The sequence below is a fragment of the Sulfuricurvum sp. genome, assembly GCF_028713855.1.
Taxonomy (GTDB): Bacteria; Campylobacterota; Campylobacteria; order Campylobacterales; family Sulfurimonadaceae; genus Sulfuricurvum.
This window is the reverse complement of record NZ_JAQTNN010000007.1, coordinates 57,554-115,224: the sequence shown is the minus strand read 5'-3', so window position 1 is coordinate 115,224 and position 57,671 is coordinate 57,554. Positions and strand designations below refer to the sequence as shown.

At 39.5% G+C, this 57,671-nt stretch carries 60 protein-coding genes and 1 tRNA gene (2 of these 61 running past the window's edge); 26 read left to right on the top strand and 35 right to left on the bottom strand.

All coding sequences use genetic code 11. From position 1 onward, the window contains the following. The 4 genes in view from yihA to mrdA are tightly spaced (each overlapping or abutting the next) and all read left to right on the top strand, a layout consistent with a single transcriptional unit that may run on beyond the window. On the top strand, positions 1-190 hold the final stretch of the coding sequence (yihA, locus tag PHI47_RS08315) for a ribosome biogenesis GTP-binding protein YihA/YsxC (protein ID WP_299936079.1). Its footprint begins 422 nt before the window's first position; only the last 190 of its 612 coding nucleotides appear in the window; its start codon lies beyond the left edge, outside the window; it ends in the stop codon at positions 188-190. Further along, on the top strand, positions 187-651 hold the full coding sequence (locus PHI47_RS08310) for an N-acetyltransferase (RefSeq protein ID WP_299936077.1): 465 nt from the start codon (positions 187-189) through the stop codon (positions 649-651). The genes yihA and PHI47_RS08310 overlap by 4 nt, the downstream gene beginning before the upstream one ends. Continuing rightward, a complete protein-coding gene (locus PHI47_RS08305; protein ID WP_299936075.1) occupies positions 618-1,073 on the top strand; it encodes a hypothetical protein in 456 nt (151 codons plus the stop codon). The genes PHI47_RS08310 and PHI47_RS08305 overlap by 34 nt, the downstream gene beginning before the upstream one ends. Beyond that, complete coding sequence (gene mrdA, locus PHI47_RS08300) at positions 1,070-2,857, top strand: penicillin-binding protein 2 (protein ID WP_299936074.1); 1,788 nt, start codon at positions 1,070-1,072, stop codon at positions 2,855-2,857. Before PHI47_RS08305 ends, mrdA begins: the two co-directional genes overlap by 4 nt. A 1-nt stretch (position 2,858) precedes the next feature. On the opposite strand, the gene ybeY is transcribed toward mrdA, so the two are convergent. After that, positions 2,859-3,281: an rRNA maturation RNase YbeY gene (gene ybeY / locus PHI47_RS08295; protein WP_299936072.1), complete on the bottom strand. Its 423-nt coding sequence runs from the start codon at positions 3,279-3,281 to the stop codon at positions 2,859-2,861. 399 nt (positions 3,282-3,680) lie between these two features. On the opposite strand from ybeY, the gene PHI47_RS08290 reads away from it, so the two are divergent. The 9 genes from PHI47_RS08290 to PHI47_RS08250 all read left to right on the top strand — a co-directional run bounded on the left by PHI47_RS08290 (position 3,681) and on the right by PHI47_RS08250 (position 16,321). Further along, a complete protein-coding gene (locus tag PHI47_RS08290) occupies positions 3,681-7,040 on the top strand; it encodes a site-specific DNA-methyltransferase (RefSeq protein ID WP_299936070.1) in 3,360 nt (1,119 codons plus the stop codon). After that, positions 7,040-10,315, top strand: a complete 3,276-nt coding sequence (locus tag PHI47_RS08285) for a DEAD/DEAH box helicase family protein (protein ID WP_299936067.1) — start codon at positions 7,040-7,042, stop codon at positions 10,313-10,315. The genes PHI47_RS08290 and PHI47_RS08285 overlap by 1 nt, the downstream gene beginning before the upstream one ends. Before the next feature lie 112 nt (positions 10,316-10,427). Further along, positions 10,428-11,549 (top strand): hypothetical protein, encoded by a 1,122-nt coding sequence (locus PHI47_RS08280; RefSeq protein ID WP_299936065.1) that lies wholly within the window; start codon positions 10,428-10,430, stop codon positions 11,547-11,549. 206 nt (positions 11,550-11,755) lie between these two features. Beyond that, the gene (locus PHI47_RS08275) at positions 11,756-11,944 is read left to right on the top strand and encodes a hypothetical protein (protein ID WP_299936063.1); all 189 of its coding nucleotides are present in this window, start codon (positions 11,756-11,758) and stop codon (positions 11,942-11,944) included. A 285-nt stretch (positions 11,945-12,229) separates the two neighbouring features. Next, entirely contained in the window at positions 12,230-13,534 is a 1,305-nt protein-coding gene (locus PHI47_RS08270; protein ID WP_299936061.1) for a hypothetical protein, read from the top strand. 9 nt (positions 13,535-13,543) lie between these two features. After that, positions 13,544-13,786, top strand: coding sequence for a hypothetical protein (locus tag PHI47_RS08265; protein ID WP_299936058.1), 243 nt, complete (start codon positions 13,544-13,546; stop codon positions 13,784-13,786). 46 nt (positions 13,787-13,832) lie between these two features. Further along, positions 13,833-14,906, top strand: a complete 1,074-nt coding sequence (locus PHI47_RS08260; RefSeq protein WP_299936055.1) for a site-specific integrase — start codon at positions 13,833-13,835, stop codon at positions 14,904-14,906. Positions 14,907-15,024: 118 nt separating this feature from the next. Then, the gene (gene queC / locus PHI47_RS08255; protein ID WP_299936052.1) at positions 15,025-15,690 is read left to right on the top strand and encodes a 7-cyano-7-deazaguanine synthase QueC; all 666 of its coding nucleotides are present in this window, start codon (positions 15,025-15,027) and stop codon (positions 15,688-15,690) included. After that, positions 15,683-16,321: a YgjP-like metallopeptidase domain-containing protein gene (locus PHI47_RS08250; protein WP_299936049.1), complete on the top strand. Its 639-nt coding sequence runs from the start codon at positions 15,683-15,685 to the stop codon at positions 16,319-16,321. Before queC ends, PHI47_RS08250 begins: the two co-directional genes overlap by 8 nt. Here PHI47_RS08250 and PHI47_RS08245 read toward each other — a convergent pair. Genes PHI47_RS08245 through mobB form a run of 5 tightly spaced genes read right to left on the bottom strand, consistent with a single transcriptional unit; the run spans position 16,318 to position 20,827 of the window. Further along, positions 16,318-17,322, bottom strand: a complete 1,005-nt coding sequence (locus tag PHI47_RS08245; RefSeq protein WP_299936047.1) for a hypothetical protein — start codon at positions 17,320-17,322, stop codon at positions 16,318-16,320. The genes PHI47_RS08250 and PHI47_RS08245 overlap by 4 nt on opposite strands. Beyond that, positions 17,319-19,265, bottom strand: coding sequence for a methionine--tRNA ligase (metG, locus tag PHI47_RS08240; protein ID WP_299936045.1), 1,947 nt, complete (start codon positions 19,263-19,265; stop codon positions 17,319-17,321). Before metG ends, PHI47_RS08245 begins: the two co-directional genes overlap by 4 nt. Positions 19,266-19,300: 35 nt before the next feature. Beyond that, on the bottom strand, positions 19,301-19,495 hold the full coding sequence (locus PHI47_RS08235) for a hypothetical protein (RefSeq protein WP_299936042.1): 195 nt from the start codon (positions 19,493-19,495) through the stop codon (positions 19,301-19,303). Beyond that, positions 19,479-20,324 carry a class 1 fructose-bisphosphatase gene (locus PHI47_RS08230; protein WP_299936039.1) on the bottom strand — a complete coding sequence of 282 codons (846 nt, stop codon included), beginning with the start codon at positions 20,322-20,324 and terminating at the stop codon, positions 19,479-19,481. The genes PHI47_RS08235 and PHI47_RS08230 overlap by 17 nt, the downstream gene beginning before the upstream one ends. Next, on the bottom strand, positions 20,321-20,827 hold the full coding sequence (gene mobB / locus PHI47_RS08225) for a molybdopterin-guanine dinucleotide biosynthesis protein B (protein ID WP_299936036.1): 507 nt from the start codon (positions 20,825-20,827) through the stop codon (positions 20,321-20,323). The genes PHI47_RS08230 and mobB overlap by 4 nt, the downstream gene beginning before the upstream one ends. A 138-nt stretch (positions 20,828-20,965) precedes the next feature. On the opposite strand from mobB, the gene PHI47_RS08220 reads away from it, so the two are divergent. From PHI47_RS08220 to PHI47_RS08205, 4 genes are read left to right on the top strand one after another with little or no spacing between them, the layout of a single operon-like run. Then, positions 20,966-21,391, top strand: a complete 426-nt coding sequence (locus PHI47_RS08220; RefSeq protein ID WP_299936033.1) for a FecR domain-containing protein — start codon at positions 20,966-20,968, stop codon at positions 21,389-21,391. Positions 21,392-21,393: 2 nt separating this feature from the next. Then, positions 21,394-21,990 carry an OmpA family protein gene (locus tag PHI47_RS08215; RefSeq protein ID WP_299936031.1) on the top strand — a complete coding sequence of 199 codons (597 nt, stop codon included), beginning with the start codon at positions 21,394-21,396 and terminating at the stop codon, positions 21,988-21,990. Between the two features lie 3 nt (positions 21,991-21,993). Continuing rightward, positions 21,994-24,099 carry a CHASE2 and HATPase_c domain-containing protein gene (locus PHI47_RS08210; RefSeq protein ID WP_299936029.1) on the top strand — a complete coding sequence of 702 codons (2,106 nt, stop codon included), beginning with the start codon at positions 21,994-21,996 and terminating at the stop codon, positions 24,097-24,099. A gap of 47 nt (positions 24,100-24,146) precedes the next feature. Continuing rightward, on the top strand, positions 24,147-24,632 hold the full coding sequence (locus tag PHI47_RS08205) for a hypothetical protein (protein WP_299936027.1): 486 nt from the start codon (positions 24,147-24,149) through the stop codon (positions 24,630-24,632). Here the strand turns inward: PHI47_RS08205 and PHI47_RS08200 are convergent. The 14 genes from PHI47_RS08200 to PHI47_RS08135 form a co-directional block, all read right to left on the bottom strand. Then, entirely contained in the window at positions 24,541-26,193 is a 1,653-nt protein-coding gene (locus PHI47_RS08200) for a transglycosylase SLT domain-containing protein (protein ID WP_299936024.1), read from the bottom strand. The two genes, PHI47_RS08205 and PHI47_RS08200, sit on opposite strands and share 92 nt — an antisense overlap. Continuing rightward, positions 26,193-26,480 (bottom strand): YggT family protein, encoded by a 288-nt coding sequence (locus PHI47_RS08195; RefSeq protein WP_299936020.1) that lies wholly within the window; start codon positions 26,478-26,480, stop codon positions 26,193-26,195. Before PHI47_RS08195 ends, PHI47_RS08200 begins: the two co-directional genes overlap by 1 nt. Continuing rightward, on the bottom strand, positions 26,477-27,775 hold the full coding sequence (gene gltX, locus PHI47_RS08190) for a glutamate--tRNA ligase (protein ID WP_299936017.1): 1,299 nt from the start codon (positions 27,773-27,775) through the stop codon (positions 26,477-26,479). The genes PHI47_RS08195 and gltX overlap by 4 nt, the downstream gene beginning before the upstream one ends. A 50-nt stretch (positions 27,776-27,825) precedes the next feature. After that, positions 27,826-28,476 (bottom strand): TrkA family potassium uptake protein, encoded by a 651-nt coding sequence (locus tag PHI47_RS08185; protein ID WP_299936015.1) that lies wholly within the window; start codon positions 28,474-28,476, stop codon positions 27,826-27,828. A gap of 1 nt (position 28,477) precedes the next feature. Further along, positions 28,478-29,761 (bottom strand): TrkH family potassium uptake protein, encoded by a 1,284-nt coding sequence (locus PHI47_RS08180; protein WP_366882770.1) that lies wholly within the window; start codon positions 29,759-29,761, stop codon positions 28,478-28,480. Positions 29,762-29,977: 216 nt separating this feature from the next. Then, a tRNA-Glu gene (locus PHI47_RS08175) sits at positions 29,978-30,052 on the bottom strand. A gap of 101 nt (positions 30,053-30,153) precedes the next feature. Further along, entirely contained in the window at positions 30,154-30,705 is a 552-nt protein-coding gene (locus PHI47_RS08170; protein WP_299936012.1) for a response regulator, read from the bottom strand. 159 nt (positions 30,706-30,864) lie between these two features. Next, positions 30,865-31,071, bottom strand: coding sequence for a hypothetical protein (locus PHI47_RS08165; RefSeq protein ID WP_299936010.1), 207 nt, complete (start codon positions 31,069-31,071; stop codon positions 30,865-30,867). A 123-nt stretch (positions 31,072-31,194) separates the two neighbouring features. Further along, a complete protein-coding gene (locus PHI47_RS08160) occupies positions 31,195-31,614 on the bottom strand; it encodes an ArsC/Spx/MgsR family protein (RefSeq protein ID WP_299936007.1) in 420 nt (139 codons plus the stop codon). Beyond that, positions 31,614-31,856 carry a hypothetical protein gene (locus tag PHI47_RS08155; protein WP_299936004.1) on the bottom strand — a complete coding sequence of 81 codons (243 nt, stop codon included), beginning with the start codon at positions 31,854-31,856 and terminating at the stop codon, positions 31,614-31,616. The genes PHI47_RS08160 and PHI47_RS08155 overlap by 1 nt, the downstream gene beginning before the upstream one ends. Further along, positions 31,849-32,556, bottom strand: coding sequence for a hypothetical protein (locus tag PHI47_RS08150; protein ID WP_299936001.1), 708 nt, complete (start codon positions 32,554-32,556; stop codon positions 31,849-31,851). The genes PHI47_RS08155 and PHI47_RS08150 overlap by 8 nt, the downstream gene beginning before the upstream one ends. Further along, positions 32,531-33,682, bottom strand: coding sequence for a VWA-like domain-containing protein (locus tag PHI47_RS08145; RefSeq protein WP_299935998.1), 1,152 nt, complete (start codon positions 33,680-33,682; stop codon positions 32,531-32,533). The genes PHI47_RS08150 and PHI47_RS08145 overlap by 26 nt, the downstream gene beginning before the upstream one ends. Continuing rightward, complete coding sequence (locus PHI47_RS08140; RefSeq protein ID WP_299935996.1) at positions 33,663-34,676, bottom strand: MoxR family ATPase; 1,014 nt, start codon at positions 34,674-34,676, stop codon at positions 33,663-33,665. Before PHI47_RS08140 ends, PHI47_RS08145 begins: the two co-directional genes overlap by 20 nt. Then, entirely contained in the window at positions 34,673-35,002 is a 330-nt protein-coding gene (locus tag PHI47_RS08135) for a nitrogen fixation protein NifQ (protein WP_299935993.1), read from the bottom strand. The genes PHI47_RS08140 and PHI47_RS08135 overlap by 4 nt, the downstream gene beginning before the upstream one ends. Positions 35,003-35,166: 164 nt before the next feature. Here PHI47_RS08135 and PHI47_RS08130 point away from each other — a divergent pair, with 164 nt between their 5' ends. Genes PHI47_RS08130 through PHI47_RS08120 form a run of 3 tightly spaced genes read left to right on the top strand, consistent with a single transcriptional unit; the run spans position 35,167 to position 38,952 of the window. Then, positions 35,167-35,655: a PAS domain-containing protein gene (locus PHI47_RS08130; protein WP_299935990.1), complete on the top strand. Its 489-nt coding sequence runs from the start codon at positions 35,167-35,169 to the stop codon at positions 35,653-35,655. Further along, positions 35,630-37,060 carry a methyl-accepting chemotaxis protein gene (locus PHI47_RS08125; protein ID WP_299935987.1) on the top strand — a complete coding sequence of 477 codons (1,431 nt, stop codon included), beginning with the start codon at positions 35,630-35,632 and terminating at the stop codon, positions 37,058-37,060. Before PHI47_RS08130 ends, PHI47_RS08125 begins: the two co-directional genes overlap by 26 nt. Then, a complete protein-coding gene (locus PHI47_RS08120) occupies positions 37,057-38,952 on the top strand; it encodes a hypothetical protein (protein ID WP_299935984.1) in 1,896 nt (631 codons plus the stop codon). Before PHI47_RS08125 ends, PHI47_RS08120 begins: the two co-directional genes overlap by 4 nt. On the opposite strand, the gene PHI47_RS08115 is transcribed toward PHI47_RS08120, so the two are convergent. Next, positions 38,949-40,178, bottom strand: coding sequence for an FprA family A-type flavoprotein (locus PHI47_RS08115; protein ID WP_299935982.1), 1,230 nt, complete (start codon positions 40,176-40,178; stop codon positions 38,949-38,951). The two genes, PHI47_RS08120 and PHI47_RS08115, sit on opposite strands and share 4 nt — an antisense overlap. Positions 40,179-40,316: 138 nt before the next feature. Here PHI47_RS08115 and PHI47_RS08110 point away from each other — a divergent pair, with 138 nt between their 5' ends. Further along, complete coding sequence (locus PHI47_RS08110; RefSeq protein WP_299935979.1) at positions 40,317-41,336, top strand: hypothetical protein; 1,020 nt, start codon at positions 40,317-40,319, stop codon at positions 41,334-41,336. Between the two features lie 5 nt (positions 41,337-41,341). Here the strand turns inward: PHI47_RS08110 and PHI47_RS08105 are convergent, their stop codons facing one another. The 7 genes from PHI47_RS08105 to PHI47_RS08075 are packed head-to-tail and all read right to left on the bottom strand — an operon-like array spanning position 41,342 to position 45,576. Continuing rightward, complete coding sequence (locus tag PHI47_RS08105) at positions 41,342-41,677, bottom strand: type II toxin-antitoxin system PemK/MazF family toxin (protein WP_299935977.1); 336 nt, start codon at positions 41,675-41,677, stop codon at positions 41,342-41,344. Continuing rightward, the gene (locus PHI47_RS08100) at positions 41,671-41,919 is read right to left on the bottom strand and encodes an AbrB/MazE/SpoVT family DNA-binding domain-containing protein (RefSeq protein WP_299935975.1); all 249 of its coding nucleotides are present in this window, start codon (positions 41,917-41,919) and stop codon (positions 41,671-41,673) included. The genes PHI47_RS08105 and PHI47_RS08100 overlap by 7 nt, the downstream gene beginning before the upstream one ends. Before the next feature lie 47 nt (positions 41,920-41,966). Continuing rightward, positions 41,967-42,284 carry a hypothetical protein gene (locus PHI47_RS08095; protein WP_299935972.1) on the bottom strand — a complete coding sequence of 106 codons (318 nt, stop codon included), beginning with the start codon at positions 42,282-42,284 and terminating at the stop codon, positions 41,967-41,969. Further along, entirely contained in the window at positions 42,281-43,378 is a 1,098-nt protein-coding gene (ald, locus tag PHI47_RS08090) for an alanine dehydrogenase (RefSeq protein WP_299935969.1), read from the bottom strand. The genes PHI47_RS08095 and ald overlap by 4 nt, the downstream gene beginning before the upstream one ends. Then, entirely contained in the window at positions 43,375-44,577 is a 1,203-nt protein-coding gene (locus PHI47_RS08085; RefSeq protein WP_299935966.1) for a hypothetical protein, read from the bottom strand. The genes ald and PHI47_RS08085 overlap by 4 nt, the downstream gene beginning before the upstream one ends. Beyond that, positions 44,570-45,004, bottom strand: a complete 435-nt coding sequence (locus PHI47_RS08080; RefSeq protein WP_299935963.1) for an ankyrin repeat domain-containing protein — start codon at positions 45,002-45,004, stop codon at positions 44,570-44,572. Before PHI47_RS08080 ends, PHI47_RS08085 begins: the two co-directional genes overlap by 8 nt. A gap of 23 nt (positions 45,005-45,027) precedes the next feature. Beyond that, positions 45,028-45,576, bottom strand: a complete 549-nt coding sequence (locus tag PHI47_RS08075) for a redoxin family protein (protein ID WP_299935959.1) — start codon at positions 45,574-45,576, stop codon at positions 45,028-45,030. A gap of 142 nt (positions 45,577-45,718) precedes the next feature. On the opposite strand from PHI47_RS08075, the gene PHI47_RS08070 reads away from it, so the two are divergent. Then, positions 45,719-47,359, top strand: a complete 1,641-nt coding sequence (locus tag PHI47_RS08070) for a sigma 54-interacting transcriptional regulator (RefSeq protein WP_299935956.1) — start codon at positions 45,719-45,721, stop codon at positions 47,357-47,359. Here the strand turns inward: PHI47_RS08070 and PHI47_RS08065 are convergent. The 7 genes from PHI47_RS08065 to PHI47_RS08035 all read right to left on the bottom strand — a co-directional run bounded on the left by PHI47_RS08065 (position 47,356) and on the right by PHI47_RS08035 (position 54,423). Further along, positions 47,356-48,330: a diguanylate cyclase gene (locus PHI47_RS08065; RefSeq protein ID WP_299935953.1), complete on the bottom strand. Its 975-nt coding sequence runs from the start codon at positions 48,328-48,330 to the stop codon at positions 47,356-47,358. The two genes, PHI47_RS08070 and PHI47_RS08065, sit on opposite strands and share 4 nt — an antisense overlap. A gap of 115 nt (positions 48,331-48,445) precedes the next feature. Then, complete coding sequence (locus PHI47_RS08060) at positions 48,446-49,423, bottom strand: diguanylate cyclase (protein ID WP_299935950.1); 978 nt, start codon at positions 49,421-49,423, stop codon at positions 48,446-48,448. A gap of 10 nt (positions 49,424-49,433) precedes the next feature. Next, entirely contained in the window at positions 49,434-50,258 is an 825-nt protein-coding gene (locus PHI47_RS08055; RefSeq protein ID WP_299935948.1) for an AraC family transcriptional regulator, read from the bottom strand. A gap of 160 nt (positions 50,259-50,418) precedes the next feature. After that, on the bottom strand, positions 50,419-50,631 hold the full coding sequence (nifT, locus tag PHI47_RS08050) for a putative nitrogen fixation protein NifT (protein ID WP_299935946.1): 213 nt from the start codon (positions 50,629-50,631) through the stop codon (positions 50,419-50,421). A 42-nt stretch (positions 50,632-50,673) separates the two neighbouring features. After that, the gene (locus PHI47_RS08045; RefSeq protein ID WP_299935944.1) at positions 50,674-52,332 is read right to left on the bottom strand and encodes an FAD-dependent oxidoreductase; all 1,659 of its coding nucleotides are present in this window, start codon (positions 52,330-52,332) and stop codon (positions 50,674-50,676) included. After that, the gene (locus PHI47_RS08040) at positions 52,322-53,443 is read right to left on the bottom strand and encodes an aldo/keto reductase (RefSeq protein ID WP_299935941.1); all 1,122 of its coding nucleotides are present in this window, start codon (positions 53,441-53,443) and stop codon (positions 52,322-52,324) included. Before PHI47_RS08040 ends, PHI47_RS08045 begins: the two co-directional genes overlap by 11 nt. A 2-nt stretch (positions 53,444-53,445) precedes the next feature. Next, positions 53,446-54,423 (bottom strand): iron-sulfur cluster assembly scaffold protein, encoded by a 978-nt coding sequence (locus tag PHI47_RS08035; protein WP_299935938.1) that lies wholly within the window; start codon positions 54,421-54,423, stop codon positions 53,446-53,448. A gap of 207 nt (positions 54,424-54,630) precedes the next feature. Here PHI47_RS08035 and PHI47_RS08030 point away from each other — a divergent pair, with 207 nt between their 5' ends. The 4 genes from PHI47_RS08030 to adk all read left to right on the top strand — a co-directional run. Further along, the gene (locus PHI47_RS08030) at positions 54,631-55,026 is read left to right on the top strand and encodes a P-II family nitrogen regulator (RefSeq protein ID WP_299935936.1); all 396 of its coding nucleotides are present in this window, start codon (positions 54,631-54,633) and stop codon (positions 55,024-55,026) included. 96 nt (positions 55,027-55,122) lie between these two features. Beyond that, the gene (gene aspS / locus PHI47_RS08025) at positions 55,123-56,877 is read left to right on the top strand and encodes an aspartate--tRNA ligase (RefSeq protein WP_299935933.1); all 1,755 of its coding nucleotides are present in this window, start codon (positions 55,123-55,125) and stop codon (positions 56,875-56,877) included. 3 nt (positions 56,878-56,880) lie between these two features. Continuing rightward, complete coding sequence (locus PHI47_RS08020) at positions 56,881-57,453, top strand: adenylate kinase (protein ID WP_299935930.1); 573 nt, start codon at positions 56,881-56,883, stop codon at positions 57,451-57,453. Positions 57,454-57,469: 16 nt separating this feature from the next. Next, positions 57,470-57,671, top strand: partial view of an adenylate kinase gene (gene adk / locus PHI47_RS08015; protein ID WP_299935927.1) — the start only. Its footprint extends 446 nt past the window's final position; 202 of the gene's 648 nt are visible here — the first part of the coding sequence; it begins with the start codon at positions 57,470-57,472; the stop codon falls past the right edge of the window.

Below are 57,671 nucleotides of genomic sequence, written 5' to 3'. Positions count from 1 at the left end.
ACATGAGATTTGTACCCCCGATCAATCGATCGTCACTATTTTTACAAAAATCGATAAATTGAACCAAAAAGAGCTTTCTGAACTTAAAAGACGGTTCCCAGGCGCGATAATGGTTTCTAATTCAAAACGACGAGGGGTAGATGCGATTGTTGAACATCTCTACCGATTGCTTAAAAGTGATGGTGAATGAGTCTAATCACCTATAAAAAACCAACATTGCACGATATCCCCGCAATGCAGAATCTTGTAGCCCCGGAAATCGAAACGGGTGTTATTCTGGCGCGCAGTAATGATGAGATTGCTACTAATATCCGCTCCTATTTTTTAGCGATGGACGGAGAAAAGCTGGTAGGATTCGTTGCGCTTCATATCCATTCTCCTTTATTGGCAGAGTTGCGTTCAATGATTATTGATACTGAGTATCGCGGCTGCAATATCGGAAGCACATTAGTTGAACATGCATGTGAAGAAGGACGCCGTTTAGGTCTAAAAGAGGTTTTGGCACTAACCTATCAGCAGCGTTTTTTTGAGCGGTTGGGATTCGTTGAAATCCCCAAAGAATCGATCCCTGAGCACAAAATCTGGGCTGATTGTATTAAATGTAAACATTTTCCGGTATGCAACGAAGTTTCTCTTATCAAAACGTTATAAATCGACTTCTTTTAGTCGGTTTATTCGTTGTTTATATTAGCCTGAGCAGTGTCTATCTTCTCTTGCCGCCCTTACTTGCAATACTTTTTTATGCGTATCACGATGCACTGAGTAAGCATGATCTTTTCAGATTGATACCTATTGCGCTTATGCTACTGGTATTTGAAGCTGAAAAAGGGTTCTGGTTTGGAAGTACGATAATATTGTTTACACTGTTGTCTCGCTACCTCATTCCTAAGTTTGAACAGTTGATACAATGCCGTACATGTATGGCAGCCATTTTTGTTGTGTTAGGATATTTAGGATATTGGGTATTTATATTGATTGCTGATGGAGTTTTGTTGCTTAGTTCCCCGATGATCGATTGGCATGTAGGATTATACATGATCATTGAGTTTTTAGTTCTAGCGGTAATGATATGAAAATCAGGATTATATTTTCCCTTTTTGCCGTGGTTTGGATCGGATTGGTGGTTAGGGTATTTCACCTTGCTGTTCAATCAAATGATTATTATGAAAATCTTTCTGAAAATAACAGTATTAAAACCGAACTCTCAGCACCGGTTCGTGGTGAGATTCTTGATCGGACTTTGGACCCTATCGCCATTAACGAGTTGGGTTTTAAAATCGCGTTGGCTCCCCATTTAACACACGGGAAAGATACTCGTCTCTTAGATACAGAAATTGCCTATTTGCTTTCAATGATTCCTACCTTAGACGCTAAAAAAATAGCTAAAGCCTATATTATGCAAGATTCGTATTACAACCATACTTTTATCGATGTGGTTGATTTTATCCCTCACGAAACCATTATTCCTCTTTATTCTTTGATGAATTTACGTGAAACGATTAAAATTTCCCCTTCACCAAAACGACTTTACCCGTATGGTCCGGTAGGATCACATCTTATCGGTTATGTTGCTAAAGCAAATCAAAAAGAGATTGATTCTGATCCATCGTTACAGTTGTTGGGACATGTCGGTAAAAACGGGATTGAAAAATATTACAACCGTTATTTGCAAGGTATTGCAGGGGAGCGTCGAATTAAGGTGAATGCCCACAACGTTGAAATCGAAGAGATAGGACGAAGTGCTACTCAGGAAAATCATAACCTCATTCTGAATATCGATATGCGACTTCAAAATTTTATCACTCAGATTTTTGAAAAAAGGGTGGGGGCAATCATCATTATGGATGTACACGGAGCGATTTATGCTGCCGGGAGTTTTCCGGAATATGATCTTAACACCTTTGTCTCGGGGATTAGTTCCGATGAGTGGAACGCATTAATGAACAGCCTTGATGCCCCTTTTACCAATAAAATAATCAATGGCCTCTATCCTCCGGGATCAACGGTTAAAACTGGAATGGGACTAATCTACATTACATCAGGTATGATGAATGAGAACAGTACCATTATGAGTACAGGATCGATTCGTCTGGGCAACCGAACTTTTAGGGACTGGAAAAAAACAGGGCACGGTGTAACCAATATTTCAAAAGCGATTGTAGAAAGTTGCGATGATTATTTTTATCAAGGTGCACTTCAAGTCGGTATTGATCGTATGAGTACAGGGCTCATACAGATGGGACTCGGTAAAAAAACAGGTATTGATCTACCGAATGAATTTATCGGCACCGTCCCCAGCCGTGCATGGAAACGACAACGGTTTCATCAGCCGTGGTATCAGGGAGAGACACTCAATACCTCTATTGGTCAGGGAGATTTTCTGGTTACACCGATGCAGATGGCTGAGTATACGGCTCTGATGGCAACCGGAAAACTCCCCATTCCGCATGTGGCTAAAATGATTGGGGATAGTCCGTATATTCCTGTTCCATTGGATGTGTTAACTGCGAATCAAAAAGAGAAGCTTCCCATTATACAGCGAGCGATGCGCGGTGTATGCAACGATTCCGGCGGAACGGCACATGGAAAGGTTACTACCCGTTTTCCGATTGCAGGTAAAACGGGTACGGCACAAACAACAGGTATTGCCCAAAACGTTAAAAACCGTCAGAGTGAGAAGAGTATGGAATACCTAAAACGTTCTCATGCGTGGTTTACGACGTACGGTCCTGCCGAAAATCCGCAATTTGTTGTAACAGTATTGGTAGAACACGGTGGACATGGCGGTGAAGAAGCAGGGGGAATCGTATCGTCTATTTACAATAAACTCGATGACCTTGGGTATATCAAGAAATAAGCTATTCCTCTAACGTTCTAACGATGAGGCTTTTGGGAAGATTGAATTTTTCGATTAACTCAACTTCTTTTTGACGCATCTCTCCAGTGTCAATTTCGTGGTCATATCCGAGGAGATGGAGCATACCGTGTATTAAGAGGAGGGCGAGTTCATCATCTTCGCTGTGTCCTAACTCTGAGGCGACACTCTCTACCTTATCAACACTGATAACGATACTACCAAGCGGTGCTCCGGGAAATGGATCGCTCGGAAAACTGAGGACATCCGTCGGTTTATCGATGTTGCGAAACTCTTTATTAATCTCGGCGATTTCACCGTTGTTGGTCAAAATCAACTCAATCTCTTGAGTTGTAAGCGCCTCGGCTATTTGTTCCAGAAGTGGAAAATTGTAATTTTTGTCAGTTCGGTTATCAAGTTCTATCATGATGACATTGTAGCATAAGCTCTGAATATTTATAAAAGTGCCCAAAATAGGGCTTTCAACTAACTTAAAATAGGCAAAAAGTCGGTCACTGACAAACCGAAAACGTACCAATATGGCAACGGTTGCCACGAATCACTCTCTTTATATAAAATACTACACAACCTAAGCCGAATTCTAAAAAACCCGTAATTACTGCATTTATCGCTATAGTATGACAGAAATATTATGCTTTTTTATACTCCTATGGCACACTCATATTACCAACCTGTGTACTCACAAAAAGTATATCCAGTTCCATTTTTAACTAAACCGCACATTTGTACTTGTGTAAGATATTACAGAAGCATTAACCATCGATGGTAATGATATAATTGCCGCTAAACAAAAAATGGAGCAAAAATGGTCAATATCCAGCAAAAATTTAAAGATTTTATATTAGATGATATATTTTGGTTTAACAAGAGTGAATTGAATTTTGGTATTTATAAAATATTCAGACAAAAAGAAGAATTTATCAAACAAAATCTAGACACAATAGTTACTAACATTGAAAAAGAGTTGTCAAATTCAAATGAAAATAATGTAGAAAAGCTAAAAGTAAGACTATTGGAGTACATACCGCCTAAAATAGCCAAAGATTTACCGCTTGATACAATCGAAGATTTAGAAAGTGCTATTAATAATTTTGGAAACGGAGATACTCAAAATTTATTAGATGAATTAAAGGCTTGTAAAAGTGAAGAGAAATATGATTCTACAAAAGTTTATGAGTACCTATACCAGTTTTTTAATCTTTACTACGAAAAAGGCGATTTTGGCTACACGCCTAGAAGTTTTAAAACTTATACTATCCCCTACAAATATGAAGCATATTTATCTGAATCAAAGGATGAAAAAGCTGATGGAGGCTCACAGGATGTAGATTATAGAGGCGAAGAAACCCTTTTTACATGGAAAACAAAAGATAGCTATTACATTAAGTCAAACAAATTTTTAAACAGTGTCTCTTTAAATTTAAGCTACAAAGATAAAAACTACACAATCAATACCAATATCATAGAGAAAGATGACGACATCAAGGATGATAAAAAAGTAAAACAATATAGATTAATATCCATCAAAAAAGACAATAATACTATTACTTTAAACTTTAATATTTCAGACCATGCAACGCCAAAATATACTATTTATTTACTAATGTTAAGTGTCATAAATCTTGATATGGATACATTTGACTATGATACTGTTTTTAAAGATAATAAATTAAAAGCTTATTTTGAAAAACTCCCTTTTAAAGATGAAAAAATACAGACATCACTTCTTGATGTAAACCAATTAAAAGCGTCTGAAGAATTTAAAACACTTATGGAAGATCAAGAATTATTTGAGTACCTATTCATAAAATCCAAAAAAGATGGCAAAGAAGTCGTATCATCACTTTTTAAGTATGAATTAGGTGGTGAAGAGGATAAAACCCAACTAAAAATAAAAGCTTCTAAACTTATGATTTCCAAAAAAGAGTATGCTACTAAAGTTCACAATAAAACTTCAGTTAAAAATTTTGGCTTTGATAAATTTGATTTTGAAGACAAAAAACAATTAGAAGAACTTTTTGATAAAGATGCTGATTTATCATTTTTTTATCGCCTTGATAGAGGAATAAATCTCTTCTACTCTGGAGTTGATAGTGACTACTTCATACATAAAAATCTCAAAAGATTTTTGAGTGTTGAACTTGATAAATTTATTAAAAACTACATATTTGCAGATACTGATGCCATTTTACTTATGGATGAATCAGCAAAAAGAATAGCTATATTTGCCAGAGTTTTTAAGGCTCAAGCAAAAATATTTATCGATTTACTCTCTTCAATAGAGGAGTTTCAGAAGTACCTTTGGGAAAAAAGAAAGATGGTAAAGGAAAGCCATTATGTAATATCGAGTAATCAGATCAAAGATATAAGCCTACTTAATGAAGTACTTAATAACACAGATCAACTTCAAGAATGGGAAACACTAGGCATTACTAAAATCAATGTAAAACCAGATCTTCTAGAACTTCAAAGAAAAAGTTATCCAATAGATACAAAATATTTTAATGTAAAAGATATTACTTTTAAATACAGAGTATTAAGTCAGTTTGAAAATATAGAGGAAGAGCTCAGTGGCCTGCTTATTAAAAGTGAGAACTATCAAGCTTTGAAATTATTAGAGCCAAAATATACCAACATAAAAGGTGATGGTAAAATAAAATGTGTATATATCGATCCACCTTATAATACAGGCAATGATGGTTTTATCTACAAAGATAGTTTTAAAAGCTCCTCATGGCTCAGTATGATGACTGATAGACTTGAAATTGCTAAAAAAATGATTTCAGAAGATGGTTCTCTATTTAGTCAAATCGATTATAAAGAGTTTGATTCATTAAAAAAAATATTAGATATTGAATTCACAAAAGAAAATTTTGTTCAATCTATATCTGTAAAAACTTCTTCTCCTGCAGGAATAAAAACATTTAATCCTGGACCTATTGATGTCACTGAATATATTTATTTTTATGCAAAAAACAAAAAAGCATTTGAATTTTCTAAGGTATTTATTCCCAGTAGTTACGATAGCAATTACAATTTAGTTATTAGTAATCCTGCGGAGGAATCTGAAAAATGGATTATAAAACCTTTAAATGATGTTATTTATACTACTTTGGGTGTTGAAGTAGGTAAGACACCACAACAGTCTAATAATAATGCTAAAGAAAAGCTTGGTAATTATTGGATGTTAATAAGAGAAGAAGAAAAAGCGAAATATTGCTTAAAAAATGCAAAGAATATTGTTAGTATTAGAGATCCTCAAAAACCAACTGAAAAACTAAAAAACCTATTGCTAGAATCAAAAAATGAAACAACTAAAGTATATACTTATCTTAAAGACAATGGAGAAAAAAGTTTTATTTTTAAAGGTGGAGTTTTATCCTTTTACTCTAACAAAGTTAAAACATTGCATGGAAAAAATACTTCTACAGAAATTTTGACTGACTTTTGGGCCGATATATCATGGGATGGTATAGCCAAAGAAGGTGCTGTTGAACTTAAGAATGGGAAAAAACCTGAAAAATTAATTGATAGAATATGTCAAGTATCTGGAATTAAAAGTGGCGAAATCATTTTAGACTTCTTTGGTGGAAGTGGCACAACTGCGGCTGTAGGGTATAAATTGAACAAAAAGTTCATATCCGTAGAAATGAATGACTATTTTGAAACAAAAATGCTACGTAGACTCAAATATACAATGTATGGTAATAGTGGTGGTATTGATTCCCAGAAGATCAGTGGTATATTTCAATATATTGAACTTGAACAATATGATGACATCATAGACCGGCTCCAGGTGGTAAAGGATATAGATTACTCTAAAATAGATTCTGGCTACATCTATGAACCAGATAAAAATCAAATCAATTTTAGAATGAACAATGAACTAAACAATCCATTATCTAGTGAAAATAAATTTGATATATTTAGTTCACTTCTTTTTCATGAGGGGCTAGATCTTATAAAAATTTTTCTTGAAGATGAAATATTATTTGCAGAATGTAAAGATAAGTACGAAAAATACTGCGCGATAGTGTTGTCAAATAACGAAGAGAAAGCAAAAAAGAAAGTTAAAGACATAAGTGAAGGTTACTCAAAAGTTTATTCAAATTTTTTGACACATGGAGCTGAACATATCATTGCCGAAACATTTAAAGGTAAGTAATGAAAAGTAGCGATTTAGTTCTATTTAGAGATATTTGTGATGGTATAGACCACAACCTCTATAATATCTTACAAACTCCCGATGAAGATTTCAAAAATGAAGTAGAAAATGGAAACTACTTTAAACTTTTGCAAAATGCGCTTGAATACGATTTTGAGGATATAGAAGATAAATGTGATATTAAACTGAGGTATTATCAGAGATTAGCTCTTTATTTTACAAAATATTATTTTGAGAGAAAATATCTCATAAAAGGTAATGAAAACAATAAGTTAACTTATTGGATGGCGACAGGAAGTGGTAAAACTGTCATCATGAAGGCCAATATCATAGATTATTTCGAATATCTTAAAAGTAAAAATCCTACTGAGGTCGAAGTCATTATTACTTCACCATTAAAAGAACTAATAGGACAATTGCAAAATGAAATGAGTGATTTTTTTGCAACATCTTTTTTTAAAGATTTTAAATTCAGCTATAAAATAGAAACAACACAATCCCTTATAGAGAATTACAAAAACGAGTCTCATGAGATATTGGGTGAAAATCATTTTAGACTACTTCTAGTCGATGAAGCACATATTGGACTAGGAACAGATAAAAAGGGAAGTGGTGCTTTTGTAAATATACGAAATGAACTTACTCAGAAATTCGCCAACAGTTTTATGTTTGAATATAGTGCTACTTTTTACGATGTTACAAGCAACGAGCAGGTGAAAGAATATGCTGAAAAGATAGTTTATGAGTATGACTATGGAAAATTTTACAATGACAAATACGGAAAAGATTTTAAATTTGATGTTGTAAAAAAAGATGAGATAGCACAAGATGAAGACAAAGATATAAAAAGAAATCTTGATGCAAATCTTAAAGCTTTTAGTGAAAAGCTGCAATCCTTTGATGCCTTTAATACAAAATACAGAACTCAACCATTTCCAAATAGACCATTGCTAATTATGGCAGGAAATACAGTATCTGCAAGCAGTGAGAAACAAGCCAATAATGAAGAAAATAGTGATATAGCAAAAATCATAGGATACTTTGCAACTTTAGGAGAAAAAGAAGATTATCAAAATATTTTCCATCAAACAAATGGAACGCTTCATCTTTTACAAAATAGCTCAAGCGATGGAGAAGTGCTTTTGTCTTTTGGTGAAGACATATCCCCATTTGGCCTTATAACAGTTGGAGATGTTAAGAAATTTTTAGAAAACTCCAATATACAAAAACTTATAAGCGAAGATAAAATAATCTCCAAAACTCTAAAATTTTCTAATGAAAATTACCTATTTAAAAATATAGATTTTGAATCAAGTCCTATAAATATTCTTATAGGTAGCAGAAAGTTTAGTGCAGGATGGAATAGTTTTAGAGCTTCACAGATTTGTCTTATTAACTTTGGAACAGGTAGCGGTCCTACTATTATACAAATGTTTGGTAGAGGAGTAAGACTAAAAGGACTTAATAATGATGGGAAAAGACAAGAACATTACTATGTTAATGAAAAAGATGAAACAAAGAGTGAATTTTTATCATGGGATAAATCAAATCTAAGTAGTAAACACAATTATGAATTACTAAAATATCTTGAAACACTTTTTATTTACAGTCTTAGAAGTACATATTTAAAAAAATTCGTTGAAGAAGATACAGATATTTATAAAAAGAATATCACTTTAACCAAAGCAGTTGAAGTCGGGATAGAACATGAAGGTAAGTCATTGCCAATTTTTTATGTGGATAAATCATTTCAAGCAGTTGAGAATAATATAGAGTGCAGTTTATATATTACAAATAATGAATTACTCATAGATTATAAGATCGATGGAATCTCTAAAAACACAAAAATCAATCTACCTCTTGTTTTTAATCTTAGTTTGGAAAAGCAGCAAACTTTAGAATTTGATAGTTTCAAATGGCTTTTGGATTTTATTGACAAGTCATATCTCGAGAAATTGATAGAAAAAAAACTCCAACAAAACCATATCTTAATAGATAACTTTGGAGTTAACTATGCACTTGTACTATTAGAAAACAAGAATATTAAAATAGAATATGATGGAGAGTTAAACTCACCAAATGGAATTCATAAACTACTTTTAAAAATAGCTTACACACTCATTTCCAAGGTTAAAAATAAAATATTTTACAATGAAAACAAACAAAGCTATAAATTTACTCAAACAGTGTCGAGTGACGATTACATTTCGAAATATGATATTAAATTTATTTTAGACCAAGGTAGTGATCCACAAAAGATAAGAGAAAGACTTGATAAAGATCAGAGTTATAAAATATTTATCGATAAAGTTACAGAACACTATTACAATCCTTTAGTCATTGACCCCGTAGCAAATGCACAACAGACTTATGAAACATTTCAGAAATGTATTGATAATAATTTTACTGAAAATATGAAAAATATTATTGAGTTCGATGAAAAATATTTTGAAAACATTGAATCCATAAAGATATCTCCAGATAAGCTCGATCCTTATGAGCTAAAATTTGTATGTGACATACAATCTTATATTATCAGTAACAGTCTCGAAGCAACAATTTTAAGAAATAAATCAAATGGAAACATAGGTCTAATCTCAGATGATGGTGTCTTTTATCCTGATTTTATTGTTTGGTATAAAGATGATACAAATCAAGAGCATATAATATTTTGTGACCCAAAAGGAATAAGAAACCCCGAGACAAAATGGAAAGTTTGTGATGCACCGTATGCAATAAAAGACATTGAAAAGCAATGGAACAATAATATAAAACTTCATTCATTTGTAATATCTAATACGTACCTTAATGATATTGCATGGGAACCTGTCAAAATTTTAGATATAGAGGCATGTGATAAATTTTATAATCTCATGTTTTTTGATGATGTTAATTACATCAAACGTATTTTTAATGGATTAAATACAGATATGGCATTACATGCTATTTTTCAAAGGTATATCAAGCATTTTGACAAAGAAACTATTAATGAATGGCTTGATGATGCGAAAAGAGAATCTCATTTAAAAATAATTAATACAATTGTAATGAATGAATCAATTACCCAAGAACAAGCCATCTTATTGTATTTTTTTGTATGGAATAAAAAAGATAAGATTGTTGAAAAAACAAAAAATGAAGTGAAAGATGATGTCAAAGAACATGCTATTAACGAAATTTTAAGTGAAGTACTTTCAGAAGTTGTACTTGATTCTATTCCATTTGTAAGAACTGGTTTAAAGATAATGAGTTATATTACCAAGTCAAATAAATAATATTTTTTTATGCTGTAACTATTTCATATCAAAATATTTTAATATGCAAAAAGGAGCTATGAGGTAATGAAAATTGTTAACAATTTTTTTATTATCATTTTATAATTCAGATATGACAAAACAAGAAAACGATTTTTTAATAAACACCCTTTTTCCTATTGGTCTGGATGATTTACAAAATAGTGAGCACAAAAGTAAATTTCAGTTATTTTTGCATGCTCATAATCCAGAGAGTCTTACACCATTCGATGATATATTAAATTCAAGAAATCTCACTAAAGAGCAATATTTTTATCAAGCATACAAAGATACGCTAGAAATATTTTTTCTTGAGAAAGGGATTGAAAACCAAAAACAATATTTCTCAATTACTTCATTCGATGATCTGAAAGATAATTTTTTAGAACTATTCGAGTATAACCGTTTTTATAATTACAAAAAACGAATCTTTGCTGTTGAATTTTATATATTTTTAAAGCACCTATATGAAACATTTGAAACTTTAGAATCCTATGATCAAGCTAGCAGATTTTCACAAGGTACAGCATTTTTAACAAGTGACTATAGAAAAGGATTGGATCATCCTATTAAAGAGTTAAGAGATTCACTTGATCCAAACAAAAATTTCCCCCTTGTCTTTGAAAATGAGAAGAAAAAAGTTCAGGTAAATCTATTTTGTATCAAAGCCTTCCGTAATCATTTGGATATTACAAATATGATGTTAATTTGTAACGCTATGCATAATATAGATGATCTTAAAATTGATTTTACGGATGGAGAGAAGGTCGGATTCAAACAATCTTTTTCTTTTTTAAATGGACTGAAAACTTCTAAACGGGAATTAATTCAAAGTTTCATGATAAAAACCTATTTCCCTTATTATCGAAAAAATAAAGTCAATAAAACTAAATTGGCAAAGTTCACCCATCATATTGCTGAAAAGTTTTTTCCTGATATAGTTTATCCTAGAGAAGGTACTGGACAATACACTATTGGATTAAGTGCAAGAGCATTTAACTATAAACTCTATATAAAAACGGCTCTATTAGAAAATATCATTTATGCTTATGATCACAAGAATGAGTACACATTTTTAATTAAAGGCTCCATTACAGATGCTCTAAAATTTGTAAAAAAAATGTATTTAGATGAAGGACATGACGAAATTGTGAATCATCCTTTATTTGATCAGACGATGCGCAAAGTTCTTATAAATCCTATCTACCCCATCTAGTTGTACTGATTCACTGGAAAACTTCCTTGTTTTCAACATAGGCTTGATCAACCCCTACAAAGTACAATGCTCTCACTATAGTAAATCAAATCGACTAGGCCTAGTCTCTAAAATTAAAACTTGAGGAGACACTCAAAATGTTAAAACTAAAAGCCGTTCTATTGAACACATACAAGTCTAGCGACTTTACAGATAAAAATACTGGCGTGATCACTAAAGGTCGCAATAAATTGCAGTTGCTCGTTGAAAAACCGTTGAAAAACGGCGGTGTCAAAAAAGATCTGATAGATCTATCTATACCCGAAGATAAACTCACAAAGTATCTCGGCATGGAAGGCAAACAAGTTGAAGTGGACGTTTCCTATTTCGGACAATGTACCTTTTTTGGTATCTAACAAAGCAAGCGAAATAGTGAAGCTATTTCGATTAACCGTATATGGCAATACTGCATAACGTAAGTAACGCCATGTATGTCTATGGGTAAGTAACTAAAACACCACAAAAAGCAAATAAAAGTGCTTTGATTCGGAAGGGCCCCGCGAGGGTCGCGGGTATTCTGAGCAAAGCACTAAAAGCTCAGGGGGTTCTAGTAACACCCCCTGACATAAGTCATAAAACATTTCTCCCTCTCTAATTTTATAAATAAAAAAAATGACGTTTATCGTCGAAAGGAAAATCTTATGCAAGATAGTCATGTCAAAAATATACCCTTTGCAAGCGGTATCGACGCCCTCTATTACTTTGCACAAAGCGGTGCTTTCTATGATCGGTTATATGAGGACATCATTAATCAGATCGAAGACAAGAAAGCCTATTATAAATCCCTCAACTATCAGTACGCGGATAATGACATTATCGTAAAGATCAACGGAATCGATGTTGTTTATAGCGGTATGGGTAGAGATGGATTTCATTGGTTCAATCATGACTTCTTTCGATCAGGATTTAAAGATCCTGAGAAGGCTATGAACATTCATAACATTCGAATACAGCTCAATGCTGTTGGAATCTATACTTTGGGCTTAAAATCGCTTATAGAGTACATTAATAAAAAATTCTTGGGTGAGTTCACTATGAGAGTGTTTCCCGTGACACGGATCGATCTTAATATGTTTATCCAACACGATTTCAGCTATCTACGGAAAGAGATGATCCTCTCTAAGAAGCAAAGCCATTCTGCCAACATCGGAGAACGATCAAGCGGTTATGAATTGGAAACGTACTATGTAGGAAAGAAACCGTTCTTACTGCGTATATACAATAAGCACAAAGAACTGACAACTGCATCACAATTCAAACGGGAGATCATGCACAACCATTTCGGAGTAAACGGGATGAATTTGCAAGAACCGATTTTCAATGTCGAATTTGAACTCCATAGGGAATATTTAAAGACATTCGGAATCGATACGATCGATGATGCATTGATACGTGCTGAGAGTCTATTTAAAAGCTCATGTGACCTTATCAAGCTTATCGACACAGAAAGTATCAGTGAGAAGCAATTGAACTCTCCTAATCGAAAGCGTGCAGACATATTACCAATTTGGGAATATATCAAAGAGAACTACTCAATCATTGAATTTATGCAAGTAGATACCCCATTAGAGAAGATAGAGCGGATTAGCTTTCGATACTCACTGCAAGATGCAGAGAAATCGATCAAAAAGGTCATTACACGGTTACTGGTACACGGTAATGACCCAACACTTTTATTTTTCCTCGATGTGCTTCAAAGAGCCAAAGCGGAATTCGATCTGAGACAGAACATTAAAAACCTGCATGAGGAGCATACGGAGCAACCGACATTTGAAGAGGAACTCAAACAATACAGCGATGATGGGTTATGGAATCTAGATAATAAGCTCTCTATTGAGATGGACGGATTGGATATGGATTCGCCTTTGTATGATGATCTCTCATACCGCTACATTGCACTCACGAATGAGATGCAACGGCGTAAGCTGATTCCCGATATGTTTTAGGGAGATGAAATGCTTGAAGAAAAATTCCAAGAGCTTAATGAAAAGCTCGACATTATTTTAACACTTCATCGATCACTGCCTCAGTGGTATCCGATTACACGGGAATTTGCAACTGAGTGCGGATATAAAACCATCGACGGGTTGCGTAAATGGTGTTACAACAATCTTAATCCTGAGGATTTTGTGAAACGAGGCAAGCTATGGTATATCAATATCAAATCACTACCAATAGTCAAAATAAAAGCATTTTAGCTGTAAAATTCTCTCCGTCAGTGACTGGCTTATCAAGGAGAAATCAATGATAAGTCGAGTTTACGCAAACCAACACGGCATTATTACGTTAGACAGCGACATGTTCGGTACTCGGAAGCGAATTTCTACTGGAAAAAAAGCAGATAAACGTCTTTTAAAATGGTATGAAAAAAACTTTGATACTGAATACCGTGAGTTATTTGAGGAAAAATACCAACCCAAAAAAGAAGATTATAGCGATCTTACATTACGAGAGTATGGGATGATGGTTCTTGATCTTACAAGTGAGAATAGAAGGCAATACGTGCATGAACGTATTAAAAAGACATTTAGGCTCATTTGTGATTTTGAGATGAACGATTCAAAGAAGTTTGGAGAATTTCTATTAACTGATATTAAAACTACGCACGTTATGAAGTGGCAACGGGAAAGTGGGCTTTCGCCTCAAACTGTTTCCACATATCGTGCGTATTTGAATATCGTATTACAAACGGCTATGAATGACGATATCATCAGGAAAAACCCCGTAACACTGGTAAAACTACCGAAGAAACATTCGGTAAAAGAACACGTGTACTATACAGAAGATGAGATAAAGAAGATTCTTGAATCTGCAAAAGGGCAGTTGAAAAACTATATTCAAATTGCTTTTTTTACAGGTATGAGAGGATCGGAGCTTGTTGGTCTAAAATGGGATGATATTGACTTTAAAAAAGAGGTCATACGTGTTGATTCTCGAATTGTAAGAGGCGTTGAAGATGAAACGAAGTCACGTAAGATTAGATTCGTTCCAATGTTTAAGCAGTGCAAAGAAGCATTGCTAAAACAAAGAATGTATAGCGGTCTAAAAGAATTCGTTTTTATCAATCAATCTGGGAACAACTATTACGGTTCACCAACCATGAATTTTAGATTTAAAAAACTGTTGTCCGATAACAATTTAAGACATGGAACTGTCCATGATTTAAGACGCTCATTCAATACAATTTTGAAAGAGTACGGTTATCCTACCGACTGGATTTTAGACATAATGGGTCACGTAGATGATCGTGTTAATCGCAATCACTACACTGGAAAACTAAGAGTAGATGCTACAAAAGTTAACAATATTGCCATATGATCATGGCAACCTTTTGGCAACCCTATCAAAAATAGGCTCTGTAAGTGCCTATATTAGGTCGCTTAATGACATTGTAGCATAAGGCTACCCTTGGTAAAATCTCACAAAAGGGATCAATATGAGTAAAAAAGCACTTTGCATTATGAGCGGCGGGATGGATTCGACTCTTGTCGCCTACATTATGCGCTCACGCGGCTATGAGATTGTCGCGCTTCATTTTAATTACGGTCAGCGAACCGTGGAAAAAGAGCTTTCCAGTTTTCATGCTATCTGTGAGGATTTAGAGGTGAGTGAAAAATACGAGATTGACCTCGATTTTTTTAAAACCATCGGTGCATCAGCATTGACCGATCACAGTATCGATGTCCCTACGGGAGGGATCGAAGTGGGGGTTCCGATTACATATGTGCCGTTTCGAAACGGGATATTTCTCTCTATAGCCACTGCTATAGCCGAAAAAGAGGGGTGTTCTTCTATCGCGATCGGAGTGGTCGAAGAGGACAGCAGCGGTTATCCCGACTGTCGAGAATCCTTTATCGATGCGTTTACTAAAGCGGCAAATTTGGGAACCAAAGAGACGACGAATATCTCGATTGAGATGCCTCTCGTACGTCTCCAAAAATCGCAGATTGTCCAAGAAGCATTAATCCTCGGTGCACCTTTACATTTGACATGGAGTTGTTATCAGAGCGAAGATAAAGCATGCGGTGTGTGTGACAGCTGTCGTCTGCGATTACGCGGGTTTGAACGTGCCGGAGTGATAGACCCTATAGATTATGTTTAATCACCTCATATCTCCCATAACGATCCATTACCGTCCTCGCAATCGTAATACTTATATTACGATAACTCATAACTCAGAGGTATGTGTACGGACACCGATTAAAGATGAGAGCCGTATTCGTACAATTTTGCGAGAGCGAGAAGGGTGGATACGATCCAAACTTACTGCTATGGCTTCTCGATCACAAATGGAGCATACCCTCGGAGAATCCATCCGATTCCGAGGAGAGTGTGTCGCAGTAACGCAATTTCCCCATCTTTCCAAAACACTCGAAAAAGCTAAAAACAGCATTGATATTGAAAAATATTACCATCATTTTTACAAAAATGAGGCACTTTTGACGTTGCCATCACGTGTATCACATTATGCACGAAAGATGGATTTACACCCTAAAGAGATACGATTTAAAAAAATGAGACGACGGTGGGGAAGCTGTAACAGCGAGGGAATTGTGACACTTAACACGATGATGATGCAACTCTCGTATACCCACATCGACTATATCATTGTTCATGAATTAGCTCATTTGCGTTATATGAATCACGCGAAAGAATTTCATGCATTGGTGCGGACTGTTTTAGACAATGAGAAAACATTGCGCCGAGAATTAAAACAGATACGAATCGGCTAAAAATCGAGTTCAAGCTGCTTCATAGAAGATCGAGACGGATTTAAGATCCCTTTATCAACTCCTGCAACAAGAGCAAAATGGAAGATTTTAGATTGTAAGATTGTTAATATTTCTTCGGGGTAACGGTAGAAAAAGATATTTTCTACCCCGATAGTGAGGGAAGAACGCATCGTTTCAGGTAGCAGATAGATGATTTTAGCCCATGCCGCCTGCGCGTCTAAAAAGTCGATCTGTTCATCGATAAGTTCAAGCAGTGGTTCGAAAATGACTACGCGGTCGCTGCTGCCGAACTCTTTGCTCTCCAAACGAGAGTTAGTAAAAACGGGAATAAAATGTCCCATTTTACTAAAGCCGCGTATTTGAAATGGAATGCGTAAAAAGGTATAAAAAAAGAGAAGATGTTCTAGATAGGGAATAAAGAAGGGTGAGAGCATCTGCCGTTCATAAAAAGTATCATTATGGATAAAGGAAGTTTCAAACAGCGTTTGTTCGATGATCGTAATCGTATTTTCCTGCGCACGTATCAGCTGAGCATGGTCAATAAAAATATTAACATCGGTAAGGGCAGGGGAAAAAAGGACGATTGATTTTTTCTCAAGCGGCCACAGTTTTTCCCATATATCCTTCATCGATCCTTCAATATTGCAAAAAGTCGGCGGTGTTGAAATCATCGAAGAGAGATGTAATGTAATTGGATCGCAAGCGTAGACTTGAAGCTCTTTTTCGAGAAGATAAAAACGCAGCAGTTTCTTGAGTGCATTATCGATATTATCGACTTTAATCCAGGCAACTTCACTGTCGCTGATTTGGGTCGGTTTATCAAACATGACGCCGTAAGCACCGTTTTGAAGCGCTTCAGGGATATCATCAGGGGTGTAGGCAACAAAAAACGATCCTCTCTTCACTTTGGAAGGATCAAAGACGACACTTTCAAAGAGACTGACCGATGGTTCTCCTAAGAGGATTCCCTTGGTCAGTGCGAGGATATTTTCAAGTCTCATCCCACCGAACTTCCGCTAAGGCGTGTTTTTTCAGGGCGAATGAGGCATAGTCCGTCTGCATCTTTAGCTGCGAGAATCATACCTTCGGAGAGCATCCCCATGAGTTTAGCAGGTTTTAGATTGGCGACAACACACACTTGCGTTCCGATCAGTGATTCAGCACTGTAATACTCACGGATACCGGCGATAATTTGTCGAGGTGAATCCTCCCCGAGATCAACTTGGAGTTTGAGAAGTTTTGAACTTTTCGGAACTTCTTGAGCGTTAAGGACGGTTCCGATTTTAAGCGATGTTTGGAAAAACTGGTCGATGGTAATAAGCCCTTCAAGTGATACGGTAGACTCTTTTTTATCTTCCAATACCGGATGCTCAACTTTTGGAGCTTCTTCGATCATTGCTTTGGGAGCCTCTTGCATCAACGGCTCATCCACACGCGGGAAGAGCGGAGGTATTTTTTTAATAGTAAAGGTATCAAGAAGACCTTTATTAAGGATGAGTTTAGTATAGCTCTCAGTAGTGATTTCAAATCCGAGTGCATCCGCAATGGTTGCAGTAGTACTTGGCATAATAGAGTGTAGCATCACGGACGCTTTTGCCAATAGATTGGCAACCAATGCAACCGTGGCGAGAGCTTCATCATTACGCCCTTCTTTGATTTTAACCCATGGCGCGTGTTCTTCGATCGCTTTGTTGCCAATAGTAAATACTTTCCAAAGTTCTTCAAGATAACGGTGCAACTGCAACTCACCTAGATAGTTTTCAAGTGAGGATAAAATAGTGTGAGCATCGTCGAGCTCTTTAGAATGATATTTCTCAACATTGATACTGTCGATGACAAAGTCAGAATATTTTTCAGACATACCGATGATACGGTTGAGAAGATTTCCCAAATCGTTGCTGAGATCAGAGTTCATACGGTCGATGAGGGCACGTTGTGAGAAGTCACCGTCTTGTCCGAATGGAACTTCACGCATCATGAAATAGCGGAAATTTTCGACACCATAATGTTTGGAAACTTCACGAGGATCGACGACATTTCCTTTTGATTTTGACATTTTTTCACCATCGCGCGTCCACCATCCGTGTGCACCGATGTGTTTAGGCAAAGGCAAACCGAGACTCATCAAAAATGCCGGCCAGTAGATCGCATGGAAACGGAGGATATCTTTACCGACCAATTGAACGTTCGCCGGCCAGAAATCCATCTTCGCCTCATCCGAGCCGTATCCGAGTGCGGTGACATAGTTCATCAGAGCATCAAGCCACACGTACATAACGTGTTTAGGCTCATTAAGTGATTCAGGAAGATGAACCCCCCAACTAAAACTGGTGCGGGTGACAGAGAGATCGTTCAATCCCCCTTTAACAAAGCTGATTACTTCATTGCGGCGTGATTTTGGGAGGATGAATTCGGGATGGGCTTCGTAATACTCCAACAAAGGTTTTTCGTATTTGGAGAGACGGAAAAAGTAACTCTCTTCCTTGACGATAGTGGTTGCTCTGCCACAGTCGGGACAGCCGCCGCCATCCATGAGCTGAGATTCGGGAAAGAAGCTCTCACAGCTGACGCAGTAGTTCCCCTCATAAAAATCTTTATAAATATCACCGTTCTCATGCATCTTTAAAAATGCGGCTTGAACCCCTTTTTTATGGGTTTCATCCGTAGTTCGGATAAATTGATCGTAACTAATATCAAATTCATCCCAGAGATTACGGAATGTTGCACTGATTTCATCGGCAAATTCTTGGGTTGGCTTCTCTAATTTTTTAGCTGCTTCTTCGATTTTTTGACCGTGTTCATCGGTTCCGGTTAGAAAATAGGTTTCATTTCCGATAAGGCGTGAATGGCGAGCAAGAGTATCGGCGATAAATGTCGTGTAAGCGTGACCAATATGGGCTTCACCGTTGACGTAATAGATAGGAGTTGTAATGTAATTTTTCATGCTAATTTTTATCCTTTAGAAATTCAATCGTTTTATTAAAAATCAAATCCGCCGGTTTCACCCTTGGACATACTTTCATACACAATTCGAATGTATTTGGTTCGGATTTCACACCCGATACAGTGTTCGCAGACGTAGCAGCTGTTTACGTTATGCTCTTGTTGACATGCCTTGAGGGTTTGGATTGCTTCATCCAGCCGCTCTTCGTATTCATTATTGCTGTCCGGCATAGACACTTAAAACCTCATTGATTTCATCGCATGAACCGAAGAAACACGGACTGGTATCATGAACGTGTTTAGGTTCTTTTTCCAAAACACGCTTACTTCCATCAACCGCTTTTCCACCCGCTTTTTCGAAGATAAAGGCAAAAGGAAATACTTCAAACAACATTCGTAGTTTTCCCTCCGGCTTATCACTGGCACCCGGATAACTGAATAATCCGCCCCCTTTGAGAAGGATTTGGTGCAAATCGGGGACCATACCTCCTGAATAGCGAAGGCGATAACCGCGTGCAAAGAAACTATCTATCATCTCTTTATGGAATGGTGCCCAGCACTGTTGTGTACCACCCGGTGCATTTATTTTTCCTTTTTCGTTCAAGTGAATCTCTTTAACGTATTCGAACTCACCATTTTGGAGAAGGTAGAGGGATACTTTATCCTCATCGGCAAATACCAGCTCAACACGCGGTCCGTAAACGACATAACAGCTGGCAACCATTTTACTCGGGGTAAATTCACCTTCATAAATCCCGAAAATCGAACCGACACTGAGATTGACATCAACGAGTGATGAACCATCAAGCGGATCAAAAGCAATGAAGTAATGACCGTTTTCGTTTAGCACCATCGGGTGTTCTTTCTCTTCGCTGGCAATGGTATGTACGCCATCTACACGGCTCAGTTCTTCCTCGATAATCAAATCGCTTTGAATATCGAGCTGAAGTTGGGTTTCCCCTGAGCTGTTTTGCTCTTGTGAATAACCTATGTCTTTGACATCAATCGCATTTTTGATCCGTATAGCACTATTTTGAATTGCTTCTAAAATAACATTCATTCCATAACCTTTGCATGAGCTAAAATCCACTCGATCGCCTGATCGGGGTTATTAAGATCGAGTATATCAATCCCCTTTGGGATAACATAATGAGCCGTATCGATACTTTCATCGATCGCGAGAGCATTCATATAGGGAAAATAGTCAGTATCGATTGAACCCCGAAAAATGCTGATACGCGGAAGGGGAAGATTTTTAAGTCCCTCGACCAGCAATACGTCAAACTCGCCGAAAAGCGAGATAAGCTCATCGAGCTCTTTATGGCGTTGTGAAAAATAGGTGGTACGGGTAGGGGAGGTGACGATTACCTCGGCTCCCGTATCGCTGAATTTATAACTGTCTTTTCCCGGAACGTCGAATTGAGCTTTATCTTTGGGATCGTTTTTTACGATGGCAACTTGTAAATTATGTTCATGGATCAATTTTCGAGCCACTTTCAGAATCAGTGTTGTTTTGCCGCTGTTGGAAGGACCGGTAAAAGCTACCGCTAAACGTTTTTTCAAAAAAATCAACCTCTGTTAAATTATAGGTATTATAGTCAAGGTTCATTTTAATCTTTCTAAAGAGGCCGAAAAAATCAATTGTAAGTTGATATACGCTAAAGTTACTGAAGTATACAGTGTGAGTTTGGAGTTAAAAAAATGTTAAAATCGTTGTTTTTGGTAATGATATTTACTTTTTCTGCTATTGCGTCGGAATCGGTTGCTTTTATTAAAAGTGCACAGGGTGATGCGGTAGTTAAGAGAGAAAATACAGTGATCCCTGCACAAAAAGGGGTAGCTCTTTTTACTAAGGATATTCTGCAAACGGGAGCTAGTGGAAGTATGGGTGTTTCGTTTAATGACGGAACACGTATTGCGGTAGGCTCAAAAAGTATATTGGTGATTGATAATTATCTTTTTGCCCCTTCCCAAAAGGATTTTCGTTTTGATTTAAATCTCCAAAAGGGGACAGCAGTTTTTGAATCGGGTAAAATCAGTAAACTCGCACCTGAAAAAGTACATTTTAAAGTTCCGCAAGGTGTTATCGGCATTCGTGGAACCAAATTCGTAGTAGAGGCAGAATAATAATGGAACCGCTTTTAATTTGGAGTGCCATTCTTTTATCCTTGCCGTTTCTCACTACAGAACCTAAAACGACGGTCGTTTTATTGGAAAATGATGCCGTTCATAATGCGGTTGAAGTAACGACCCAAGCGGGTAGTGTCGTGATTGATCAGCCTTACTACTACACGACGATGGTTTCATCGGATAAACAACCTTCTGTTGTAGAAAAAGCGGATCCTGATTTTATTCGTCAGAAATATGCAGCGGTTTTAAAGGCGCTGCCTGAAAAAGCTGTTTCAATGTTATTTTATTTTGAGCCGGGGACGGCAGAAATAGCGCAAGAGTCAAAAGATCAGGTTGAAGCATTGATTACGCTGATCGAAGCACGTGAACCTGCCACAGTTGATATCATCGGACACTCTGATCGTGCCGGGGATGCCGATAAAAACTATGAATTGGCATTGGATCGTGCTCATGCGGTAGAAAAATTTCTTCTTGAACGTAACGTGAAATTGGAACGCTGTTCTGTTGTCTCGTACGGTGAAAGTGAACCGATAATTCAAACAGAAGACGGTGTCTCTGAACCCAAAAATCGCCGTGTCGAAGTCATTGTACGCTGATTAATGAAATCCGTATTTCTTGCTGTGGGGTCAATGATCCTAACGATATGCTTTTATCTGTTCTGGTGGCAAAGCCCATTACTTTCACAGCTGGATTACAAAAGTTATGACCTTTTAACGCACACTTTTCCCTCATACCATACTCCAGGCTCTACGGTTGTCGTAGAGATTGACGATAAGAGCTTAAAAGCATTCGGTCAATGGCCGTGGCCTCGAATGATTACTGCAGAACTGGTTAATTCGATAGCAGATGCCAATCCCTCAGCCGTCGCGCTGGATATCGTATTTTCTGAAAAAGACAGATCATCACCCGTTACTCTGCGCACCTTTTATCGGGATTTTTTCGATATTAATATTTCATTGGAAGGGCTTCCAAAAGAATTAGACGATAATGATCGTATTTTGTCCGAGGCAATCACTCGAACCAAAACGGTATTGCCCGTATTCTCAGACATCAGTGTGCAGGGAAAAGAATGCGTATTGCCCTCTACGGTGATACAAAAGGATGAAATACCGACAGAGCAATTTCAGAATATAGGGAATGTAGTATGTAGCTTACCAATGTATCAGCAGCGTGCAAAGGGGATTGGGCACATTCATGCCGTTGCAGATAGTGATGGTACATTGCGACGTTTATCACTGCTGATGCGTCACAATAACACTCTTATTCCAACGCTTGGGATTGCGGCTGTCACTTCGATAGAACCTACTATTCGGATATATCCTCTCTCAGCTTTGATGGGGGATATGGAATTAACCGTTGCCGGAAGCCGTTTTGCGCTAGATCAACATAGTAATGCTCTGCTTGAATTTTATCCGTTCGAACAGTATGAGAGAGTTTCTGCTTATGATCTACTCACTCATACGTATGATCCGAAGCGGTTGCAGGGCAAATTTGTTTTTGTCGGTGCTACCGCTTTTGGTCTGGATACATGGCATACGATAAGTGACGGTTCCGTCCGTCCCGGAGTATTTACCCACGCCACGGTGGTTGAGAATCTAATCAACGGTGATTTGAAAGTTCAGCCATCATTCTATCGACCGCTTAATATTGTAAGCTCATTTGTGATTGCTTTGGTCATGTTGATATTAATGATTCGTAAGCGATACCTTAGCGTCCTTTTCTTCAGCATAATGGTAGTGAGTGTGGCAATGCTTATTACCTATCTGGCTTGGCAGCAGCATATTTATCTATCTCTTGGGTATTTAATTATTCCGTTGTTGTCATATCTGTTTATCCTATCCTTGTTAATGTTTGTTATCGATTATCGTGACAAAAAAAGATTTATCGATGAGATACAACGTACATCCGAACAAAAATCTCGTTTAAAAAGTGCCCTTGATCGGAGTGAAAATGAAATCGAGTACCAAAAAGCGATGTTATTTCAGCAATCCAAACTGGCTGCTATGGGAGAAATGATCGATAACATCGCTCATCAATGGCGTCAACCTCTTAATATGCTCAGTGTGATTGTGCAAGATACCCAATATGCATACGGATCCGGAAAAGTGGATAAAAATTATATCGATACCATGACTTCCGAATCGATGGAACAGATTGTATTTATGTCTCAGACAATTGAGGATTTTCGTAATTTCATCAAACCGGATCAAAAAAATGCTTCATTTGATTTAAATCAGCCGGTTGCTGAGTCGCTTGAACTGCTTGCAGGGATGTTTGAATCTCAACGGATCATCATCGATGTACAGTATTGCGATAATCCATTGGATATATTCGGATCCGCCAGTGAATTTAAACAGGTAATGATTAACCTGCTTCATAATGCTCGTGATGCACTGATAGAGAATCAGTCTCCTAATCCTACGATTACTCTCCGTGTTTTTGGAGATGATACATATGGTGCAATTACTCTCCAAGATAATGGAGGGGGGATTCATCCTGATGTCATTGAGCGAATTTTTGAGCCTTATTTTACAACTAAAGAAGAAGGTAAAGGCAGCGGTATCGGTCTGTATATGTCTTATGCAATTATTCGGACCAAAATGGGTGGAAGTATTGGGGTTGAAAATGTTGATAACGGTACAATGTTTACACTTACACTTCCGCTGTGGAGAGACTTTGAGGAAAAAGATTCTAAAAAATTCTAAGGCTATTTAACGTATAATGGTGATTATTCGATGACAAAAGGATTAGGATGCGATTTTCTTGGATAGCTTTATCAGCTTTATTGGCCTTTAGCGGATGTGCACAAAAAGGGGCATTTGATCTTTTTAAGATGGATGAAGCGCATGAACGTGCCGTCGAGCAGCTTCGTAGCGGAACGATTCTTCTTTCATTGGAGACAAAAGCGATTATTTCTTCAGTGTATCTCAACAAAATCGATTCGGTTAAATACAAAGATGGGGAAAACTTTCTTGTTGCACTTTATATCGAGAAAGACAGCACAATTATTAAAAATAGAGATTGGGAAACCTATGGGTATACCCTGATGCTAAACGGTAAAAAGGCAACGGCGGTAGAATCTCTTGATGAAAAAGATGTCCGCCGATCATTGATTCCGGTACACAACAGCTGGTATCGATACTATATTATTCGGTTTGACTCAGTACCTGGCGACTCTTTAGCGCTTCGGCTCGAAAATAATCAGACTGGCTCGGTTGAGTTAAATTATCAAAAATAGCTTTGATCGATACCTCTTCGCCTAATATTTTTTTATACATAACATAGTTGGCAAGTACACGCTTGCCATACTCCCGATTCTCATCATTTCCAATCAGTTCCATACTCAAAAACGGTTCATATTCACCTGGTAAAAATCGTCCTCCCTCCAAGAGAAGGCGTTTTGTTGATCCGAGTCCCCCATTGTAACCATACGCAATCAATATAGGATTATGGAGATTGTGGATTAAATGCTGTAAATGGGCAATCGAATAAGCGATACTCAGTTCAGGCTGCAGCATATCGAAATAAGTCGTCGGTTTAAGAGGATGAACTTTGCTTATACTATCGACATTAAACGGCATAATCTGCATCAGTCCCAACGCAAACGAGCGTGAAATAAGTCCGGGGATAAATCGTGTTTCCTGACGCATAAGAGCATACACAAGGGCTTTTTGATCAGCATTTAACGTCGTCATATATTGATCGTAGGGCATCGTAAAGTTATGGATGTACGGTTCATAGGTCCGCTCTAATACATATCCTTGAACACCGAGCGAGTCTTCTCCATCACATCGGTCAATCAGATTCACGATGGTATCAGGTGTTGACGCTTTAACCTCTTCGGCGAATACCCGCCATTGGAACGGATCAACGCCGTTGATACTATTAGTGTGCTGGATAGTAGGAAGCGTTGTGAAATAATTTTCAGTTGGCAATTGAAGCAGTTCACGTGCGTAAAGAACATACATATTAATATCTAGGCTATTTGAGAGTTCAGTAAGATAATTTTGATCTTTGGTAATCTCATAAAGCCAAAAAATGGCTTTATCACGATCAATCGGACTATAAAATCGTCCCTTAGCTTCTTTTAAATGCTCCACTGCAATATCAAGCTTAGCGTATTTAACGGCATTCATTGCAAGAAAAAAATGGGTTTGAGGGTCAAAATGTCCTATGGAAACCATGGAAAGCGATTGCTGTAACTGCTCCATTGCGGGATCGGTAACAGTGAGGAAGACAATCTGTCCAAACACATTGCTTTGGGTTAGTGCTTCTAATACTTCATTTGAAAGCGGATGGTTGAAGTGCTCATGACGGTACGTTGCGCCTGCTAGGCGAAACACAATGTTTTCATTGGCAATATTGTCAACGGACGTGTACATACTTTCTTGATTCATGGCTCTAAGCCATTGCGTATTACCGAAGCGGTTATTGAGTCGATTTGCTATTTCCTCTCGCTCTTCGGGCTTGAGCGCTGTTGCTTTCGCCGGTGTAAGTGCCAACATTAAACAGTCGTCTTGCTCGATTAAAGGGAGATTGCATGCTTGCTCACGCATGCACGATGCTGTATATTTAATTTCCGTTTCATCGGTTTTTGCCGCATAGTCAAATAAAAAACGCTCGTTGACATTATCGACTTGATAAAATGCTTCAGAAGCCTCTGATGCATTAATGTCCTGATGTAAAAACTGCCAAATCAAAAAGTTTTTTTGACGTGAAGCGGGTTTATCATTGATTTCATTAAGAGTGATGGCCCATGCTCCACTAATGAGGAGCATTGATAAAATAACCGAACGCATTAGGAGAAGACTAAAGCATTTATGATGTTGACCAATAGCACATCTAAGACTTGAAGCAAAATAACCAAGATAAGAGGGGCGAGGTCGATACCGTTGAAAACAGTCGGCATGATACGTCGAACAAGTCTATATGCCGGTTCTGTAAGGCGATAGATAATTTGTACGATCGGATTGTACGGATCTGGGCGTACCCATGAGAGGAGGGCACCGATAATCAAAACCCAGATATAGACGGTAATAAGAGAGTGGACGATTCCTCCCAATCCAGAAATAATACCGGTCATCATTTAACCACCTCTTTGAGATAATTTTTAAGATGTTGATACAAATCATTTAATTCGGGTCCGTGTTCCGCACCGCCGATAAGGATACGAAGCGGCTGAAACAGGTTTTTGCCTTTCAAACCGCTGTGCTCCATCAAATACGCTTTATATGAGTCGTAATCATCAAAATGAGGTGCTTTAAGGGTAATTTCACGAAGTATGTCAAATCCCTCTTTATATTCATCAGGGACAATTTTAGGAGCAAAAACTGCACTGATTTTACTGCGAAGCTCTTTAAGTGTACTGGCTTCTTCGAGGAATACCTTGGCAAGTTGACCTATCTCTTCATCAGCAAATCCGACATAGCGAGAGAGCTCTTTAGGATCTAATCCTTTAAGATGCTCACGGTTGATGAATTTGAGTTTGTCGATATCAAAACGGGCGGGGGCTTTTGAAATGGTACGTAAATCAAACCATTTGATTGCCTCTTTAAGATTGAAAATTTCCGTTGGTGTTTTATTCCCCATCATAATCAAATAGTTGGTAATTGCTTCGGGTAAAAATCCTTCTTCAAGAAGCCATTTGACACTGGAAGCATCATCACGCTTGGACATCTTTTTTCCCTCAGTATTGAGGATGATTGGTAGATGTGCGTATTCGACTTTTTTAGTATACCCCAGTGCTTCATGGATAGCGATCTGTTTTGGAGTATCACTCAGATAGTCTTCTCCTCGAATAATCAGGGAAATATCGGCCAACATATCATCTATCGCACAGGCAAAATTATAGGTTGGATATTTATCGGCACGCATCAAGATAAAACTGTCGATATCATCGGGGGCAAACGTACTTTCTCCCTTGATTAAATCAGTGACCGTAATGGAGTGATCCGGTTTTTTGAGTCGGATCGTGAAGGGATTTGTATTGTCGATCACCGCTTCGGCAGAGAGATTTTCACAGGTACCGTCATAGCGATAGGCAATTTTACCTTCTTTGGAAGCTTCGCGTTTGGCATCAAGAGTTTCAGAAGTACAAAAACAGTTAAATGCTTTTTTGTCTTGAAGCAGCTGGATGGCCATTGCGCGGTGAAATCGAAGATTATTGCTTTGAAGCTGTTCTTCTTGATGTTTGATTCCAAAAAGAGCCAATATCTCGAAAATTTCTTTTTCTTTACCTGGGATATTGCGTTCCTGATCGCTATCTTCAATACGGATCAATAGCGGTTCATCGCGTTGGAGGGCTGAAATATAGTTAAAAAGTGCGACGCGGAGATTGCCAATGTGCATATCTCCCGTCGGACTTGGGGCAAAACGGAGCATAAGTATTCTTTCCTAAAATATTTTTCGTATTTTAGCAGAAAGAGGCTAACTCACACCTTTTTACTAAGGGCTTCGATATGTGAACTATTGCCTAAAACGAGGAGAATATCACCCTTTTCTAAAATATCATCGTTTTCAAACGAGGTATACCAGACACCTTGATGTTTATAGGCGATCGGCTTTACCTCAAATTCATTTTCAAAAATTGGAGAGAGGATGGAGATACCAACCCAAAAGGATGGGACGGTAAGTTTAGCAATTTTCATTGTGATGGAAAGATCGATGGTTTCATAATGCATGTTCGCAACCATTTTTTTAACAATCTTTTTAGCCGATTCCATCTCTGGATAGATTACTTTTGCTGCGCCTAGCTTAGAGAGAATTTGCCCGTGGACCGTTGTGATCGCTTTGGCAACAACCGTTTCGACACCTAATTCTTTAAGTGCCATAACCGTGAGGATACTTGCCTCGATGTTTTCGCCGATACTTACTACGGCAACATCGACATTTCCTAATCCGGCTTCACGTAATGCCCGTATGTCGGTTGAATCAAGAACAATGGCATCTTGGACAAATTCATTGATATCTCTTACTTGCTCTTCATCCAAATCTACTGCAATTACACTCACCCCTTGTTGCGCCAAACCTTTTGCAACATGAAAACCAAATTTTCCTAATCCTACAACAGCGTATGTATCCATGTTATATAATTACCTTTCCTTCTGCATATTTAATACGGCTTTCCACCGCTTTTCCGACGATTACCATGGTGAAAGCGAATACACCGACACGTCCCATCAGCATCAAAATAATAATATTGAGTTTCCCCCAATCGCTGAAGAGAGCACTGTAACTCAGCACCCCGCCGTTACCCGTCGAAACTCCAACGGTACCGAATGCCGAAGTTGTCTCAAACAAAATTCGTAAAAAAGGTAGGCGCTCTACTTCACTTAAAATGATAGTCGAAACGACAACATAAATGGATGCAACGAAGATAATTGCGTATGCTTTATTGATCTGATACGGTGAAAGAGAGCGACGAAAAATATGAGCACGCGTATCACCGCGTAATGTATACCATACGCCGATAAGTGCCAATGCCACTGCTGTGGTTTTGATACCTCCCGCCGTACCACCGGGGCTACCACCGGTCATCATAAAGAACGTTCCGAAGAAAAGATTAGAGTCGGTCAGAGTGGAAAAATCGATCGTATTAAAACCGGCTGTACGGTAATTTACCGAAGTAAACCAGGCGGCTAAAATCTTTTGATAGGTAGTCATAGATCCAAAGGATTTTGGGTTATTCCACTCCATAGAAAGCAGTATTGCCATTCCTAATACTATTAGCAGGACAGTCATTGTCAATACTAATTTTGTGTGCGTAGAAAGTCGTAATACACGCCCTCGATGGTAATGATAGAGTTCAAGAAGAACCAGATATCCTAGCCCTCCGAGGATAATTAATACCGGTATGGTAATGTTAATAACAAAATCACTTCGATATCCCATCATATTATCGCTAAAGAGTGAAAATCCCGCATTGTTAAAAGCCGATACGGCATGAAAGATTCCAAACCATGCGGCACGATCCAATGGCATATCTACCCAAAAACGCAGTGTCAATATTACCATGCCGATGACTTCGATTATGAAGATGGTTGAAAATACAATTTTCAAAAACCGTACCAATCCGTCCATCCCGGGATAATTAAGCGATTCTTGCAAGATCAGACGGTCACGATGAGCAATCTTTTGACGGCGCATAACAGCCATAAAGGTAACTGCAGTCATATAACCTAAACCGCCGATTTGTATTAAAAGGAGAATAACGATATGTCCGAAAGAGGTGAAATCAACGGGGGTGTCTTTAACAATCAGTCCGGTTACACAAACCGCCGATGTAGATGTAAACAAAGCATCCATAAACCTTAGTTCACCATTATGAGCGAACGGAAGGGAGAGTAAAACAGCTCCAAAAAAAATCAATGCGATAAAGCTAAATAAAATTAATTTGATTTCTCGAGTATGCGTGGGAGATCCTTAATAGAATAATATAAGTTTAATCGCGAAATGCTACGCTTCTGTTGCTTAAGGGCTACTTTAAGTAGAAATATTAAAAATTAAAAGAGTTGAATAGTGAAAAGATCAGAGGTCTAGAACGAATAATGGAACTAAGGCGAAATATTTGGGGAAGTTTAGAAGTGGTGACCCCAACGAGATTCGAACTCGTATGGCCAGAATGAAAATCTGGAATCCTAACCATTAGATGATGGGGCCGACAATGAGACAGGTTAAACCTGAGCCGAAATTATACGGAGAATTTGCTGAAAAAAAGCTAAATGTACTGGATATTCCCGCAAATGCGGGAAGAGGGTGGATTAGTCGTTATAAAATGAGCGAAGTGCGCGGATAATAACGGCATTTTTAGAGATACTCTCTGCTTTTGCATTATCATCAACCAACTCATAAACATCCAACGGCAATGAGATCGAGAATGTTTTTGTTTCGATTTTTTTGCGTTTAGAAACAAGACTTGTAATGTTTTGAAGCATCTCAAGGATTTTCTTCGTATCAATCGGTTTTTGGATGAAGCTGTTAACCCCAACTTCGATTGATTCAGAAATTTTTTGGATATCGTTGCTCGCAGAAATAACGATAATGATTTGTGACGGGTTGATAGAACGGATACGACGAGCAAGCTCGATACCGTCGATTTCCGGCATGATGATATCAACAAAAACGATATCCGGATTTACTTTTTCATACATACGCAATGCTTCCGCACCGTTGTAAGCTGAAGTCACTTCAGCAAAGAAGTTTTTGAACGTTGAGCTCAAAAGGTCATTAGCAACAACTTCGTCTTCGACGACCATTGCTGTAAGTTTTTTGGTTTGTTCGGTGAGTTGAATCAAATCGACGTTAGATGACATGAATGCTCCTTTGTATTTTCAATGTTAAAAAATATCACTGTGGATAATTGTTGTTATTATAGATCATATTTTTTAGCATTACCTTAAAAAAACAACTTTAGATATAATTTTCATAAGAACGGTTTTTGTGAATGATATTTGTGATTAGTATTTGAGAAATTAATATTGTTTAAATTGTTCAAGCCACTCTATATTTGATTCATTTACTTTTTCTTGTTGGCGAAGGATTGAGTCAATAATACTTAATAGCGTTTGACGATCTAAAAATTGCAGAAGTGTTGGATCGATATGCGTCTGCTTGATACCATCATAACGGTTGAGAAGATTTTCGATATCAGTGATAAGTTGTTCTTTTGTTGATTCCATGATAAAAGTGTAACGTAGCTAAACTGAAATAGTATTTGATTAACATAATATATATTATATTTAAAATAAACATAATACGGAATATCGTATATTCATCCATGCTCTACGATTACGATAATGTATTTATAAAGCAGATTTTTTTTCCAAACACCCTTTTTCCATACAGTTTATTTTCGGCATAGGCTCAATATAGCGATCCAGCATCTCAGAGACTTTATCTGCATCAAATCCGCACACCCTTTCAGTTCCGATAATCATCAGCGGCCGTCGAATCAAAATGGGATTAGATAGTAGAAGGGCCATTGCTTCACCTTCATCTAACGTATTTGGAATTATTTCACCGTTTTTGATCGCAGGAGCGGCAGGGTTAAACCACTCTTCCACCCTCTTTTCTCCCATAAAGGACCTAAGCATTTCTTTGTCCAATCCATGCTCAAGAAGATTGCGTTCGATCAGCGTACAGCCGCTCTGACGTAGAATTTGCTTTTGCTTGGCATTAGCAGCACAAAAAGGTTTTTCATAAAATACGACTAACTTTACCATTACTCTATCCCGATTACCGCACGCCCGCGACGATTAAGATAAAACGTCTCATAGCCGTCATCCCCGATACTCATACACTCTCCTAAATACCCCTCATCGTAAAGTTCTAAGATGATATTTTTAACCTCAGTTTTGTCCATTTGGGCATATTCGGCGATATCATCCGATTCGTAAATATTATATTCCCACTCATCACTGAGATTAAAGATGGTTTTCATCACTTTGAGTTTTGTCTCAGACATGGGATTCCTTTAGGAAGGTAATTTGTTTTTGCAGAACAATGGTTTGGAGTGGATGGAGTTTTTCACGGGCAATCCACTTCTCAAATTCAGCACAGTAATGCATTTTGATTTCTGAATGCAACTTTTGTGCTTGATTGCTCAACTCCGATAATAATTCTTTGGCCTCATCAAAATTGTAGCTATTGAGCGGTCGAAGACGCCGAATAATGCCCTCTATCAGCCGGTCAGTGATATGTTCTTCCGCAAGAGCTAAAAAGTGTGATGCACGTAAAGCGTTAGCATAGTTTTCGTTCCAAATACGACCGTTGATCATCTGATCGCACGCCTGATCGATAAAGACCGGAAAAAGGTTCAAGACTTCCAGAAGTTCGCTAAAATCGTTATCGACAAGCGCACGAAAGAGCATACGGCTACGATTGCGTATATGACGACGAAGATCAGGATCGCCGATAACCTCAGGATTAAGCCGAGTAAAGCGTTCCAAAGCTCCTAATCGGGAGTGGTTGAATGCCATAATGGCTACATCGGTATTAGGATCACTGACTTGGATGGGATGAGAACCGCTGGGACGGTGAAACGCCCACAACAGCCGTGCTTCATCCTCCTCATGGTGCAGATAGATAGCATCGCCCTGCTCTTCGAAATCCAAATCATCTTTTAGCGTTTCGATATGTTCACGATAAGTCAAAGTAGACGGCATCTCCATAACGCTCAAACCTTTTCAAATTTTTTTTCTCACTCAGTAAAAACAGCGTCTGCATTGCGGGTGCTGTTTCAACCGTAAAATATCCATCACTCAGGATCACCGCCAGATTCTTTTCCCCTGCATGGGTATTCAGATACTCCAAAACGGGGCTAAATTGCGTCCCACCGTTACCTTTGGCAAAACTAATATTAGGTAATATCGATTGTGCATCATAGCTCTTTTTATCTTCGCTGTAGACTCGTTCATCGAATGGGATGACACTCACCTCGAAATCGTGACTCATGCGAACGATAGAGTCTATAATTCCCAAAAAACGCGCGAAGACATCCGATGTGATACTCATAGACCTATCCAGAAAGATAAAAAAGCTCAAACGGTTACGATCATATCGGTATCCGGGAAGATAAAGCCCCTGATGGATGAAGCGGCGATTGGGGTGGGAGAAATCAGATTCTTTATCGAAAAAACTCTCCGACATATAGGCATGTAACAACGTGTGCAGATCGATCGAGGGCTTGGTGATCTCATCGAACATCTCTAAAAGTGAGGCAGGGATATTCCCCTGCTTCCGCGCCGCACCCATCGCTTGGATAATCAGTGCGTCAAGCTCTTCCTCGGCGACCTGAGTATCCCCTTCATGCTCTATAATGTCCATTTTTTGCTGAGTTGGGTTGTTGTCACTCGGTACGCCTTCCCCATCATCGCTCTCACGGTAGAGGGCATGGTACACCTCCTCTACACTTTTGTCACGAAATGACTCGATCACCATCGCCTCTTCATCCGCATTTCCGACTCGCTGAAAATCACTGAGTAACAATCCGATCACGATATCACAACTGCGATTCCATGTCGGCTTTTCACGTCCTTTCATTCTGAAAGGATGTTTTAGAAGGATATGGAGCAGTATATGAGCGTAGAGATATTTGAGCCGTGCATCATCATAGCCCAGTGTTTTGCTCTCATCGACACGGATACTAACCCCATCGCTCTCGAAAAGCATGTGGGGATTGTTTTGATATTTGTGAGGGATCGAGAGGGCTAGGACACTTAAAAACGGATGGTCAAAGAGAAACTGAACCCGTATCTTCTCCAGTCTCTCGTTAAAGGATATAGTCGCCATAACGCTCAATCCATCCGTCAAATTCAGTACATTCGGCTATGGACGCGTCTTTGACGATGGCATCTTTGATCAACATTACCCCAAACTCGGTTGGCAAAATCTGTGCAAATCCGAACAGATGTTTCGAGGCATCTTCTCCACCGCGATACAGCTCCACCATCGCTGAGACAAGTGCATAGAGCAATGCCGGTTCGCTTTTATCGATAGCGGGGTATTCGCCCCGATAAATCGCTCCGACATCGGGGAGTTTTTCGTAGACTTTGACATACGAAAGAAACTCGATCCCCGCTCCGTATCCGATCAACCCGTAGATGATGGGGGCGATGCGGGAGGTATCATTAGTGGTTTTCAACACATTCGAGAGCATATGGTAACTGCGCGGTGTCGCAAAAGCAGGGTTGCTGTCATCTTCACTCACGCTCTCCGAGGTGAGCAGATCGGGACGGAAGCCCAAAAATCCTATCACAAATGAGTGCAACCCCTCTCGAATCGCGAAGAGTTTAAAATCCTCAAACCGTGCCTCGACGCTCAAATGCACCATCCGATTCGCCAGCGGTGTCGGGAGACGAAACACGACACCCCGATCGGATATGCGGTTCCCTGCACAGATAATACGCCATCCACTCGGTAACTCATACTCTCCCATTTTACGGTTCAGCACCAGTTGATAGATTGCCGCTTGCACTGATGGCGGAGCGGAATTAAGTTCATCGAGAAACAATATCCCGCTTGATTCTTTGTCACGCGGGAAAAAGATCGGCGGCATCCACACCGTCTGTTCATCCCGTATCGCGGGTACTCCACGCAAATCGACGGGATCCATTTGGGATAATCGGACATCGACGAGTTCCAAGGCATGTTTTTTTGCCACTTCAGCAACAATATATGATTTACCAATTCCCGGTGATCCGTGGATAAAGACGGGTATATCGGCACCGATGAGCGTATCGAGATGGGTATAGAGTTCGGTCGTGGTAATCGATGGGGTCTTCACGCACTCGCCTCCGCGATAAGGCAGGTAAAGCAGTGTTCTTGGTCATTACAGCTCTCACATGCCGGAGCGACTTTACCGATTGCATCATAGAGGAATTTTTTCCATAGTTTATCTTTGGGCTTCATCTGGGCTAGCTGCGGAAAATGCTGAGACATATAAGCTCCCATCTGGATACGGTTTTTGAAACCAAGATCTTGATAAAGATGATTCATTTCCAGCGATTTTTTAGCAATAAGTGGTGCTATAACATAGCGGGCTTCATCATTTATAGCGTATTTTTTTAGATAGCTTTCGATCTCATGTTGCATCATATCGTGTTCACTCATGGCATCCCTCCCAAAATATATGCATAGAATGCATTTTTTATTCACGAGATATTCTGATACCTGCTTATCAATATGATGAAATAATAATCACGAGCTACTCAATTTGATATTAATAAATGCTCTCAAAAAAGGTTATATTTTCATCACACAATAAAGGTTAATGAATGGCTAATAATGAGTTGATTTTTCAGGATGATGAGTTTATCGTTTCCAAAACCGATACGTCCGGTCGCATCACATATGGAAACGATTTGTTTATACAAATTTCAGGCTACAGTGAAAAAGAGCTTTTACACTCTCCACACAATATTTTGCGACATCCTGATATGCCAAAACTTATTTTCAAACTTCTTTGGGAACGGGTTCAAAACGGCAAAGAGATTTTTGCATACGTAAAAAATCAGACAAAAGATAAAAACTATTACTGGGTTTTTGCTCATGTAACCCCCTCTTATGACAATTTTGGAAAGATTATAGGCTTTCACTCCGTTCGTCGAAAACCTACCACTGAAGCACTGTCAGTAATCATCCCCCTTTATAGATCGCTTTTAAACGGAGAAAACAGTGGCGGTCTCAACGTATCACAATCTATTTTAGATGAACAATTATCCCAATCAGGAAAAAGTTATGACCAGTTTATCCTCTCTCTCTAAAGTTCAATACTTTAATATTGCCTCGTTGGCAATGGTGACGCTTATTCTTATGATAGAGATGTTTGTTAACGGCTTTCAATGGTTTCTTTTATTGGGGATTATCAATTTTTCATTCGGATGGGTGATTTTTGCCAATATTCGATGGGCAAAGCAGAGTATTAACAAAGTTGCAAATATAGTAAAACATGCAAAAATGGGTGAATTGGAGTCACGAATAACCGAGATAGATGATCATGCGGAAATATATGAACTCTCCTGGAATGTCAATAATTTACTTGATCAATTGGAAATTTTTATGCGGGAAATAAAAGCCGGCGTTGAACATGCCAGTGAAAATCTATACCATCGAAAAGTGCTTAAAAAAGGGTTAACGGGGGCTTTCGCCTATAACTGTGATCTGGTTAATCGTGGAATCGATGCCATGGAATTAAGTCATCATTTTATCCAACGTACAACGGTAAATGCACAGATTAGTGAGATTGCACAGGGGATTAACGGTTTTTTAATGATTCAAAAAGATACGGAACAAAATATATTACGATTAACGGAGATTGTAGAAACAAGTCAAAAAACAGCCTATACCTCCAATGCAACCGTAAAAGAGCTTGAAACAATCATTATAGAATTGGCATCTCTTCTTGAGTTGGTACAAACATCCGCATCAGCAATTACAGCACTTAATGAAAAAACAAATGAAATCAATTCTGTTGTAGAGTTAATTAAAGATATAGCCACTCAAACGAATCTTTTGGCATTGAATGCCGCTATTGAAGCAGCTCGTGCAGGAGAGCACGGAAGAGGTTTTGCCGTAGTTGCGGATGAAGTTCGTAAATTGGCTGAGAGAACTCACCAAGCGACCGGAGAGATCGGCATTGCCGTAGAAAGTTTACAAAAAGACAGCGGTGATCTTCAAAATAATGCTGAATCGATGAGCACTATCGCCAGCAGTTCTAGCCGGGCAATCGAAAATTTTCAGTATACCGTGCATAAATTCAATGCGGATGCGTTGCAAACAGCGAAAGATGCGAGTGAGATTGAAAATTCGACGTTTACCACATTGGCAAAGATGGATCATATTATCTTCAAAGCAAATGCGTATAGTTCTATATTTCATGGAAAACAAACGCAAGAATTCGGCGATCACCACACCTGCAGGCTCGGAATGTGGTATGAAAAAGGGTTGGGGAAAGAGCGCTTTTCTCATTTGCCAAGTTACTCTCAAATACTTACACCCCATGCTGTTATTCATAACAATATCAGTGAAAATATGAAATTTATTCAAAATGAAGACCGTGTCACAGAGAATAAAGATAAAGTGATTGCAAATTTTGTGGAGATGGAAGCGGCTAGTGATAATTTATTTACTGCGATTGATAAATTATTAGAGGAGTCAAAGGGGTCATGAAAAATAGTAACTATTTAGACCTTTTTCCTTTTATAAGTCAAAGCGTAAAGCTATTTGACGATCAAAATCGATTCCTAAAAAAAATCATCCTCACCGGTAAAATATGTGCTCTCGAAAAAGCAGCCAATCTTTTCTCTTTTACTGAAAAAACCATTGAGACTTTCTCGGAACTCAAAGAAGAACTCATTCCCCTTTTAATTCGGGAAAATTTAAAAAAATTCACTGAAGAGCTCCGTTCTAAAGCGCAGATCAGTATTGATATCCTTATCCGAAATCTTTTTGAACGGACGGCAGACGTAGGATTTTTAGCGACTGATAACGTTATTATCGATTTTTTGAATGGGAAAGAATCCTCTGAACGACTTCAAAAACGTCTTATAGAATATACTATGAAATACAGCGTGTACAATGAAATTATCATAACGGATGTTCACGGCAATGTAAAACTGAATATTAACAGTAGCAATTCGATCCATGTTACATCCGACGGCATTATTTCCAATGCTATCAAAACAAATGGTTACATCGAACAATACTCGTATAGTGATTTGTTTCCATCTCAGACTAAAACACTTATGTTTGCGCAGAAAATCGTTGAAAACAATACTACGATCGGTGTATTAGTCTTATGTTTTCGTTTTGAAGATGAGATGAAACGTATTTTTAACTCCCTTTTGAATCCAAATGAACATATCTATTTTACGGATGGAAAAGAGATTATTTTCGCTTCTTCGGATGACTCAAACACATTAAAAGTGAGCCTGAATTCGTTACCGGGTGAATTTGATTATAACGACCGAGATGGGAAAATCTTTGTATTGGCAAAGACAAAAGGATATGAAGGATATTTTGGAGCACCTTGGAACAGTATATCGTACATTGATGTACGTAAATCGACTCAGAATCCTCCTATCAAAGATTCTATCAGTGAAAAATGTGCTCTGGATGAAAATATCAAAGCAATCATACGCAAAGCCGATGATGTTATCGAAGATCTAAGTGATGTGATTATCAATGGTGAGCTGATTGCATCAAAAGAACGTGTTTATGTATTAACCCCGGTACTTGATAATTTACGTAATGTCAGTTCCTCGATATTGGGGACGATTAAAGAGACAGTTACGAATCTTGAAAATACCATAATGGAAGGGTTGATTTACGATGTGCAAACATCTGCAAAACTGGCTATCGATATTATGGATAGAAATCTTTATGAACGGGCCAATGATTGTCGATGGTGGGCAATTACACCCATCTTTGAAGAAGAACTTGGGCTCGCTAATCCGGATATCAAACGTATTACCGACGTATTGCAGTATATTAACAGTCTCTACACCGTGTATACGAATCTATTCATTTATGACCGGCATGCAACTATCATTGCTTCTTCAAATAATCCATCGATAATAGGTCGAAAAGTTTCGGGTGAATACATAACGAAAACACTTAACAATCATAATTCGCAAAACTATTTTGTAAGTCATTTTGAGCAAAGCAGTTTTTATAATGATGAAGCAACCTATATCTACAATGCTACGATTTGTTCAAATGGAAAGCCTATAGGTGGAATTGGTATTGTTTTCGATGCAACACCACAATTTGAAGCGATATTAAATGATAGTTTTCCGGCATCAAAAAATGGATTTGGATGTTTTGTCGATCGTAAAGGGGTAATCATTTCGACAACGAATCCATCGTTACGACCGATGGGGCGTATCGAATTGGATGAGGGACTTTCCCGTGTTAATCTGGACAGTGCAGTTCATCGGTTTATAAATTTTCAGGGAAAACGATATTTAGTCGGCATTGCTCTTTCACGTGGATATCGTGAATACAAAATACAAGATAACTATAAAAATGATCTCCTTTCCCTTACCTTTATCGAGTACTAAATGTCCATTTCGACCATTTTCCCCATCGTGATCTCAGAGGCTTCACGACCGAATGCAACACACGCGTCGAGCTCTTCTTCACTTGGGATCAATTTGACTTTCAACGGCTTTAGTGGAAGGCGAAATTTCAGTCCTTTTAGCCGTTCATGCAGCATCTCAGGTGCTTCTCCCGTCCATCCGTACGATCCGAACGTCGCACCGATTTTCCCTGTACGCTCCAGATAGGCCATACAGGAGAGCAAATCCCACGCCGGTTTCACCGCATCACCGTTAATGGTGGGAGAACCGATTAGTATCGCATCTGATTCTTCGAGAAGCGTGATCATATTGGATTCATCCAATGATGCGAGGTCGTACATGCTGGCCCGAATTCCTACTACACTGTCTGCCCCTTCGGTGATTTTTTCTGCCATTTTATGGGTATTGTCATAACTGGAAATATAAAAGACGGAGAGCATTTTGGTATTAAACTCATTTTTACGAAAACGAGCTTCTGAACTCCACTGTGCATACTTATCGATATAGCTTTGTGGATTGCTCCGTAATATAGGTCCATGTAAAGGTGCAATCAGATCAATATCAAATGCGGCATAGAGTTTGAGAGCTTGGAGAACATACTGTTTAAACGGGCGCATGATGTGATCATAATAGTAGTGAAACGCATATGAAAAATCTCCGACAAGATCATCAAACAACCGCTCATCATAGTAGTGGCTACCGAACACATCGCCGCTAAAGAGAAGGTTCTCTTCGTGCAGGTAGCTGCTCATCGTATCCGGCCAATGCAGGAAAGGGGTCATAATAAACTCGATCGTTTTATCTCCTAGAGAGATGGTTTTCCCTGCCGTTGCAATCTCGTAGGGGATATCGGTCTTGATAATTCCCTTGAGCATCATGACTGCGCGTCCTGAGATGATCAGTTTCGCTTCTGGTGCACGTTGCATCAGCTCGATCAGTGCACCTGAATGATCAGGTTCGAGATGGTGTAATACGATGTATCTGATCTCATCATACCGACATACTCGTTCCAATCGTGTAAAAAAATCATTACTAAACTCTTTTTTTACCGTATCCATGACTGCTACCCCTTCGCTTCCGCGAACAACATAGCTGTTGTACGAACTACCGTTTGCAGTTTTCATAATGATGTCAAAGGTACGGATTTTGGGGTCAAAGGCGCCTGTAAAGTAGACGTCGGGTTTAATGACGACGATAGGGGGAAGCATTCGCATCCTTCTGGAATCTTTTAGGATAGAAATGCATATAGTGTTCGAGAAGAGAGTTTGTTTGAATCTTTCAAAATGCAATCTAAGCTATAATTCGCATAATAAAAGACAATAATCTTTGCAACCGAGGAAGAAACATTGCAGACAGAAGAATTGATTGTAAAAGCGACAAAGTACCTCAGTACTCTTTTGAGAGAGGCATTTCATCACACTGATTCAGAGAATGCCGTTGTGGTATATGACACACGGTGTCTGATAGCGACACTTTTGATGGAGGGATATAAACGCGCCCTGCCCCATGCGCAGCTGATCGATTTTGATGCACATCAGCCCGAAGAGGTTCGGGCACAGTTAGAGGCTCTGAATCCTTCGGATTTGGTGGTATTGATCCAATCGACCAATTTTCGTCTCGATGCGTTTCGCTTGCGTGTCGAGCTGTTTAAACTCCGCCTTAAAGTGATCGAGCACCCACATCTCAGCCGTATGTCGGATGATGAGGCATCGTACTTCATCGATTCGTTGGAATATGACAAGGGTTATTACCGCTATCTCGGTCGCGCACTCCAGTCTAAAATAGACAGTGCACCGATGGGGATTCTCGACAGCGGCGGAGAGTTGTTGATCTACGGTTCACCGTTCGAGTCTGCCAAAGTCAATATCGGAGATTACACAGGATTACCGAATTGGGGCGGACAATTCCCTCTAGGGGAAGTGTTTACCGAAGCGCAAGATCTCAGAGCCGTTCACGGACGGGTTAAAATCTATTGTTTCGGGGATGTAACGTACAAAATCAACACTCCGCAAACCCCTATCACCCTCATCATCGAAGAGGGGCAAGTCGTCGCATGCGAAAACTCGACTCCCGCATTTGATCTGATATTATCTAATATACGCCGAGATGAGGGGGGAGTCGTTTGGATACGAGAACTCGGTTTCGGTCTCAACCGAGCCTTTAGTAAAACACGCACCGTTGCCGACACGGGAACCTATGAGCGTATGTGCGGAGTTCATATATCGTTAGGGGCGAAACACGGCACTTACGGCAAACCGGGGTTTAAACGCAGAGACGGACTGTACCACGTCGATGTATTTGCCGATACCCATACGTTTTCGCTTGGAGATGAAGTGGTCTATAGAGATGGGGCTTTTGTGATTTGAAGAGATCACAAGAGGATGCTCTCAACCAACCCTAGTACGTGGTTTAATACCTCATCATCAACTTTGGTGACGAATTTCACTTTGCGTGCATTATAATCGATCGATTTGACCTGCTCACTCATAATAAAACCGCTGAGATGTTCACTGTTAACCGCGACATGAAATGGGAAATTTCGATCCGTATTGGTGATAGGACAGGCGATAGCTAATCCAACACGTTCATTAAAAAGATCATTACTGATGATAAGTGCAGGTCTGCGCCCTTGTTGTTCATGTCCGGCTTGGGGGTCAAAAGTGAGGATAACTAAATCCCCTTTTTGAGGGATGTATTTGTCTACCATTCTTCACGACCCATCGATGTTGAAAACTCTTCTTGGCTCGTATAGTTTTGCGGTATTAGATTCACCAACGCACTCAAATCGTATTTGATTTTAGAGTCTCGAATCGGCTTGATAATGATTTTTTCATCTTCCACGTGGACGTCCACTTTATCACCTACCGATAAATGGAGACTCTCCATAATCTCTTTGGATACTCTCAACCCTTGGGAATTTCCCCATTTTGAAATCATAGCCGTCATCATCAGCCTCCAAAATTGTATATCCGAAGTATATCATATATTGAATTGTTTTAATTCACCCGTAACTTCGTCCGTCCCGTAAAGAGCTTCAAAAAGTCGTAAATATCACTCAGAAAAAAGGCGCGGGTGTCCTGATGTTCGAAGCGTTGAAGCCATGCCCTCTCTTGGTTCAATATCCCCCGACACGGAACCACAAACTCTTCACGCGGCAAGAGCGGTTTGAGCATTCCGCAATCGTTGATCGCATAAACCACCGCATCAAACAGCTCATCGAGTCGGTCATCCTCATCGTAATGGTATAGTTTACCGTCCATTTTGTAAAAACGGTAGATTCCCAATATCTCATGCGCTTTGTCTATTTCACTCATAGTGTTCCTTTGTAAGGCATTGTATGAGCGTCGGCTACCGCTTTATTGGTAACATTTCCATTATAGGTATTTAACGCACCTGCGTAGATTTCATCGCGTAACAATACATCCAACGGTGTCGAAGCGATTTTGATCGCGTATGGCAATGTCGCATTGGTCAGAGCAACCGTCGAGGTGCGCGGATACATCCCCGGCATATTGGCGACACAATAGTGGATGATACCTTCCACTTCGTAAGTCGGATGCGAATGGGTTGTCGCATGTGAGGTCTCAAAACAGCCCCCCTGATCGATAGAAACATCGACTAAAACTGTCCCTTTTTTCATCATACCGAGCATATCGCCAGTTATGAGTTTAGGCGCTTTCGCCCCTGGTAAGAGTACCGTACCGATAATCAAATCAGCCGTTTTAATATACTCCAAGATCGAATCATGTGTAGAATAGAGCATCGTTACATTGGGTGCCATCACATCACGTAAATAGGTGAGCCTTTCGGTGTTTATATCCATCATTACCACCTCAGCTCCCAAACCCGCTGCGGCATCGGCTGCCGATTTGCCGGCGACCCCTGCTCCCAGAACCAAAACACGATTGCGCTCTACCCCGACGGCACCGCCAAGAAGTCGTCCGCTTCCACCGTTGTAACGTCCCAAATGAACCGCTCCGAAAAGTGTCGCCATACGTCCTGCAATCTCACTCATAGGCTCTAACAGCGGTAACCGTCGCCCTATTCGAAGGGTCTCATACGCTAATGCCGTGATTTTTTTCGCACACAACACTTCGGTAAGCCGTTTATCCGCCGCAAGATGAAGATAGGTAAACAGTATTTGTCCCTCTTTTAAACGGCTGTATTCAACCTCTATTGGCTCTTTAACCTTGAGGATCATATCGACACCTGCATAGAGATCATCCGCACTCTCTACTAATACGGCACCCGTATTGAGATACTGTGTATCCTCAAAACCGCTGCCTAAACCCGCACCCTGTTCAACCATTACACTATGGCCTGCCTTAATCAACTCCATAACCCCTGATGGAGTCATACCGACACGAAACTCGTCCGTTTTAATCTCTTTTGGTACTCCGATAATCATACTTTTCCCCCTATTGCTACTGCATAAATCAGTGGCTTATCGGACCAACGGGAGGCTTCCTTATCATAAAAAGCCCCGATTCCGCTGCATCCTGAATTGTGATATTCACACGTCCTATAGAGTTCTTGCGCATAGATTCCCGCTTCGATGTGAGAGTCTGCACAAAAAATTTCCGCAAAAATCAATACTACCATATTTGATCCTGAAATAAAACGCTGATCTAAAAGCAGATGGAGTATTTCAGAATTAAAATTTCCCCTCACGGCACATTCCCCGTTACGATACAATCCCGATTGCATAGAGTGTGCCTGAAAGACAAAAAAGAGACTCTCTAAAGAAGGAGATGAGGGTATCGACATGAGTTCTTGAATAACCGTATCACTCATACCATTTGGATAAAACTCACGTGCGCTTCGGCGTAATCGGTTAATGGAGTCAAAATCTTCATAGAAAAGAGTTTCTGGGATTTTATTATAGACAGCAGTTGTTTTCACAGCGCCAGTCAGTGAGTCTATCGTCTCAGTATAATCGGTCGGCTGTACACGCATAAGAGGCGGATTCAGCGCTTTAACACTCCGCTCATTCATCTCTCCCACACCATAAACCGCCCCGATCACCTCATCCTCTCCCATCCCCAATATCGTATTCAGTCGTTCATTTACTGACATTTTTGTCAAAGATAACCCAAAATGTCGTACCGAAGCACCAAGTGCATGGATTTGATGTCCTAGATCGAGATAGAGATAACGCCACGCACGAAGAGCGTATTTCCAAGAGGATCGAAACGGCACCAAGGATATCATCACGATCACTCCGCTAAAGCGTTTGTCCATCCCAACGTAAGGTTCTATCCCCTCTCCTGCAATCTCTCGTATTAAGACCAACTCCTCATGTAAAACATCGAGATGATAAATACCGCTGAGCAGCCCTGTGACATTACGGATCTGAACATAAATCTCGATCGGATGGAGATTGCCTGCGGAGGGGACATTGAGTCGGCGATAGGGCTTCTGTGCAACCGTCTGTTCATCGGTAATACATCGTGTCTGTGCAAGCCACTTGAGCGATGGATGCTCTCTCAGAGGAACACGAAAGGAAAAATGGGGATACTGTTTAAAAGAGGTGGGTTGCGATTCCCAATCCAAAAAAGATTGTTTGTTAGCAACCCACTCACGGGTCAGGATGGTTTGTTCACGCACTGCGCAGTTGGTTAAATACGTCGCGGTTACTGGTCAGTTCAATTGCACTGAAACCGTCTTCATTATGAAGGGTTATATCAGCACCCAAAGCTAAAAGTATTTTTACACACTCAGTACGTGAAGCGGAGGCAGCGTACATCAATGCAGTGGTTCCCTCTTCATTGGTATCATTGATATCGGCTCCCGCTTCTACTAAAAGACGAATTACTTCGGGTGATGCTGAATAACATGCATTGAAGAGAACACCATTAAAATCATTGTTGATTGCGTACAAATCACTACCCGCTTCGATGAGTCGAGAGACCATCATCGCATTACCTTCCAATGCGGCCAGTAATAACGAAGTATTACCGTTAAACCCCCGAAATTCAAGATCATCAGGGTGAAACCCTCGTTCATTTAACCAAGTAATATACTGTTCTACCATCACAAACTCCTTAGCAGAATTTTTTATACACCCATCCAGTTTTCATGGTCGTGTCCTTTTTTCTTGAAGTTGGCTGCTTTATCAACCGCTTCAATACATTTATCGTAATCCACTTCGTCGGTAATTTCCGTAACTACCTCTTTGTAACTGATCATACCCTCTTGGTCGATAACAAATACCGCACGTGCCAGACGGTCTTTGAGTTTACCTTCTGTTATTAAAATTCCGAATTTTTTGGCAAAATCACGGTTTGTATCGATTACGACATCGGCACTGTCAATACCCTCTCGTGTGACAAAATCGTTGACAAATTCGGCATCATCGGTAGTAATCATTACTGTTTTAAGTTTTTTAAACTGTTTGATAAGGTCATTGAACTTCTTGGCACCCAATGAGCACACTTCGGTTTTTAGTGAAGGGATAGCAATGAGCAATTGTGCGCTCGGAGCAATCATACCAATAACATTTTGGCTTCCATCTAGGTTGGTCACACGTGCAGCAGGAGCTTCCCGCCAGATTGTCATCTCTTTTCCCTCTAAAAGGGTGGGTGTTCCATGAACGGTAATTTGCATATTGTCTCCTTATTGGATCATTTTGATATTCCAGTGCAAAAACAGTTCTACAAATTGTCTATTTTTTGTCCACATGAATGTAGATTCATTGTCGCTATTTGTATTACAATTACCAAATACCTTACATAGAAAAGAATTTAAAATGATGACCTTTGATGCAAATATTCCTAATCGTGAAGAGTGTAATACGTGTGCGTTGACCTTTGCTTATAAAGAGATCAATCTTCTTTATGAAGTAGCCGTTACCCTTACCAGTACTATCGATATCAATGAGAACATCGAAAAAGCTATGCGACGTCTCAAACAGCATGGATACTTGGAACGTTGCGCACTGTTTCGAAAAAAAGAAGATGTCAACGAACTTGAATTATTGGCATCCATTGATCTTGAGCCCTATCAGAAAAAAATGGCCTCGTATCGTTTTGGCGAAGGGGCAACGGGATTAGCTGCTAAAAGCCGTGAGCCGATCGTCATCGAAAATATCCATAACAATATTAATTATCTAAACAAAATGGGGAACATTTCCACACAGATGGTCTCCTATGTCGCCGTTCCACTGCTTCAAGATGATGAGGTGATTGGGGTGATTTCCGCAAATATCGGGAAAAAAAGTCCTCTTAATTTTGATGAGATTGTCCGAATGCTCACCATTGTCGGATCTCTATTTGTCGGATCTCTCAAAGTTCAGCAATCGATCACGAAAGAAAAAGAGTCTCTTACAGAACTTAAAACCTATTACAAAGAAGAGATGCAAAAAGATTATAAATTTGAAAATATCGTTGGTCGTTCTACACGTATGCAACAGGTATTTTCGATGATCAACACCGTGGCCCCGACCGATGCAACGATTTTGATTCGTGGTGAAACCGGAACAGGTAAAGAGCTGATTGCCACTGCTATTCATAATCTCAGCCGCCGACAAAACGGTCCGTTTATAAAACTCAACTGTGCCGCCATCAGTGAAACATTGCTTGAATCAGAACTTTTTGGACATGAAAAAGGGGCATTTACGGATGCAAGAGAGATGCGTAAAGGACGTTTTGAACTTGCAGACGGCGGTACGCTGTTCCTCGATGAGATCGGGGACATCACGCCATCATTGCAGGTAAAACTCCTTCGTATTCTACAAGAGCAGGAGTTTGAACGTGTCGGTGGAAACAAAACAATCAAAACAAACGTCCGACTCGTTGCTGCCACCAATCGTAATTTGGAGGATATGGTACGTAAGGGAGAATTCCGTGAAGATCTTTTTTACCGTCTCAATGTAATCCCGATTAACCTACCGCCGTTGCGTGAACGATATGAGGACGTAAAACTGCTGATTGAGCATTATTTACATCGTTTCATGAAAGAGCATCGTAAAACGATGCAATTTACTAAGGGAGCGATGGAGTTACTGCTGGATTATCCATGGCCTGGAAATATACGTGAACTGCAAAACACTATGGAACGGATCGTACTGATTTGTCCGGATGGTGAAATTCAGCCTGAAATGCTGAATCATGTATTGCCGTTTAATTATCAAAAACTTTACATGCAACAACCTGAACCACAGGTGATACGAACGGAAACTGCTCCTGTATATCTATCGGCACCGGTACAACCGACAGTTCCTTCTTCCGGCGGGCCGGTAACGCGTAAAAGTCTTCAGGAATTGGAGAAAGAATCGATTATTCAGGCATTAATCGATTCGCACGGCATTCAAACCAAAGCAGCTCGTGCATTGGGAATGAGTGCTCGACAGATTGGGTACAAAATCAAACAATATGGAATTGAAATTTAAGGAATTTCCATCCTAACTGTATTCTTACCATCCGCTTTTGCTCGATAAAGTGCTTTGTCTGCCCGTTCAAATACATCTTCCATCAGGTCATTGGGTAGAATCGATGTTAAACCGAAACTGCACGTTACATGCACAATTGTCTCAAAACTATTTTGATCAATCCGTTTACGGATTTGATCTGCAATTTTCATCACAGCTATTGGATCTGAATAGCGGAGTAATATTGCGAATTCTTCGCCCCCCCAACGGACAAATATGTCTGATTTACGGATCGATTTAGTTATTAAATGCGCCAACTCTTTGAGAACAGAATCTCCGACATTGTGCCCAAACGTATCATTAATACTTTTAAAATTATCAATATCCAATAAAAGTAAAAATAGATTTACATCGTATCGGTCTCCGAGTGATTGATGAGCCTGAAATATTTCTTCAAATAAGCGACGATTTCCGATCCCTGTCAGGGTATCTGTCGTTGCCATCTTTAATAAATCGTGTTCATCCTGCCCTACTAATCCCATTAACGATTGAACCATATTGTATTCATGTTTGATCAACGGAGTTATGTGGGTGTAGCACAGAGAAAGAAGATGCCGTTTATCGATTATACCAATGATATTTTTCTCATTATGTACAACGATTTTGTCAAAGGAAAGTTCTTGCATCGCATCAATGACATCGGCAATACTTGTCGATGTATCAAAAGTTTTAAGAGGAGCGGTCATAAACTCTTTAACCGGCAAACCGGTATTATCGTAATTGTATATTGCCCGTAACATCTCTTTGTGCGTTAAAATCCCAACAGGGTATGATTTTTCCATAATGATAACGGCATCGACATTATAAGTTACAAAAAATTCCAACACTTTATGTAAAATCACATCACTGTCGAAAACCCCACAAATATGATTTTCATCGAAGACTTTACCGATAGGTGTTGTATGCGTAATAGCGACTATTTCTGAAATCATTTTGCCTCTAAATTAACTGAACAAAAAATATATAAATACGTTATTATAAGTTTTTATGCATTGTAGCAGATATTCATTTAAGAAGTAAATAGTTAAAGCAGGATGGAATAGAAACTTAAGAGAGCTCAATCCTGACTGAATTTTTGCCGTCAGATTTTGCTCGATATAGTGCTTTATCCGCACGTTCAATTACCGCTTCAAGTCTTTCGGATGGATGAATAGCCGTCAAACCGAAACTGCATGTTACATGTACAAGGGTTGTAAAGCTGTGTTTATCGATGACATCGCGAATATGTTCAGCAATTTTGACAACGCTCAAAGGGTCAGGGTATTGAAGAAGTATGGTAAATTCTTCTCCTCCCCAGCGAATAAAGATATCCGATTTTCGGATGGACTGACTTACTAAATTTGTCAACTCTTTGAGTACTGAATCACCGGCAACATGACCAAATGTATCGTTGATACTTTTGAAATTATCGATATCAAACATTAACAAAAATAAGGGCACATCATACCGTTTATTTAGACTCTGATGGGCTTGAAAAATCTCTTCTAACAGCCTGCGATTACCAATGCCAGTTAGAGCATCTGTCGTCGCTAACTTTAATAATCCACGTTCATTTTCTCCAGCTAAACCTAACATAGAATGGATAATATTGTATTCGTGTTTAATCAAAGGTGTTAACTGTGTGTAGCATAACGATAAAAGATGACGACGATCCATTACACCGATAACATCGTTCTTTGCATCGGTAACAACAATTTTGTCAAATTCCATATGAGCCATATTGTCTAGGACATCAGCAATAGACATAATATTTGAAAATGTTTGAATCGGCGAACTCATTATATTGTTGACAGGTAGAGTCAAGCTATCACAATTTTTAAGGGAACGAATCAAGTCCTTGAGAGTAATGATCCCAATAGGTTTGGCTCCATTCGTGATAATTACTACATCTGCTGAGATTGTTGAAAAATAGTTGAAAATTTCTTGTATTAATACCTGCTCTTCAAAAATTTGTACACTATTGTTTTTAGGAAAAATATGGCCTATGGGTGTCATGTGTGAAACCGATATTTTCTTGGCAATCAATGCATTACCTTTAAATATCGCTCTGAATATTGCAGTGATATAAAAATCGCATAAATTCAGGGGACTGTTTTTGTAATATTTTCATATCTCTAAAATATTGTTTTAAGGGAATACCGTAGAGTCGTTTAAAGTCATTCAAAAAATGGGATTGATCATAATAGCCACTTTCTCGAACACTCATAGAATCGTAATTATCTTCATAAAGGGATTGAATCATTTTTTTGCGTTTAACCGTCATAATGTAGGTAGATAGATTGATTCCGATGTATTTTTTAAAATAACGACGTAACGTACTCTCTGAAATATCGAATTCTTTTGCAAGTACTTCAGCTATATTTGTCGGAAGATGGGAAAAATTTGCATTAATATATTGGATTATTTTTTGAGTTTTTATATACGTTTTATTATGGCTTTCTTCATTTACTAAGGTATCAACAATATGAATATAGTTTTCATCTTTTTGATTCATGATGAGATCCACATCGATAGTAGATCGGGGTAAAATAGTATTGACCAGAGAAGAGATAGGAAGATTTGTAAGTTTAAAAAGACCACATGCCTTAAGTCGAATGATTGTAAGGTTTTTACTGGTGTCTTTGAACATAATTTTTATCTTTGGAGCATGGGTAAATTTACCGCATACCAAATCACCATTAAATGTGTATGTCTTCTTATTAAGTTCGAATGTAATAGCAGCACAATCGTCATTTAAAATAATATGCTCATGTACCGATGGTGCACCAAAAAAATGGAAATCGAAATCTTTTTTGTACGATTGAGTCTGAACATGATATATAGAATCGACAAACGGGTTTTCGTGACAAATAATATTCATTAAATTAAATCCTTTTGATAGCGGTAATCATAAAGTACTGCGGATTAAATGTCTTGTAAAATTCCGTCAATTAAAAAGAATTATAATGGTATGTTGTTGATTTAAACTGTAGATGTGAAAAAACCTATTCATCAGTATGAATAGGCAAGAAGAAATAAAACTATTCGCCTCGTCTAACTGCCATTACTTCAGCAGGAAATTTTTTAGTACTTGGCTCAATAAACCATGTTTCACCATTGCTGAGTTTTACCTCACCGCCCCATTTTTCATCGGTATCAAACTCAGAACTGAGGATGGTCTCTTCCATATCTTTTTTGGCAACATAAAAAGAAATTGCACCTTTAGAATCGTAACGTAACATAACTTTTGCCATAACATCAACCTTTATATTTAATAATATTACAAATTCATCGCACTATTGTGCGTGAAAAAACTTTCGTATTCGATGCCACCAATCCGAAGAGAGATGACCTTCGAATGTTATGCGTAAAAAAGTTGCTGCGAGGCGGCGAATAATCGTATTGACCTCATAATTTTTATCGTCATGTTGGGGAAAATCATCCCGATAATGAACACCCCTACTCTCTTCACGCGCTAAAGCACTCATAAGCATTGCTTCCGCTACCGTAAGAGCATTTCTGAACTCAATGATGGACATTAATTCGACATTATCACTGCGCTCTTTGTTAACACAACACAATCCTGATGACATCTTCATTAGATAATGGACGTACTCCAACGCATTGGCGAGCGAATCATGGGTTCGGAAAACCCCTGCATTTTTATAGAGGTTATTTCCGAGATTACGGCGCATTGTGTTGATATTGAATCGACTTTCGCCTTCGATGATACTATCTATGTAGCGTAATTCCTGCGCGACTTGTGCATAATCGATAGGATGGAACACTCCTTTTTTAGCCGCTTTTGCAGCTTCTGTACCGGCAACACGACCGAAATAAGCTGCTTCGAGCAGGCTGTTTCCACCCAAACGATTTGCTCCGTGTACACCGCTATGGGCACATTCACCACAGGCAAAAACATTTGCAATATCGGTAGAGGTATCGTTTCGGCTCCAAATGCCTCCCATGGTATAGTGAGCGGATGGCGTGATAGGGAGAAGTTCGGTGAGGATATCAATTCCTGCGCCGTTGAGTGCATGTTTACGCGCGGATGGGAGTTTTTTGTCGATCAACTCTTCACCCAAATGGCGGAAATCGAGATAGACGGTATGTCCACTCAACTGATGAAGAACAATATCCCGAGAGAGTTTGTCACGTGTTTGTAGTTCATCGGTAAAGCGTTCCCCCATCTCATCGACGATATAAGCACCTTCCCCCCGTGCTGCTTCACTGATTAAAGTGCCGCTGTTAGCAAGTGTTGTTGGATGAAACTGAACAAATTCCAGATTGGCTAAACGCATCTTGGCTCTGAGTGCTATAGCGATGACATCTCCGCTCGATTCTTGGGAATTAGTAGAGTGACCACGATATATTCCTGCGAACCCTCCTCCCGCCAGTACAAGTGATTTACACGCAAAGGCAATTACTTGAGAATCGCGGCGTCTAAGGAGAGTAATCCCGGAAAGTTGATCTTTAAAAGTAGCAATCGAGAGCATAAGATGATTAGGGAATATTTTTACCCCTTCTTTACGGCACTGTACGAGAAGGTTCTGGGTAATTGAAGCTCCCGTTTTATCGGCTATATAACAGGTTCTTTTTGCTTTCGTCCCGCCAAAGGGGCGTTGAGCAACGTGTCCCTCTTCATTGGTATCAAATGCAACTCCCATCGATTGAAGATCGTTAATGATCTCTTCTGCGCCGGTTACCATAGCACTTACTACAGCAAGACGACCGAGCTTGTCGGCTCCCTTTAACGTATCAGCAATATGATCACGGCATGAATCATGACGCGTAGTTTTAAGAACAGCATTAATGCCACCCGATGCCACGGCAGAATTGGAACGCAGAGGATTGCTTTTGCAGACTAAGGCAACCTTGAGTCCGGCACGTTTAGCACTAAGTGCGGCGTATAATCCGGAGATACCGCTGCCGACAACAATCACATCATACAGCATAAGCACCTTTCATAAGCGTATTTACTGACTTAGCGGAAGCTTCAGGGAGATAACATAAAACAGCATTATCTATCACATGGGCAGGATCAACGGCACCAAATACAGCACAAATCCCCCCTGCACTACGCGCAAATTGTAACGCACTGGCAATGTCGCTCAACTCATTCGTATTCATAAGTTCAGCAACCTCTGGTGCAAACGCTCTTTTAAAGAGATTTTTTTGCAGCAACGGAGATGAACCGATATAGGTTATGCCATAGCTTGCACACGCATGCATCAGTGGATAAAACATCCCATCTTCCGTTTGCTGATTTGCATAACCGTAAGCATGCGGCTTCGCAAGATTAAACGGGCTTTGGATGTATTTAAATCCATGATCTTTTCCGCCTACACGACGAGCAATCTCTACAACTTTTGAGAGAGCGATGTACTCGGTATGATCCGCTTCGTATAAAAATCCATTCCATGCCGCTATCCCGTAAGAGACGATTTTCCCCTCACCTCTTAATTCTTCGAACATTTTAAATGCCGCTTCGATACGCACGTAAAAGGTTTCTTGATCGACATATCCGAGTTGTGTTTCGGGATTGTGGAGGTAGAAAATATCAATCGTTTCTAATTCCAAATTTCGTAAGGATTGCTCACAGCTCCAGCGCAGATATTCGGGTGCCATGCAGTGCTGATCGATAACAATTTCGTCTTTGGTTGCTAATTCGACATTGAGTATGTTCTCTTGTATCCAACCGTAGGGATTTTCAGGAAACGGGAAATCCAGAGGGATAAATCCCGCTTTCGAAGCGATTATCACCTCTTCGCGTTTTATCTCACCCTCTTGGAACATTTCATTTAATGCTTCGGCAATTTCTCGTTCGCTCATTTGATAGCGGTAGTTGATCGCCGTATCGATCATATTAATCCCACGTCGAAGTGCTATTTTAATCGCTTCTGCGTAGTTGATAATGTAATTGTCTTCTTTATACGGCTCGGCTTTATAGGTTCCGATCCCGAGAGATGGGAAAAAGAGTTCTCCGTTAAAACGGTAAAAATCTTTGGAATAATTACCGAATTTTTTGAGATATGAAAAAGTTCCCTCTTTTGTGGCACATAACATTCTTAAACCACCATCACTCGCAAATTGGATTTGAGTTTGAAATTCAACATATCCTGCATTCCTGCGAGGGTTGTTGTCGTGTTCATAGAACAGCTCATACATTCCCCTTTGTACTGAATATAGAGTTCATGGCCGTCTTCAACCTCTTTGAGATCGATCACTTCGACATCACCATGGTCGGCTTTAAGCGTAGGACGGATGTATTCTTCAAGAATCGATTCGATACTGCGGAGTTTTTGTACCAAACTCATAGCGTTGAAGTTACCGTCGCCTTTTGCCTCTTTGATTTTTTTGCTGATTGCTTCTTTTTGAAGCTCTGCGGTGATTTCTGCGAGCATATCAACAAGATAAACATCTTTTTTCTCATGTCCGCCCGGTTTGATACATGACTTGCAGAAACCGCCCGCTTTGGTGTAGTCGGTAATTTGCTCAATAGATTCAAGTTTATTGAGACGAATTACCTCTTTAAGCGTATCGAGACTGACACGGGCACATTCGCACACGATGTATTCAGTTTCGAACTCGGACATATCGACACCTTTGTAAATCGATGCCGCTTTTTTAATCACATCATACGCCATTACCGAACAGTGCATTTTTTGCCCGGGAACCGCAGGAATGTCTTCCTCATCACGAAGCGCTTTTTCCACGTCAATGTTGGTGATTTTTAGAGCCTCATCAACTGTTTTTTCCATACATAATTCTGCCATCATATCTGAACTCGCGATCGCTGTACCGCATCCAAAGCTTTTAAATCGGCTTTTAATGATAACGTCATTTTTAGGATCGATCATCCAGTACAGTCGTACAGCATCTCCACAGCTCTCGGCACCGAAATCGGCAATAATCAATTTTTTCTCTGCCGCATCTGCCTCTTCTTGAGTAATCTCACCCATATTGATAGGATCGTTCATACGTCGTTGTACCTCAAGAGAATATTCTTCCCATAATGCTCCGCCGATTAATGTGTCTCGTGCCATTGATTGCTCCTTGATGGATGATATTAATCCCTTCATTGCAAATGACGTTCTAGTTAGACTATTACAATTTTGTAGCAAACCACATTGAGAACATACTATGCATTCGATTAATTGAGAATTGCTTATAAAATAATCAATTAAAGAGTGAATGGTCACTCAAATTCAATTTATAATAACACATCAACAAACCACTTAAAGGGGTCCAAAATGGTCCAGATTACTGCTGTATTTAACCGTCACTGCTTAAATGATGTTCTTCGTGAACTTTTTGATAACGAGATTGAAGGGGTTACGGTTACGGAAGTAATCGGAAAAGGTTCCTTGGGAATTGCCGAAAAAAATAATGCACCCGATTTATATCCGAAAGTTATGATTATCATCGTAGTATCCAGCGATAAAACAAAAGAGATTGCAATGGAAGCCATCCGTGCACATACGCAGGATTTAGGTCACGGTGCAGGTAAAATGTGGGTTACACCGGTACTCGAAGTAGAACGTATCCGAACCGGGGAAAAAGACCTCTCTGCGCTTTCGCAACCGATCCCTCGCGCAACTACAAAAAGTAATACCTTCTTTACCGCTGTAGACACTCCATCTAGCTAAGAGCCTTTGTGCACTTTTACGTGCACACTCCGTTATTATCAAACCACAAGTTTAATAGCGCTATAATTGCGAAAAATTTTGATCAAGGACTTTGATTTGAGAAGTCATTTTTGTACCGATTTAAGTGAAGCGAACGTTGGAGACAACGTTGTATTGTGCGGCTGGGCGAATAGCTACCGTGACCACGGCGGGATCGTATTTATCGATTTACGCGACAAAAGCGGCTTGATTCAGCTTGTTTGTGACCCTGCTGATAATGCTCATGCGCACAAACTTGCCAGTGATGTACGTGACGAATTCGTCCTGATCGCTCACGGGCGTGTTCGTAACCGTGGAGAAGGTCTCGTCAACCCACGCCTAAAAACAGGCGCAATTGAAGTGGTAGTTGAAGAACTTATTATTGAAAACCGCTCTGAGCCTGTGCCGTTTGGTATCGGTGACAACAATGTCGGTGAAGAAATCCGTTTAAAATACCGTTATCTTGATTTGCGTAATCCTTCAATGTATAACACGTTTTTACTTCGCTCGAAAGCGGCAATCGCAGCACGTAACGTACTCGATTCATTAGGATTCTTGGAAGTTGAAACCCCTATCCTGACCAAATCAACTCCTGAGGGTGCGCGTGACTATCTCGTACCGAGCCGCGTGCATGAAGGTGAATTCTATGCCCTTCCTCAATCACCGCAGCTCTTTAAACAACTTTTGATGGTAGGTGGATTTGACCGTTATTTCCAAATCGCAAAATGTTTTCGCGATGAAGATTTGCGTGCCGATCGTCAGCCGGAATTTACCCAAATCGATGTCGAGATGAGCTTCTGTAACCAAGAAGATGTTATTCGTGTCGCGGAAGAGCTGATTACGGGTATGTTCGCTGCGGCTGGACATGAAGTTCATACTCCGTTTAACCGAATCAAATACTCTGATGCGATGGAGTGGTACGGATCGGACAAACCGGATCTCAGATATGACCTTAAAATGATTGATGTCATCGACATTTTCGCACGTTGTGACAACGAAATTTTCACAGGAATCGCCGCTAACCCTAAAATGAACCGTATTAAAGCGCTTCGTGTTCCGGGTGCCGATTTGGCATTCTCCAAGCGTGAGATGAAAAGCTTTGAAGATTATGTCCGTAAATTCGGTGCAAAAGGGCTTGGCTATTTCCAAATGAAAGAGGACGGACTCAAAGGTCCGTTGGAGAAATTCTTTGCTCCTGAAGATTTACAACTCCTTATTGATCGTACCGAAATGGAAGTGGGCGACGTTGTCTTCTTCGGTGCCGGGGATAAAAAAACCGTTTGGGATTATATGGGTCGTTTCCGTATCTTCATCGCCGAACATGAAAAAATGAACCTGATCGACAAAGATCGCTTCGAATTTGTCTGGGTTGTCGATTTCCCGATGTTCGAAATCGAAGAGGGTCGCGTAAAAGCGCTTCACCACCCGTTTACAATGCCGCGTGATTTGAACCACGAGCACCTCGAAGATATCGAATCGATCGCCTATGACATCGTTCTCAACGGAACCGAGCTCGGTGGCGGATCGATCCGTATCCATAAGCAAGCGCTCCAAGAGCAAATTTTCACCCTTCTCGGTATCGGGGAAGAAGAGGCGCAAGAAAAATTTGGCTTCCTCCTCGACGCTTTGAAATTCGGAGCGCCGCCACACGGCGGATTCGCAATCGGATTTGACCGTTTCATGATGCTATTGTCTAAAAAAGACAGCATTCGTGACGTTATTGCATTCCCGAAAACCCAAAAAGCGTCTTGTATTATGACACAAGCACCAAGTCCGGTCGAATTAACACAGCTTCGTGAACTCCATATCCGTCTGCGTGAAAGTGCGAAGTAACCAATGAAGAAACTTTTTCTCATTATCGGTGCGCCGGGTTCAGGGAAAACAACTGATGCTGAGATCATCGCAGAACGTAATAGTGATGATATCATCCACTACTCTACCGGAGATTTGCTCCGTGCGGAAGTAGCCAGCGGAAGCGATCGAGGGAAACTTATAAACAGTTTTATCAGCAAAGGATTGATTGTTCCGATCGAGATCGCAATAGAGACAATCACAAGTGCTATCAAATCTGCACCATCTGATGTGATTTTGTTCGATGGTTATCCGCGTTCTCATGAACAGATGAATGAATTAGACAAATTTCTCTTAACGGATAGTAGTATCGAACTTGTAAGTGTGATTGAAGTGGTTGTTAGTGAAGATGTAGCACGTGATCGTGTTCTCGGACGTGCACGTGGTGACGATGACAATGAAAAAGTCTTTAATAACCGCATGAATGTTTATACTGATCCATTAGCAGATATCCAAAGCTTTTATGAATCCAAAAAACTTCTCAAAAAAATTGACGGTGAACGCTCCATTGACGACATCGTCGATGAGATGGAACTTTTCATCGAATCAAAAATTTAATATAGGATAATATCAAATGAAAATCATTCTTTTGGGCGCTCCGGGTGCCGGAAAAGGGACACAAGCTCAGTTTTTGACGAAAGCATTCGACATTCCGCAAATCTCTACGGGGGATATGCTTCGTGCCGCGATCAAAGCAGGAACCGAACTGGGAACATTGGCAAAATCGTTTATGGATTCAGGCAAACTGGTTACCGATGAAATTATCATCGGTCTAG

Excerpts from the sequence above, each read along its gene's own strand:
- PHI47_RS08165 (WP_299936010.1), bottom strand. The coding sequence starts at position 31,071 with ATGGAATCAACAAAAGAACAACTTATCACTGATATCGAAAATCTTCTC.
- PHI47_RS08055 (WP_299935948.1), bottom strand. The coding sequence starts at position 50,258 with ATGAATATTATTTGTCACGAAAACCCGTTTGTCGATTCTATATATCAT.
- PHI47_RS08310 (WP_299936077.1), top strand. The coding sequence starts at position 187 with ATGAGTCTAATCACCTATAAAAAACCAACATTGCACGATATCCCCGCA.
- PHI47_RS08130 (WP_299935990.1), top strand. The coding sequence starts at position 35,167 with ATGGCTAATAATGAGTTGATTTTTCAGGATGATGAGTTTATCGTTTCC.
- PHI47_RS08155 (WP_299936004.1), bottom strand. The coding sequence starts at position 31,856 with ATGTCTGAGACAAAACTCAAAGTGATGAAAACCATCTTTAATCTCAGT.
- PHI47_RS08245 (WP_299936047.1), bottom strand. The coding sequence starts at position 17,322 with ATGAGACTTGAAAATATCCTCGCACTGACCAAGGGAATCCTCTTAGGA.
- PHI47_RS08120 (WP_299935984.1), top strand. The coding sequence starts at position 37,057 with ATGAAAAATAGTAACTATTTAGACCTTTTTCCTTTTATAAGTCAAAGC.
- PHI47_RS08220 (WP_299936033.1), top strand. The coding sequence starts at position 20,966 with ATGTTAAAATCGTTGTTTTTGGTAATGATATTTACTTTTTCTGCTATT.
- PHI47_RS08070 (WP_299935956.1), top strand. The coding sequence starts at position 45,719 with ATGATGACCTTTGATGCAAATATTCCTAATCGTGAAGAGTGTAATACG.
- PHI47_RS08250 (WP_299936049.1), top strand. The coding sequence starts at position 15,683 with ATGTTTAATCACCTCATATCTCCCATAACGATCCATTACCGTCCTCGC.
- PHI47_RS08210 (WP_299936029.1), top strand. The coding sequence starts at position 21,994 with ATGAAATCCGTATTTCTTGCTGTGGGGTCAATGATCCTAACGATATGC.
- PHI47_RS08040 (WP_299935941.1), bottom strand. The coding sequence starts at position 53,443 with ATGTTATGTGCCACAAAAGAGGGAACTTTTTCATATCTCAAAAAATTC.
- PHI47_RS08285 (WP_299936067.1), top strand. The coding sequence starts at position 7,040 with ATGAAAAGTAGCGATTTAGTTCTATTTAGAGATATTTGTGATGGTATA.
- queC (WP_299936052.1), top strand. The coding sequence starts at position 15,025 with ATGAGTAAAAAAGCACTTTGCATTATGAGCGGCGGGATGGATTCGACT.
- PHI47_RS08080 (WP_299935963.1), bottom strand. The coding sequence starts at position 45,004 with ATGGTAGAACAGTATATTACTTGGTTAAATGAACGAGGGTTTCACCCT.
- PHI47_RS08235 (WP_299936042.1), bottom strand. The coding sequence starts at position 19,495 with ATGCCGGACAGCAATAATGAATACGAAGAGCGGCTGGATGAAGCAATC.
- PHI47_RS08030 (WP_299935936.1), top strand. The coding sequence starts at position 54,631 with ATGGTCCAGATTACTGCTGTATTTAACCGTCACTGCTTAAATGATGTT.
- PHI47_RS08270 (WP_299936061.1), top strand. The coding sequence starts at position 12,230 with ATGCAAGATAGTCATGTCAAAAATATACCCTTTGCAAGCGGTATCGAC.
- PHI47_RS08020 (WP_299935930.1), top strand. The coding sequence starts at position 56,881 with ATGAAGAAACTTTTTCTCATTATCGGTGCGCCGGGTTCAGGGAAAACA.
- ald (WP_299935969.1), bottom strand. The coding sequence starts at position 43,378 with ATGATTATCGGAGTACCAAAAGAGATTAAAACGGACGAGTTTCGTGTC.
- PHI47_RS08170 (WP_299936012.1), bottom strand. The coding sequence starts at position 30,705 with ATGTCATCTAACGTCGATTTGATTCAACTCACCGAACAAACCAAAAAA.
- PHI47_RS08115 (WP_299935982.1), bottom strand. The coding sequence starts at position 40,178 with ATGCTTCCCCCTATCGTCGTCATTAAACCCGACGTCTACTTTACAGGC.
- PHI47_RS08280 (WP_299936065.1), top strand. The coding sequence starts at position 10,428 with ATGACAAAACAAGAAAACGATTTTTTAATAAACACCCTTTTTCCTATT.
- nifT (WP_299935946.1), bottom strand. The coding sequence starts at position 50,631 with ATGGCAAAAGTTATGTTACGTTACGATTCTAAAGGTGCAATTTCTTTT.
- PHI47_RS08185 (WP_299936015.1), bottom strand. The coding sequence starts at position 28,476 with ATGGATACATACGCTGTTGTAGGATTAGGAAAATTTGGTTTTCATGTT.
- PHI47_RS08045 (WP_299935944.1), bottom strand. The coding sequence starts at position 52,332 with ATGCTGTATGATGTGATTGTTGTCGGCAGCGGTATCTCCGGATTATAC.
- PHI47_RS08035 (WP_299935938.1), bottom strand. The coding sequence starts at position 54,423 with ATGGCACGAGACACATTAATCGGCGGAGCATTATGGGAAGAATATTCT.
- PHI47_RS08100 (WP_299935975.1), bottom strand. The coding sequence starts at position 41,919 with ATGATGACGGCTATGATTTCAAAATGGGGAAATTCCCAAGGGTTGAGA.
- PHI47_RS08075 (WP_299935959.1), bottom strand. The coding sequence starts at position 45,576 with ATGCAAATTACCGTTCATGGAACACCCACCCTTTTAGAGGGAAAAGAG.
- PHI47_RS08145 (WP_299935998.1), bottom strand. The coding sequence starts at position 33,682 with ATGGCGACTATATCCTTTAACGAGAGACTGGAGAAGATACGGGTTCAG.
- PHI47_RS08125 (WP_299935987.1), top strand. The coding sequence starts at position 35,630 with ATGACCAGTTTATCCTCTCTCTCTAAAGTTCAATACTTTAATATTGCC.
- ybeY (WP_299936072.1), bottom strand. The coding sequence starts at position 3,281 with ATGATAGAACTTGATAACCGAACTGACAAAAATTACAATTTTCCACTT.
- PHI47_RS08305 (WP_299936075.1), top strand. The coding sequence starts at position 618 with ATGCAACGAAGTTTCTCTTATCAAAACGTTATAAATCGACTTCTTTTA.
- PHI47_RS08195 (WP_299936020.1), bottom strand. The coding sequence starts at position 26,480 with ATGATGACCGGTATTATTTCTGGATTGGGAGGAATCGTCCACTCTCTT.
- PHI47_RS08205 (WP_299936027.1), top strand. The coding sequence starts at position 24,147 with ATGCGATTTTCTTGGATAGCTTTATCAGCTTTATTGGCCTTTAGCGGA.
- PHI47_RS08135 (WP_299935993.1), bottom strand. The coding sequence starts at position 35,002 with ATGAGTGAACACGATATGATGCAACATGAGATCGAAAGCTATCTAAAA.
- PHI47_RS08150 (WP_299936001.1), bottom strand. The coding sequence starts at position 32,556 with ATGCCGTCTACTTTGACTTATCGTGAACATATCGAAACGCTAAAAGAT.
- PHI47_RS08095 (WP_299935972.1), bottom strand. The coding sequence starts at position 42,284 with ATGAGTGAAATAGACAAAGCGCATGAGATATTGGGAATCTACCGTTTT.
- PHI47_RS08160 (WP_299936007.1), bottom strand. The coding sequence starts at position 31,614 with ATGGTAAAGTTAGTCGTATTTTATGAAAAACCTTTTTGTGCTGCTAAT.
- PHI47_RS08200 (WP_299936024.1), bottom strand. The coding sequence starts at position 26,193 with ATGCGTTCGGTTATTTTATCAATGCTCCTCATTAGTGGAGCATGGGCC.
- PHI47_RS08265 (WP_299936058.1), top strand. The coding sequence starts at position 13,544 with ATGCTTGAAGAAAAATTCCAAGAGCTTAATGAAAAGCTCGACATTATT.
- metG (WP_299936045.1), bottom strand. The coding sequence starts at position 19,265 with ATGAAAAATTACATTACAACTCCTATCTATTACGTCAACGGTGAAGCC.
- PHI47_RS08215 (WP_299936031.1), top strand. The coding sequence starts at position 21,394 with ATGGAACCGCTTTTAATTTGGAGTGCCATTCTTTTATCCTTGCCGTTT.
- PHI47_RS08230 (WP_299936039.1), bottom strand. The coding sequence starts at position 20,324 with ATGAATGTTATTTTAGAAGCAATTCAAAATAGTGCTATACGGATCAAA.
- PHI47_RS08105 (WP_299935977.1), bottom strand. The coding sequence starts at position 41,677 with ATGGTAGACAAATACATCCCTCAAAAAGGGGATTTAGTTATCCTCACT.
- gltX (WP_299936017.1), bottom strand. The coding sequence starts at position 27,775 with ATGCTCCGTTTTGCCCCAAGTCCGACGGGAGATATGCACATTGGCAAT.
- mrdA (WP_299936074.1), top strand. The coding sequence starts at position 1,070 with ATGAAAATCAGGATTATATTTTCCCTTTTTGCCGTGGTTTGGATCGGA.
- PHI47_RS08290 (WP_299936070.1), top strand. The coding sequence starts at position 3,681 with ATGGTCAATATCCAGCAAAAATTTAAAGATTTTATATTAGATGATATA.
- PHI47_RS08065 (WP_299935953.1), bottom strand. The coding sequence starts at position 48,330 with ATGATTTCAGAAATAGTCGCTATTACGCATACAACACCTATCGGTAAA.
- PHI47_RS08260 (WP_299936055.1), top strand. The coding sequence starts at position 13,833 with ATGATAAGTCGAGTTTACGCAAACCAACACGGCATTATTACGTTAGAC.